This window comes from Exilibacterium tricleocarpae, assembly GCF_007004655.1.
Classification (GTDB): domain Bacteria; phylum Pseudomonadota; class Gammaproteobacteria; order Pseudomonadales; family Cellvibrionaceae; genus Exilibacterium; species Exilibacterium tricleocarpae.
Genome location: NZ_ML660105.1, coordinates 1 through 57,671, shown reverse-complemented (window position 1 = coordinate 57,671; position 57,671 = coordinate 1). Strand labels below are relative to the sequence as shown.

Below are 57,671 nucleotides of genomic sequence, written 5' to 3'. Positions count from 1 at the left end.
GAGTTTGCCGTCCGGGCCAAAAACCAGGCCACCCCCATAGTGAAAACGGTCGGCAGAGAAGGGACCGGCAACAGCCAGCGTCTGCATATCTACCAGGACATCGTCTTGCAAGCGGGCACGCACAACTTTAGTGGCGGTCGCTATGGTGCCACTCGATTTTTCCAGCGCCGAGTAAGCGAAATAAACCCAGCCGGTAGCCTCGAATTGCGGGTCCAGCGCAATACCAAACAGCCCGGAATTATCCCGCGCATCCTCGCGCACGAGATTGTCGAGATCATCAGGCAGACCGGTGATGGCGTTGTGGCTGCCGTCAACCAGGTCAACCCGTTTAATACCGCCCTGCTTTTCTGTCACCAGCGCTTCGCGCTCGGACAAAAATGCGATATCCCAGGGACGGGCCAGGCCGCTGCTGACAACTACCCGGGTAATACTAACTGGTGGATCGGGTGGCGGTGGTGCCTGGCAGGCGGAGAAAAGGGGCAGTAACAATAAACAGACAAGCAACCGGTTGACGGCTGCAAACGGGTACAACGCAGGTAGGGTATCCATGTTTGAAAGCCCAGTTTGCCGTGGATACCCGATAATGATTGAAAACCAGGAGAATTAAAAGCGGTAACTGACACGGCCGTAAATATTGATACCGGTGCCGTATAACCGGTCTCCCAACGCCAGATCGCCGCCGGCCACCCGATTGTATCCGGCCAGATGATTGCGGTGTGTCTTGTCAAAAAGATTGTCGATACCGCCGCTCAGCGTTACCTGTTCATTGAGATCGTAGAAAGCGCGCAGATTCACCAGTCCATAACCGGCAGTTTTTTCTTCATTGTTAAATGCCGCGACATCAGATTGCCCGGCATAGAACTCCGATTCCAGGGTTACAGAGTAACTGGGTTTCCGGTAGGTCAAACCAATACGTCCATTGAGCGGTGCGATGCGGTAGAGGTTATCGCTGACATCGGTGCGCTTGCCTCTCACGTAGCTGAGGTGGCCCTCGAGATGTAACAGATCGCTCAACTGATAGCGGTAAAACGTATCGATACCGTAGATTTCCGCATCGACGTTGTTGAACTGCAAGGCCGGGTTGCCGCTCATCATGGTGCTGACCTGGTTGGCCGTTACATTGGCGGTAGGCGTACCCTGTATATAGTCGTCGATCTCCCGGTAGAAGATTTCCGGCGAGAAAACCAGCCGCTCGCTGCGCAGCGACAAACCGAGGTTTATCTCGTGGGCGACTTCGCTGTCCAGGTCCAGGTTACCGATATAGCTTCTGCCGTCGGCCAGGCCACCGGTACTCTGCATAGGCAACCACAGGTAGTGCTCCTGGTAACTCGGCGCCCGGCTCTTGCGCGCAAGACCGAGGTGCACACCCACGCCCTTGCGCAAACGCTGGGCATACTTCACAACCCAGTCGGTGTTGTTGAAAGTCTCACTGCGATCCCCACTGTTGAAGGCCGCCGCCAACGCATCGGCACCGTTGCCCATCATACCCATCATGCCGCTGGCAGAAACCGGGTCGGCGTCAGTGCTGACGCGGTTGAAACGCAGGCCCAACTCTAACGTCCGGTCCTCATCCTCCATGACCCATTCACCAAACAGGCCGTAGGTGTTGCGCACGGGATCATTGAAGTTTCTGATCGCAAACAGGGGATTGTTGGGATTGGCAACATCGGCGTTGTGAATCGACTCATTGACATCGACACCGACCGCCAGCTCACCGGCCAACAGCGGCAGGTTCGCCTGCAGGGCGTAGTCCAGGGTGCGTCCGGTGGCGTGGGTTGAGCGAAACCGCATGGGGCTGGCGGGCGCCTGCCGCAGGGAAAAATTATCCATCAGGTGATCGGCGTGGCTGTAGCTGAGATGGCCCGAAAAAGTCACCTCATCAAAAGCCGTGGCAAAATTGGCGGTGGCGATATCGCTGTCTATATAGAGAATATCCATCGGCAACGCCGGGGTGCCGCTAACATCGGTTTCATTGCGACCCAGCGTCAGTGAGAACTCACTGGTATCGTTTTGATAACCGTAGTGGAGATTGTAGCGGCTGCGGTCGTACTCGGTGGCTTCAATGACATTGTCGCCTTCGTAATGGCTGTCGTTGCCATTGTCGTAGCTGGCACTGACCGCCACTTTATGATGCTGGTTGGCGCCGTAAACCAGGGCGCTGGCGCTGATACCGTCGTTGAGGCCGCTGTAACTGGTGCTGATTTCACTGTGCACGTCAACGTCCGCACCGGTGGCGAAGCTGCCGTTGCGCATGCTGGCCTCTATATGGCCGCCCAGTGTCTCCTGCCCGGCGGAGACGGACACTATCCCGCGGGTTACCCGCAGCTCCCGCAGCAGCCCGTTGGGGACATAAGACAGGGGCGAGTCCATGCTGTTCGGACCGCCATTGGCGAGTACGGCACCGTCAACGACAACACTGACCCGATTGCCAAAGGTGCCACGGTATTGAGCGATACCGGTAAGCGGACCGTTGCTATTAACATTGGCACCGGGCACCCGTCGCAACAGGGTCGCCGTATCCGCGCCGACGCTGACCTCCGGCAATACTGTGGTAACTTCGGGTCCCTCGACAGCCGCTTCGACCACAACGATTTCGGGAAGCTGTGCCTGGGCGGCAACGCCGGCGCTGTATGCGCTCACGGCCAGCGCCAGCGGGATAAGCAGATTGTCATTCATGGGAGAGGAGCCTGTGCAGTCAAGACGCGGAGCAGAAATTTTTATAGGTTGTTTATGATAGGCCGCCACAGGCAAATGGGTATGCGACATGATGTCACACCCCGTGCGTGGCGCAACCCTGTAGCAAAGCGCAAGAAAGTATTGTGGACGCTGTCACACCCCGTGTTCGGGGCGGAACCGGACCGGATCAGCAGTTGGTTTGCAGGCGGCGGTGCTGTCTCGCCACCTTGGGCAATTCGCCGTAGTGGCGTTTATAGGCGGCTGTAAAGTTGCCGGGGTGTTCGTAACCCGTCGCTTCGGCAACGTGGGCGATGCTGACATTGTTTTCGCGCAATAGTGTGCGCGCCAATTGCATGCGGTGGCGGTGACAGTACTCGAACACTGTCAGCCCAAACAATTGTCTGAAGCCACGACATAACTTGTTGCGGTTGATGCCTACCTGGCGGGCCAACTGCTCGAGTGTGGGTGGGGCGAAATAGTTATCCAGTAGTATCCGCCGTGCCTGTTGGATTCTGTCGGTGAACTCCACAGGCAGATTGACGGCGTTGTCACCGCACGCCGGCGACAACTGGTTTTTTAGAAAGCGGGCGATAAGCTCGTCGGCGCGGCTGGTGACAAAAAAATCCCGCAAGCTGGGGGGAAAATATTCGCCCGCCAGGCTTTGCACCACAGCGTACATATCGGTGGTAATTTGTTGTGTCAACACGTCGCAGGTAAACTCGCCGTCACGACCGGCAAACAGTTGTGCTGCAAACCGCTCGTACTCGTCCGGCGTCAGCAGCTCTGACAGGTGCCGGTGCGGTATTTCCAACAGCGCAATGACCGTACTGGCTGTTGCGCTGATCTGTACTTCGGCGCAGCAATGATTGAGACGGACCAGGCTGGCGCTGTGGCTGGCCATACGCACGGCGCCGGCATTGGCCGGCGACAGCGTCACCTCACCGTCGATTACAAACCAGAACAGCAGCGTGTCCTCCGCCGCGGCCAACTTGTCACAATAGCAGTGCTCGCGGCCGCCCGAAAACAACATGACCGGCCGCCTGCTGCGAGCGGCAAACAAGCGCCAGCAATCGATGACAGTGTGATCGGCAGGCTGTGCTGCCGTATGCACCATGCCTTGCCAGAATGCACTGCAAACTGATAACGCGCCGTTGTGCGAACAGTGAGTCGTGTCTGCCAAAACCCCCTCTCCTAACCGGCTGTAAAGCCGCACACCCAAAATCCACTGGGGATATCGGCTGCCGCCAGGGCGCCGAAAATGTTTTTGTTGTTAACTCAAGACGGACAGGCGGGGCAAACCATCTAGTGATGTGGAAAAATTGGCGCTTTATTCATTGGGGGTTATATTTCGGCACTGTGCCGTGGGGGGAGGTGCTGGTTGAGAGTGGCGTGGTGCCCTTCGAAGGGGACGCAACTGAGGTTGCGTCCCCGCACCGTGCCGCGGGGAGAGGTGCAGTTTGAGAGCGGCGTGGTCCCCTTCGAAGGGGACGCAACTGAAGTTACGTCCCCGCACCGTGCCGCGGGGAGAGGTGCCGTTTGAGAGCGGCGTGGTCCCCTTCGAAGGGGACGCAACTGAAGTTACGTCCCCGCACCGTGCCGCGGGGAGAGGTGCCGTTTGAGAGTGGCGTGGTGCCCTTCGAAGGGGACGCAACTGAAGTTACGTCCCCGCACCGTGCCGCGGGGAGAGGTGCCGTTTGAGAGTATCAGTCAGGTTAGAGCAAAAATGAAAAGTAATTTTTGCCCTGACTAGCGCCCTCAGTTCCGGTAAGACACCTGCACATAACCAAACACACCCGGCACATCGTGCAGTGTGGCATTGAAGTTATTCAAACCACAGGACGTACACAGGGGCGGCTCCTCATCGAACAGGTTGTTGGCGCCGACGGTCAAGGTAAACCCCGAATCGCCCGGATCGGACTGCCAGCTCAAGCGCACGTCGGTATATAACTGGTCGTCAATCACATTTTTCGGTCCGGTTTCCGTGACAGGGTCAAACAGGCCCGGCACAAACTTGGAACACAGCGACTCAGGGAATGCCCCCAGGCTGCCGTTGGTGGCACAGCGTTCCTCAACCTCGTCGACATAACGGAAGGTAACACTGGCAGACCATTTATCCATAAACCAGTCGACGATCAGGTTGTAGCGCAGTTCCGGGAATGCGAGCTCCCGGGTGCCGGCCACGACCTTGCCGGTGCGGTCGACGGTAAGCGATTCGGTGCCCGCTGCATTGATGGGAAATTCCTCTTCAAAATCATTGAGGAAATTCGCCACCCAACTCACACCGAAGGTGCCGAAATCCGTGGGAGGACTCTGATAGGTGACACTGAAGTCGACGCCGGATGTCTCCAGGGAGGAGATATTGACCAGCGGCGATTCGAACCGAGCCAGCGCCCCGAGGGCGTTGCGCTGGATGCCGTCACAGAGAAAATCCGCATCGGGCTGGGCGCTGGGGTCACCGAGCGCCACCCGCCCGGTCGCCTCCAGGCACAGTTGCAACTGGGTGCCGGCGTCACGCACGCGAATAGCGTCGTCCAGCTCGATCTGATACCAGTTCAGGTCGAATACCAGGTCCTCCACCCAGTCCAGGTTGTCGACCCAGGACGGCGCGTAGGTGGCACCCAAGGTAAAGTTATCGGAGGTTTCCGGTTCGAGATCGGGATTGCCCAGGGCGATAATGCGCAACTGCTCGTTGGGTTGAAAAGTGTCGGTGGCGCCTACCGCAGCACAACCGGCGACGACATTGGGATCGGTGGAAGCGCGGTCCCCGGCGCAGGGATCGTCAAAGATTTCATCGATTGCCTCCTCGGAGGTAAACAGCTCGCCGATGGTGGGTGCCCGCAAACCGGTCGACGCCGAGCCGCGCAACGACAGGTCGTCAAACGGCCGCCACAGCACGCCCACCTTCCAGGTGTTTTCAGAATCGGCAAAGTCGTAATCGGTGTAGCGCACGGCAGCGGAAACTTCCAGCAGATCGGCACCGGGCGCATCCCGCAGCAGCGGTAGACGAATCTCACCGTAGACCTCCGTTACGTCGAACTCCCCCTCCGAAGGAAAGGCGGGCACGCCATTGGAATCACCGGCCGCCACTATGGCGTCGGGTTCGAAGAAACCCTCCTGGTCGCGAAATTCAACGCCCGCTGCAAAACCGAGCGGGCCGGCCGGCAGTTCAAACAGCGTACCGGACACGTTGGCGGTGAAATCAAAGAGATCCTGACCGCTGACGTTCTTGGCGTTAAAGCCGACAAAGTCCAGCATTTCCTGAGTGATAGTGCCGCTGCCGTCGCCCTGTCCGCCGAAAATATTAAAGGGCACACAGCCGTTGGCCGCACCGACACAATCGTCGACCGGCCCCAGCGCCTGTATCAGACGGCTGACGATAAACCCGCCGCGCTTAATCTGATCGCCGCGATTTTTGGCAAAGACCACATTGGCATCCCAGAACCAGTTGTTGTCTCCCACGTCGAATTGCCCTTCCAGGCCGGTCGCCACATACCAGGTGTTTACATCCTGTTCGAAAACACGGTTGCCCGCCTCCAGTGGGCGCCGGGCGATAAACACCGTGTTTTCACAATCGGTGGCGGGATCGAAGTCGTCTCTCAGGGAGGTGGAGATATCACAGCCGAACGGGTTGTAGGGATTAGTGGCATCGATGACTAAAGTGTCCAGCGGCCCGTTGGTGGAGGCAAACGGACCGATAAATATCGGTTCCGGCGCTGCGCGATTGGTGGATTCGCGATTGTTGTACAGGCCGCGTAAATAGGCGGTCGTATCCGGCGTAATGTCGTATCTCGCCTGCAGGAAAATATTCAACCGCTCACTGGGCGTAACCGTCAGATTGCGTTCCTGAAAATTAAAACGGTCCGCGGGACTGTTAAAATCGCGAAAATCCGCCAGTGTCAGTGCCGTCGAACCGGCGCCAGGCACGGCGCCATCGCGAATGGTAAACACACCGCCGTCGGGAAAGCGGGCCAGGTTATCGGCATCGTTAATAAAGAAGCGCCCCTGGGGCGTAGCGGAGGAGCACAGGGGAATGCAACTGTCGAGCCCGAACAGGAAGCGGGTTTCCGGACGGTCGATGGACTGCACTTCCTGCTGGTCCACATAACCCACGGATACCATCACACTGGAACGCTCACTCACCGCACCAAAGGTAGCGGAGACGTCGAGGGTTTCGCCGTCGCTGTCGGAAACAAAACCGCCCGACCGGATATCGAACGCCAGGCCCTCGAAGTCCTTCTTGGTAATGATGTTCACCACGCCGCCGATGGCATCGGAACCGTAGATGGCCGAGGCCCCGTCCTGCAATATCTCGACCCGCTCGATGATATTCTGCGGAATCGTGTTGAGGTCCGGCGCGCCGGGAATACCGGTGGCCGAGGCGGCGTTGACCCAGCGAATACCGTCCACCAGCACCAGGGTGCGCTTGGCATCGAGATGGCGCAGGTTGACCTGCGCGGCGCCGGCACCGACACCTTCACCGGGCTGGGTGGAACCGAAATTCCCGGAACTGTTGAACTTGGTGTTCAGGGCCGAGCCCATCCCGGGCAGGCGTTGCAGATTGTCGGCCAGGGCGCTGAGCCCGGTGCGATTGAGGTCGTCGGCGTCGAGACTCATCACCGGCGCCGGGGCATCCAGTGGGCTTTGCCGAATGCGGGTGCCGGTGACCAGCACTTCTTCTATCGCTGCTTCTTCGGTTTGAGCAAACGAGGGAGGGGCGCACAGGACCACCCCGGCAATCGCCTGCCACAGCACAGCTCGGGCGAACTTCTTCTGATTCATCGTAAACTCCTCTCTACTTATTGTCGCCCGGCGGGTTTGTAGAAAAAATCGACCAGCAGGGCATGCTGATATCAGCGCCATTATCCAGAGAACCCTGATGACAGTAGCAGAACCCGCGGCGAGTAAATGATGCGATCGGCACAAAGAATTATGCGATGGGATTAATTGAAAAATAGGCTGGGCAAATACGCTCGCGGCGAGCGCATCGCCTCGCTAAAACTGTCGCCGGATCGACACTTTTATAAAACACGACATCACCGTCTGTGCCGTGGCAAATCAGTGGCGTTGATTGTCTTGGGTTACAACCGCCTTTGTCCCTCTCAGTTGTCGACGGATACTGCGCCCGCACCGATGTTAAATTCCAACAGCTTCTCAACCAGACCGGCGATATTTCTTCTGGTGGCGGCGGCATGGGCCAACCGCAGCCGGACCGTGCCCGCCAGGGCGTCCCTGACAGTTGCCGTATGACTGGCCACCACTGTCTCTTTAAAAACCGTCGCGCCGGTATTGGCGTCCAATAGAATATAGTCGACGCGGGCGACAACGGTCATATCCAGGCCGAACCGCGGCTGCTCGATATCGAGCCGCTCGATAGCCAAACGATATCTGCCCTCAGCAGCCAACAACCCCTGTTGCTGCAAACTCGCTTTGAGCGTGCGGACAAAGACCGGGTCAATAGTCTTTGGGGAACGGGACGCTGGCGGCACTTCGGATTCCGCTCCCGTTGAGGCAGTGGCCGGGTTTTCCACCGCTTGTCGGCTGTCATGAGGTTGAGGGTCACCGGTGACGGCGGCGCGCCTGCCCGTGGTATCGCTCACCGCCGAGGATTGTGGAGGTTGCTGCGGAGGCAACGCCGCCGACTCGGGCCGTGTTTCGACAACAAGCGCGGGTTCTTCAGCAGCGGTAGTGTCTGTCCTGGTGGCGCCAACGCAGCCAAATAACAGCAGCGTTGCGAAAAATACAACTGACAGCCCTAACTTGTTCACCATACCCAATACCCAAGCGTTGCTTCTGAAGTTTTGCCTCTACTCTTTTGAGAGCCGCGCTGGCATGCAGCGGTAGTGTCCGTCCCAGCCGGAGCAGTGGCGAGTAGCAGCAGTGCCTGTCCCTGGCAGCACCCCAGGAGTAGCAGCAGGGGTAGCAGGGGGTAGCAGTGCCTGTCCCAGCAGAATGCAGGAGTAGCAGCAGAGCGGGGTAGCAGTGCCTGTCCCAGGGCAGCAGTGCGTAGCAGCAGTGCCTGTCCCAGTAACCCCTCCAGTAACCCCTGCAGTAGCCCAGTAGCCCGTGGTGCCTGTCCCAGTAGCCCGCAGCAGTGCCTGTCCCGGCAGCACATGTCCCGGCAGCACAGTCCGGCAGCAGCACCCGGGTGTTGCTTTTGAGGTTCTCGCCTTTTCTCTCAATAGCTGCGCTGACGTTGTCTGGCAGCACCAGAAGTGAGCGTTTCAGGCCCGGTAAATACCGCGGAAAGAGTATGAAAAGACTCTAACTGAAATCTAAAGTATAGAAGACCAGTGGCGACGCCACCGACTCAAGATGGGAAGTATGGGGGATGGCCGGCGAACTCAGCCTCGGCGAAAGTCCATATAGGCTTGTTCCATAGCGCTGACATCGGGTATCACCGCGGTCTCACCGGCTATCGAAACGTGCATCAACTCAAACGGTTTCTTGTCGGCGGTCTCCACCACGCTGATCTCATCCGGATTGACGCGGGCCAGGCGCGGAATGCCAAGGGTGGGTATGGCAATGAAAGGCAGCTTTTCACTGACACCGGTATGGTTGAGTACCGCCACCCGACTGCGCGAATTGGGGTTGGGTCTGGCTTCGCCATTGAGCACCTCAAAACTCAATAGCGGTACCGGTTGCTCACGCCAGCTAAATGCGCCGAGATACCAGTCCGGCGTATCGGCCTCGGGCTCGGGTTGACGAAAGGGCACCATCTCCGCCACCGTCACTGTGGGTAACAACAGCAGCCGATCTTCCAGAGGCAGCAGCAGGCTCGCCACTTCCTCCACCGTTTGATTTTCCAATGCTGGCCGTGAGTTCATAAATAATTATCTATTTCCACTGTAAACGCCGGACGATTTTAGTGTGACCGCAGCCTGGGTAACACTGGCAAGCTGCAACGCCAGGGCCTCGGGCGAGCCTACATAGTCGACACAGCCGGTCGCCAATGCGGCATCCGGCATCGAGGCCACGGTGCAAGTCTGCGGCGCCTGTACCCAGGCCCTGCCACCCTGCTGGTGCATCAGCCGCACCCCCACAGCACCATCGTCTCCCATACCGGTAAATACGATTACGCCGCTGCGCTCGCCACAGGCACGCGCCACATTGGCAATGACCTGATCTGCCGACGGCTGGTAGGGTCCCGGCCAGGGCTCATCGAGCAGCGCCAGAGTACCATTATCCAGTATTTCCACGACTTTATCGGTCGCCACCACCACCACGGTATTCTCGACAATGACTTCGCCGTGGGCGGCCACCCTGGCCGGGTAGTGCGAGCCCCGACCGGTGACCTGGGCCAGGGTTCGATCGAACTCAGCGCCAATATGCTGCACGTAAATAAAACTGATACCCATACCCGCCGGCAGCGCACATAAAAATGTATCGACCGCCTTAGGGCCGCCGGTGCTGGCCGCCAATACCCATAGCTGTTCAGCCGCCGGTGCCGCGCGCTGTTCAAGATTAATAGCGCCGGCGAGTTGCTGCAGCTTGCCCCGCAGGCGACGCGCCCAACCCGCATAGTCCTGTGCTGTCGGTGGCGGCACCGGACCCTCGCCGAAGATCACCGGCACCGCAATATTACCCAGCCAGTTATCGAGTTCCTGCGCCTGCGCATTGGCCAGATCGGCGTGCACGATCCAGGCGTCCACTGCAGCGACCAGTTGCGGCTCCGCCACCTGCGCCACCAGATGTGACACCGCCACCGTATAACCAAATTCCAATACGACACTGCGCAGAGCGTGTTGCTGCAGCGAGGTATCCGCCAGGATGCCGATCCGCAGCCGTTGCGACGGGTGTGAAGCGGGTTCGGTCACTCCGTCAATCCGCCTCGGCGCCGATCAGTTCGCGAATATTCTCCAGCAATGCATCCTCCTGGTACGGCTTACCCATATACCTCTGAACGCCCAGCGCCAATGCCCGCTCGCGATGTTTCTCGCCGGTACGGGAGGTAATCATAATGATGGGAATCTGTTTCAGGCGGCTGCTGGAGCGCACATTTTTCGCCACCTCAAAACCGTCCATTCGCGGCATCTCGATATCCAGGAGCATCAGGTCGGGAATAGTGTCCTGCAGCAACCGCAGTGCATCGGCGCCGTCTTTGGCGGTAAAGACATGGTAGCCCTCGCGCTCGAGAAAACGCGATGTCACTTTGCGCACGGTCACCGAATCATCCACCACCATCACGGTCTGCATATCGTCTTCGGTTTCTACCGGCGCATCCTTTTGCAGCACCGGCATGGCGATATTGGCCAGCGCCGCCTGCTGCCGGATCATGGCGTGCAGGTCCAGAATCACCACCACACTACCGTCACCCATCACCGTGGCACCGGACAGGCCGAGCACCGCGCTGAACTGTTGGCCCAGACTCTTGACCACGATCTCGCGGCTGCCGAGCAGGCTGTCCACCTGAAAGGCCACGGCATTCTCTGCCGTGCGCACCAGCACTACCGGCATCGGCAGCGCCTGGCCCTCGAGCTTGGGACTGGCCTCGGAGTCCAGCAGCGTACCGAGGTAACGCACTTGATAGTTCTCGCCGGCATATTCGAAACGGGCGTGCTCATCCTGGTAATAGTGTTCCAGTTCGAACGGACTGACCCGCACGATACCTTCGATCGTATTGAGCGGAATGGCATAACGGTCATCGCCGATCTCAACCATCAACGCCCGGTTGACCGACACCGTGAACGGCAGCCGCACCACAAACTCCGACCCCTCTCCCGGCCGCGAGTCGATAAACACGGAACCACCGAGCTGTTTGATCTCGCTGTTAACCACATCCATACCCACACCGCGTCCGGAAATCTGGGTCACCTTATCGGCGGTGGAGAAACCGGCGTGCAGAATAAACTGTAAGATGTCGTGGTCACTGAGTTTGGCATCGGCCCGCATCAAGCCGCGTTCGATAGCCTTCTCCCGCACCCGCGCCAGATTGACGCCCTGGCCATCGTCGGCCAGACGAATCAATACATCGCCGCCCTCGCGCCCGAGACTCAGCACAATGCGGCCGGCTTCAGGCTTACCGGCTTTGAGTCGCTCATCGGCCGGCTCGATACCGTGGTCGACCGCGTTGCGCAGCATGTGCTCGAGCGGCGCCACCATGCGCTCCAATACGGAGCGGTCCAGTTCCCCTTCGACGTTGTCGAGTTCGAACGTCACCTGCTTGCCCACCTCGCCGGCCACCTGCCGCACAATACGCCGCAGCCTCGGCACCAGGCGTGAGAAAGGCACCATGCGCGAGCGCATCAGTCCTTCCTGCAAGTCCGTATTGATCCGCGCCTGTTGCAGCAGCAGGGTTTCAGTGTCGCGGGTTTTATCGGTCAGGGTGGACTTTAAGTCCATAAGGTCGGAAGCCGATTCGATCAGGGCTCGCGACAAGTGCTGCAACTGCGAGTAGCGATCCATCTCCAGCGGGTCGAAGTCCTCGTGCTCGGCCAACTGCTCCTGACGAAACAGAATTTGCGCCTCGGTTTCAATATCGAGGCGGCGCAATTGTTCCTGCAAACGCTGAATCGTCGATTCCATTTCGTCGATGGCAAACCCGAGTTCGCTCACCTGCTCTTCCATCCGGCCCCGGCTGATGGAGGTTTCGCCGGCCAGGTTAACCAGCTCTTCGAGCAGTTCAGACGACACCTTGACCATCTCCTGGGGTCCGCTGCGTCGCGCGGCTATCTGCGAAGCGCCGGAAGCCGCAGCCGGTGTGTTGGTCTCCGGCAGCGCCGGTACGGACGGACTACTCGAGGGCGCAGCAGCAACGGCCGGTACGGCTTTGGGTTTGGGCGCAAAGGGCAAAATATCGGCGCTGCCGGCGGTCTTGGCCGCGTCTTCCACGTCTGCTTCCGGAACAGCAGCCGTTTCGCTGTCTGCTGCAGCCGTCTCGCTGTCCGCTGTCTCGGTGGCTGGTGCCTCGGCCGCTTCCTGTGCCTGGGCCACCATAACCTCCTGCAAACCTTCCGGCAGATGCCCGGCCAGTTTCGCCTTGACCTTTTCCGTGTTCTTAAGCAGCTTATCCTGGTAGTCGTGCATGCGATCGAAGGACGCCTGACCGACACTGTCACCACCATCGTTCAGGGCAATCAGATAGGTTTCAAATTCGTGAGCCAGCTCACCGATACCCATCAACCCGGCCAGGCGCGCACCGCCCTTGAAGGTGTGCAGCGCGCGCTTCAATTCTTCCACGGGACCGGCGTTATCCCAGTCCTCTTCCCATTCGTGAATGGACTCGTCGATTTCCTCCAGCAGCTCGTCGGCCTCTTCTGTGAAAATTTCCAGAATTTCCACATCGATTTCATCGCCATCTTCGTCGTCGATAGTGACGCCACCGGTCTCGCTGTCAGCCTCGGCTTGCACCCGCCCATCACCTGCGGCGGCAGATGTAGTCGTCTCGAGCGGCACATCGACATCAAAGGATTGGGCGGTTTCGTGCACCTCGATATCCGCGCCCTCCAACTCGGTGTCGAGGGTATCGGCAAACGTGTCGGCAAAGATCGGTGCGGCCGTTTGCGCGTCGTCGCCTGTGTCGATTTCATCGTGCGGCGCGTCAGCCGGTACCTCTGAATCCAGCGCTGATACCTCGACTTCGTCGACATGCTCCAGCTCCGGTGCCTCAAACGGTTCCACCTCCAGAACCGGCACCTCGAGTTCTTCCGACTCCAGCTCCGGTAAATCGGTCTGCTCTGGTATCGGTGCTTCGGGTTCTTCCGTTGCCAGTGCCGGCACCTGGAGTTCCTCCGACGCCGGCTCCGACAGCTCAGACTGCTCCAATGTCAGCGCTTCGGGTTCTTCTGTTACCAGCGCCGGCACCTCGAGTTCTTCTGACGCCGGCTCTGATAGCTCAGACTGTTCCAATGTCAGTGCTTCGGGTTCTTCCGTTGCCAGCGCCGGCACCTCGAGTTCCTCCGACTCCAGCTCCGGTAACTCAGACTGCTCCAATGCCGGCGCTTCGGGTTCCTCCGTTGCCGGCACCGACACCTCGAGCTCGTGCGACTCCAGCTCCGGTAACTCAGACTGCTCCAACGCCGGCGTGGTCGCCTTGAGTTCTTCCTCTGCTTGCAACGCCGGCACTTCCGATTCCAGCTCCGGCACTTCGGATTCTTGCAGCGCCGGCTCCTCGAGCTCCTGCGACTCCAGTACCGGCAATTCGGGCTCGGCGGCAGCGGGCGGCGCGGCGGCCAAACTCTCGAACCGCTGCGCCAACTCGGCGGGAATATCACGCAAATTCTGGCCCGCCGCGACCGCGTCCACCATATCCAGCAGACACTCGTGACCATTCATCAGCAGCGCGAAAACCGCCTCGTTCTCGTAGTGCGGATCGGTATCGATCAGTTCGTAAACCCGGCGCAGGTGGGCGCTGAGGTGGGCCATGGGCGGCAGGTTGGCATGCTCGGCGCCTTTCTCCAATGTCTGCAGCTCGGTTACCAGGCTGAGCAGCTCATGGCTGTCGAAGCCGTTGCGCTGCCAGCGCTGTAACAGCTTGTCGGCGTCCAGCAGCAGATTCATATCCTCTGCCATAAAGATCGACAGCAACCCCGGATCGACTTTCTTATTACCGGCAGAGGTCGCTTCTTTCTGTCGAATCAGGTGGCCGACGGACAGTTCTTTCAGCTCCGCGATACGGGCGATATAAAGCGGCAGTTTCGGTATTTGCACCGTTACGCCCTGCTCGATTTGCGCCAGTGCTTCGCGAGTGTAGCTCACACCGTCTTTAAGGAGCTGCAAAATATCTTCGTCGATATTGACCTGATAAGTGCGCAGCTCTTTGACAAAACGTTCGAGCGGTGTCGCGAGTTCGGCAATCGGGGCCACGTCGGCCATATGCGCACTGCCTTTGAGCGTGTGCAGGGCGCGCTGCATGGCGTCGCTCGGCGGCGTATACAGGGGCGCTGCCTGCTGCATATCGCTGATATAGCTCTCTACCACTTGCAGGTGGGTAACCGCCTCGGAGCCAAAGATTTCCCACAGCAGTTTTTCGTCCGCATCGTCCTCTTCGGCATCGGCGCTAACCAACGCGGGCCGGGCCGGTTCCGGTTCGGCGGCGGGCTCAGCAGCCAGCGGCGTGAAACCTTCGACCACCGCGCCCTGGGTATCCACTTCCTGGGCCAGCGCGGGTGGCGTGTAGCCCTTGGCCAGGGACGCACCCCAGTCCATATACAATTCGGTTTCCGCCGGATGGGGGTTTTTTGACTTGCGGCTGAAGGCATCGACCATGGCGGGCAGCAACTGCCGCACCCGGTCGATCAACCCGACGACATACTGGTTGGGATTGATGGTTTCATCAATCACCCGGTTGAGCATATTTTCAATGGCCCAGGCCAGCTCGCCGATATCGACAGCCTCCACCATGCGACCACTGCCCTTGAGGGTGTGGAAGGCGCGGCGCACTTCCGTCAACGCCTCTTCGTCGCTAAAGCCGTCGATCCAGGCCGGGAAAAACTCATTGATGGTGGCCAGCACTTCACCGGCCTCCTCGACGAATATCTCCAGGATTTCGTCGTCGATATCGGAACCGGCGTGATCTTCATCCTCCTGCTCCGCGGCCTCGCTCAGAGGCTCCGGCTCAGGCTGCGCGACCGCCGACTCCGCAACCGGCACCGCCTTGAGTTCGGGCGCAGGTTGCGGCGCGGATTCAGGTTCGGGCGTCACCGCGGCAATGGGCTCCACCGCTTCGGGTTTGGCGGCAGCGACACTCGGCACCACCGCGTAACCCAGTAATTCAACACTTTCCTCTGCCACACTCAGCAGCAGTTCATCGTCTTCCTCGTGATCACCGCCGAGCCGCTCCAGATAGTACTCGACGCTGGCAATGGCATCGGCCAGGGTGTCGAGCGTCGACCACTCGGGCGTGTTTTTTTGTTCCAGCAGTTGTTCCTGGATGTACTTGGCACACGCCTCCAGAATACGCGCCGGACGCGGCAGCGGCACCATCTCCAGGCCGCCGCGGATCTCTCCCAGCAACTTGGGCACGTTGGCCAGGTGGTCGCAATCCCACTGCGACGCAATATATTCGATGATGGCGTCTTTCGCCTGCTCCAAACCATTGCGCGACTCGCGCAGTACAGACTCCTGGGCCCGGTCGATATGAATATCGCGCTCGACCGCACCGCGGCCGCCCTGGCCGGTGCCGGCAGCCAGTGCCTCCAGCGTGTGCTCAATTTCAATAATTTCCCCGGCCACCCGCATCAACAGGTCCTGGGAAATGTTGTTCTCCTCGGCGGCCTGTTGCAGGTTTTCGCCCAGTGCCAACACCTGCTTGCGCAACTGGCCGATACCCATTACGGCCATAGTATCGGCGACACGTTTGAAAATAGGCAGCGCCTCGGCCAGCGGCCGGCCGTCATCACTCCCGCTCAACACCACATCGAGCGCGTGTTTTATCGCATCGAGCTCATCTTTCAGCGCCGCCACCACCGAACGCACCGCATCCGGGTCCGGCGCCGCCATCAGCTCCTGGTGTTCGGCCGGTTTGTCCTCGGTTTCCGGCAGTGCCTCCTGCAGGCCGTAACGCTTTTTCACGCGCACCAGGTGCTTGCCTTTGGCCGGTGCGCGGGCAATGTAGTAGAGCATGTTCTTGATAAGTTCATCACTGGTGAACTCATCCAGACTCGGCAACCCTTTCAGGGCCAGCACCTTGATTTCTTTATCGAGCTGGCGCAGCAGGTTTTTCACCGAAACACTGGCCTCGACCGCATCGTTGGCCAAGCCGTCGCCCAGCGCCAGGGCGATGTCCCACAGGGGCTGGCGTGCAGTACCCTGGGTCAACTGATACAGGCGGGCAAAAACTTTATTCAGATAAGCGAGGTTTTCTTCGGGGTTGACATTGCGAATCACACCGGCGGCGGCGTATTGATACATCTGCCGCAGCTTTTTGGCGACCGACAGAAACTGGCGCTTATCCTTGGTAATACCCTGGCGCTCACCGGCTATACGATGAGCGGCACTGAGATCGGGCGCAAACAGTTTGGTTTCGGTCAGCAGACTCTCGCCGCGCACGGCGCGCAGGTCATTGAGCAGCGGCAATACTGTGGAGGGGTGATCCCGGCGTGTGTTTTTCACCTGCTCGAGATAGACGGGCAACTGTAAAATCGCCCGCATCAACACTTCCTGGGCCTCGGCCTCATTGTTGACGGTGTTGTTCATCAACGCCTGGGCCAGGTTCTCCATTTCTTCGGCCAGCAACGCCGCCCCAAAAAACTCCACCATCTGCAAACTACCGTGCACCTGGTGGATGTGGGTCAGGCAAAAGCGGATACGCGTCGAATCATTTTGATCTTCAACGTAAGCTTCAAGTGCCTGCCGGGCTTGTGTCAGCGTTTCGCCGATCTCGCCGATCACCCAGTCTAAGGCCGCGTAGTTGCGATTCTCTCCCATATTGGAGGTTCCTCGTTATGCTCTCGTCATTCGCTCGCCGGCGACATCTCAATCGGCCCGGCTGCGGATATACGCCTGTATATTCTTATCCCTAACCCGCTGTGCATATTGGTGCTCCCAGTCGACGACTTCACCGAGACCAATAACCAATACACCGCCGGGCTTCAGCCTCTCTACAAAGGCATTCAACAGTTCCCGGCGGCGCCAGCGACGAAAATACACCAACAGGTTCTGGCAAAAAATCACATCCATTTTTGCCACGGGCATATCGGTAATCTGCAATATGTTGCCCTGGCTGAAGCACAGTCGATCCCTCAGCGCTGCGTCGATGCGATAGTGCCCGCCTTCGGTTTCCCGAAAATAGCGCTGGCGTTCCTGCGGCTTCAACTGCTCCAGCTTTCTCACCGTATAATCGCCCTGACGCGCCTGGCCCAGAGCGAGCAAACTGATGTCGGTGGCGGTAATACCGTAGTAGGGATCGAGCGCCGCCAACTCAAAGCAATCATTGATCACCATTGCCAGTGAGTAAGGCTCTTCCCCGGTCGCACACCCGACACTCCAGACATCAAAACTTCGCGACAGGTCCTGATTGTTGATGCGCTCCTGCAACAAATCGCGCACATATTCAATGGAGGGGCGATGGCGGAAAAAGCTGGTCTCCTTTACCACCAACTGGTCCACCAACCGGGACCACTCCATGACACTCTGCTCGCCGCTCACGACTTCGTCGAAGTACCGACCGTAATCCTCGTATCCCACCTCGCGCATGCGCATGGCAATCTGGGTTTGCAGGAACGGCCGCTGACGCGACGCCAGTTGGATACCTGTACGCTCCTCCAGCAACTTACTCCACTGCTCAAACTGCGCCTCGGAAAGCTCCGGTAAAGCTTGTAGTGACCACGCCATCAGTTATTGTCAAACCCCGGACGTTTACCGAGTAAGCTGTTAAGCCATTGCCGCTGCCGGCACCCCTTACAGGTCCGGCCCGTGTCGCTGGGCCGGATACCGGTGCTCAAGCGATGGCCTTGGAAGAATCCCGGCCCGGCTCCGAATTCAGCAGCAATTCATCGCTCTGCTCGACGGCCTCATCCAAATCGGCGGTAAACTCTTCATCGAGACTCAAATCTACGGCGTCTTCAAGCACTTCCACCTGTTCTTCCACCAGCGCTTCGTCCATCACCGGCACATCGTCGTCAGACACCGCTTCGTAGTGGCCGGTCTGCTCGATTTCTTCCGGCAGTTTGAAGCCGGCTACAGACTCACGCAGGTCCAGTGCCATATCGGCGAGGTTACCGATCGAGGTGGCCGTGGCGCCGGTACCGGACGAGGTCTGTGAGGTAATTTCCTGAATCACGTTCATCGTGTTGGAGATGTGGCCCGCCGACGACGCCTGCTGGCGGGCGGCGTTGGAGATGTTCTGAATCAATTCTGCGAGGCTTGTCGATACGTTTTCGATCTCCTCCAGTGCCACACCCGCATCTTGTGCCAGGCGTGCACCGCGCACCACCTCGGCGGTGGTTTGTTCCATCGAGATCACCGCCTCGTTGGTATCGTTCTGAATGGTTTTTACCAGCGCCTCGATCTGCTTGGTCGCCGCCGCCGATCTTTCCGCCAGCCGCTGTACCTCATCCGCAACCACCGCGAAACCGCGGCCCGCGTCACCGGCCATAGAGGCCTGGATGGCAGCGTTCAAGGCGAGAATGTTGGTCTGGTCGGCAATGTCGTTAATCAGGCTCACGATGTCACCAATCTCCTGGGACGACTCACCCAGACGCTTGATCCGCTTCGAGGTATCCTGAATCTGCTCGCGGATGGTATCCATGCCGTTGATGGTATTTTGTACCACCTTGGCGCCGTTGTTGGCGATCGATACCGATCGCTCCGCCACCGCGGTAGACTCGGCGGCGTTGGCGGATACCTGGTCGATGGTCACGGCCATTTCGTTGACCGCCGCCGAGGCACCGGCAATTTCCTGCGCCTGGTGCTCAGAAGCTTCCGCCAGGTGCAGTGCGGTCTGCTGGGTATCCTGGGCGGCGCCCGATACGTTCACCGCCGTTTCGTTGATCCGCGATACCAGCACCCGCAGTTGGTCGATGGTGTAGTTGATGGAGTCGGCGATCGCTCCGGTGAAGTCCTCGGTCACAGTGGCGGAGGTGGTCAGGTCACCGTCGGCCAGGTCGGCCAGTTCGTCCAGCAGTCGCAAAATTGCGTTCTGGTTACGCTCGTTGGTATCGGCCGTAACCTGCAGGCGCTGGCGGGTATTGCCGTACATCATAAAACCGATAATAACACCGAACACCACCGCGAACCCGGCCAGGAACAGACTGATGGTGTTGTTGGGCATGCGCACGGATGCCTGGGCGGCGATACGGTCGGAGAGGGTGCTCAAGGCCTCCAGCAGCAGCGGCGAGTCATCGAGCAGGTTGTTGGCGGCCTGACGGGCTTTAAACAGGGCCGGCGACGCTTCAAAAATTTCCCGCACCGACGAGCTTACAAACTCGAACAGCTCACTGATCTCGTTCAAACTGGCGATGGCCTCGGAGTCGGTTACCCGCGAGATACTCATCGCCGCATCGCCGCCCTGCATACCGGCCAGAACCTTTCCAAACAGGTTGGCATCGAGGTTGAACTGGTCGGCAGACTCGCCGGCGTCACCGCCACCGCGCAGCATTTTGTCCACGTTGCGCCCGATCCGCTCGGCGCGCCAGGACTGCATCTGCGCCACCGCCACCTGGTCGGCCGGGGCGTCGTTTTCCAACAGAATCTCGACGATGTTATTGTGCTCGGCCTGCAGCTCCGGAAGCGATTCATTCAGCGTGGTGGCAACATCGTTCAGAAAGATAATGGTGTCTTTGTTGGTGATAATGCTGTCGGCGTCTTCTTTAACCCGCTGCCAGACCCCCTCGTAGCCGGCAAACTCCTCCGCCAGCGCCTTGCGCGTGCTGGGGTCACTGGCCCGCAGCCGGTCCCAGGTGGAGTCCATGTTGTTCATCACGTTCTGCAGCTCGGTGAAGGCCGCCTCATCCCCGGAGGTGGCGTCTCGAGAGAGCGAGGTTACGCGATAGGACAATGCGCGCAATTCCGACGCCATCTGCAGATATAGCTGATCGCGACCGGCGTCTCTCTGCACCAGATAAATACTGCCCGCCAGTGCAACGAAGCACAGCAACAATCCCACCACCAAGAGGGTCATGGTCGGATTCGTCCTTATCGTGGCGAAAAGGTTTCTGGATTCAATTTTCATGCTACGCTCCTGACCGACGTTGCGTTCTACTCTAATTTATGAGCCCTAATTCAATTTACGAACTCTAATTCACGAGTGGCGGCTTCTGCTGCTCACCGACTCGCATAGTTATTCACGACTGCGTTCCGCACGATACACCTGACTGGATTGCAAACAAACAGCGGTGACACCACACTCGCATTTATTGAAATTCCGCTTTATTCTCATCCCTGATGTCCCTGAAACACTTTCCTTTGTCAGCCGTTTTTACACGCTTTTTACACTAGGCTGTGCCGCACTTGCGGCTCCCTGCGTCAACTATCTGCTGCCACTTCTCTGTGTCAACTGACTGTGTAACCTTACTGTCCTGTGCACTTTCCTGTCTGCGTGCCTTTCTTGCTGTACACCGTTCTCGCTGTACACCGTGACTTTCTGTAAACATCCTCTGTTGGTGTCACTCAACGCTGTCCCACAGGGCCTGTCACCGCCCCGGGCAACTCGCAGGCCGACAGCCGGCCCCTATAGCTTAGCCGCGTTGACGAAGCGCGCATTCTCAGCCAGTGTGGCCGGGTTCAATACCCACCAGCGCTGCTCATCCAGTTCATAGCTCCCCGATACCAGCGATCTCAGTTCCGCATTTATCCCGCTCAAATCCGTGGTGTAGGTATCGACGGGAAAATGCTGCATCCCGAACACCCGATCCACAATCAGACCGCTGTAGAGACCGCCGGCCTCCAAAATCAACACCCGCCGCAATTTGCGGTGGGTCTGCAGGCGGCCGCCAAAAAACGCCGCCAGATCAAACAGCGGCAGCAGGCGCCCGCGCACATTGGCCACCCCGCGCACCCAGGGCTGCACGCCGGGGAGACGGGTATACGGGGGTACCTCCAGCATCTCCGACACCACCCCCATGGGAGAGACGAAGTGCATGCCGAGCAGCGAAAAACCCACCCCGCTCCAGTGCGGGGTGATGTCCACCTGTGCGGGCAGACCCTTGGCCGCTCTTCTGGAGCGATGTGCCAGCTCAACCAGTGCCTGAAACGCTGCCTGCTGCTTCGCCATGGATTACCCTTTCTCGCCGTTCACTGACAACTGCCGCCTACACCAGCACATCGGCGATGGTATCGAGGAGTACTTTCTCCTCGATGGGCTTGGTCAAATACGCTTTTGCGCCCTGCCGCAACCCCCACACCCGGTCCGTCTCCTGGTCTTTGGTGGTGACGATGATGACCGGTATCTCAGCGGTTTCCTGCGCCTTGGTGAGTTGGCGGGTAGCCTGAAAGCCGTTCAACCCGGGCATGACAATATCCATCAGCACGACTTCCGGCAGCTCTTTCTTGGCCAGGGCAACGCCTCCCTCGCCGGTTTCGGCCGTCATTACGACGTGTCCGTTTTTTTCCAGCATACTGGTTAATTTGTAGGTCTCCGTCGGAGAATCATCAACAATCAGTACTCTAGCCATAGTTTCCTCGAAAACGTACTTACCTTCAGTTGTTATTATGGGGGTTAACGGTTTAATCCCACCTAGGATGCCTTAGCCTGTTTGACATGGGCTTCTATGGCGCCGAGCAGCTCGCTTTTACTAAACGGTTTGGTGAGATACTGGTCCGACCCGACGATGCGCCCCTTGGCTTTGTCAAACAAGCCGTCTTTACTGGAGAGCATAATCACGGGGGTGGATTTGAATTCACTGTTGTTCTTAATCAATGCACAGGTTTGATACCCGTCGAGCCGCGGCATCATGATATCCACGAAAATGATATCCGGTCGGGTGTCGGCAATCTTTGCTAGAGCATCGAAGCCATCTGTTGCCGTTACCACGGTGCAACCGGCTTTTTTCAGCAAGGTTTCGGCGGTTCGACGAATCGTTTTACTATCGTCTATCACCATTACCTTTAGGCTTTCCAGCTTAACGTCCATCTGAGTGACCTTTGTCTCTTTTATCGCTTTTTGTTAGCTTTTCCGGCATTTATATACAGTCTTTAATGTGTACAATCCGCGGGAGCTTAATTTTTTAACACAGTTCTCAGGTTTAATCTATAAGCTTATGAATAAAAGGAGAAACTCTTGTTTTTGAAAATCGGCTAATGTGCGTAAAGTCGCATTTTTCCACGCTGATAGGGACGCCATTATTGGCGTGCTTGCGGCGTTTGACAAGCGTGCTGTCACAACGCCCAAATCCGCGCAAAAATGACATTGAGCACCGCCCGGCGATGCCGTAAGCTTGCAGCGCATCAATCGTGCAAAAAACCAGTGTGCTCACCGGTAAGGCAACGCAGTATTTATGAGTATTTCTCTCGGGGTGGTGATGGACCCCATTGCTTCCATCAATTTTCACAAAGATACGACTCTGGCGCTGCTGCTGGCGGCACAAAAAAAGGGTTGGCAGTTGCATTACATGAAGCAGGCGAATCTCTATCTGGAACAGGGAGTCGCCATGGCTGCCACCAGCGCCCTGGACGTGTATGACAACGCCGAGAAATGGTTTTCACTGGCACCGCCACAGACCACCCGGCTCGGCGATCTGGACATTATCCTGATGCGCAAGGACCCGCCCTTCGACAGCGAATACATCTACAGTACCTATGTGCTGGAAGCGGCCCAGGACCAGGGGGCGCTGGTCGTCAACGACCCCCAGAGCCTGAGAGACTGCAATGAGAAGGTGTTCGCCACCCGCTTCCCCGACTGCTGTCCACCGGTGCTGGTGAGCCGCGACAACGCCCAGTTGCGCCAGTTTCACGCCAGCCACCGCGACGTTATTTACAAACCGCTGGACGGTATGGGCGGCAGCGGCATCTTCCGCTGCACGGCGAGCGACCCGAATATCGGCGTGATCCTCGAAACGCTGACCCGCCACGGGCGCGAGACTATCATGGCGCAGCGCTACATACCCGAGATCACCCAGGGGGACAAACGTATTCTGGTCATCGACGGCGAGGCGGTGCCCTACTGCCTGGCGCGGATTCCCGCCGCCGGCGAAACCCGGGGCAACCTGGCCGCCGGCGGGCGTGGCGAGGCCCAGCCCCTGACGGAGCGGGATCGCTGGATTGTGTCCCAGGTCGCACCTACGCTGCGGGCAAAAGGGTTACTCTTTGTCGGCCTGGACGTCATCGGCGACTATCTCACGGAGATCAATGTCACCAGCCCGACCTGCGTGCGGGAAATTGATCGGGCCTATGACACCGCCATCGGCACCCGGCTGATGGATGCCATAGAAACGCGACTGGGGCGCTGATCGGGTCCATGCCCGAGCGAGCCAGAAACATTAACGAGAACAGGGAGTTAAAGAACCACCCGTGCTAACGACCACTGCTGTGCAACCGGTAGATAGCGCCGATCGCCTCAGCTTTACCCTGTTTGTGGCGCTGGCGGTTCACGCCCTGCTGATTCTCGGCATCAGCTTCTCGGCCGATCAAAGCGACAAGGTGGCACCGACCCTGAATATCACCCTGGCCACCCACAAGGCGCAACAGGCGCCGGACAAAGCCGATTACCTGGCCCAGCTCAACCAGGAGGCGAGCGGCACGCTGGAGCAGGCAGAGCAGCTTACCACCGAACAGCAGGCCCAGATTTCCGACACCCAGATTCGCGACATCAACCCCGAGCCGCAGCTTCAGGCCACCACCCCGGTACAGCGCCAAACACAGGTGGTCAGCACCAGCGCCGACACGGCCCGCCAGACCACCGAGGCCCCCGATCCGGAGCTGCAGGAGGAGGTGCAGCAGCTCGAGGGCGACCAACAGGAGCAGCTCGAGGTCAGCGCCGAAATCGCCAGCCTGCGCGCCAAGCTGGACCAGCAGCGCCAGCAGTACGCCAAAAAACCGCGGGTGCGGCGCATCACATCGGTAGCCACCAAAGCCTCTTACGACGCCGAGTATCTGCACAAGTGGAGCAACAAGGTAGAGTTTGTCGGCAACCGCAACTACCCGCAGGAAGCACTGCAAAACAACCTGTTTGGCGACCTGCGCCTGGCGGCGGTGATCCTGCCCAACGGCACCATCGAAAAGGTGGAAATCCTGCAGTCCTCAGGCCATGCGGTGCTCGATGACGCCGCTATGCAAATCGTACATCTGGCCTCACCTTTTGCTCCCTTCCCCCCGGAAATTCGCCGGGAAGCGGATCAACTGGAAATCATTCGCACCTGGCATTTCGAAATCACAGGCTTCAGCACCACCAATTAGAGCCTGTTGAGAATAGCACTCGCCTCAAGCGCCTACTTTTGGTGGTGGTACTTATGCGAAAGTGTGCCAGTTAACCGGCCTGCCTTTGGAGGAGGCTTTCAGAAACACGTCGTGAACCCATCCCTGGGGACTTCACGACAGCATCCCTGCTGTCGAGAGTTTCTGAAAGCCTCCTCCAAAGGCAGACCTACCCACAGTGTTCTAAACCAAGACCGATAAGACTGGAGCAGGGATCGATAAATTGGTGCAAACCCTCTTAAGAAAGCTGGATAAATGCCATTCGAGCCTGTTAACACATTTTCAGTCAGCTCTCCCAGGCCTGACAACGCGGCAATCCGACGCCATACCGTCAGTCAGCCACAGCCTCCGGTTGCCATATAGGGCTTGTTTTCACCACTATCACCCCCAATACTAGAACAGTGGCCAGTCAACTGTCTGCCGGAGTACAGGGCTATGGGAGAGACGACTATGGGAGATGCGAAAGAAACGAGCAAGACCAGAGAGACGCACAAGGGGGGACAGAAGCCAGATCAACCTGCACCTATCGAGCAGAGCGACTTAACCCAGGGCAGTCTGCGCAACCACTTTCTGGTGGCGATGCCGAGCCTGCGCGACCCCATCTTCGCCCATACGATCACTTATATCTGCGACCACACCGCCGACGGCGCCATGGGCATAGTGATCAACCATCCGCTGAATTTATCCCTGGGCGATATCTTCGAACAACTGAAACTCCCCGACGATACCGAGGTGGGCCGCCAGACCGTGCTGTCCGGCGGTCCGGTGCATATTGAACGGGGCTTCGTGCTGCACTCCTCAGGCCCGCAGTTCGAGTCCACCATTCAGATTTCGCCCCAGGTCAGCCTCACGGCATCGCGCGATATTATCGCCGCCCTGGCGCAAAACCGGGGGCCGGCATCGGCGCTGGTGGCGCTGGGCTACGCCGGCTGGGGCGCCGGCCAGCTCGAGGCCGAAATAGCCGCCAATTCCTGGCTGACGGTGGCGGCCGACCACCACATCATCTTCGACACCCCCATCGAACAGCGCTGGTCGGCGGCGGCGGCGAAGCTCGGTATCGACTTGAACCTGATCTCTTCAGCCGCAGGCCACGCGTAAATCGGTGACCCAAACCCTGCTCGCCTTCGACTACGGTACCCGCAGCCTGGGCGTGGCCGCGGGCCAGACGCTGACCGGTACCGCCACGGAACTGGCACCTCTGCCAGCCCGCGACGGCATTCCAGACTGGGCTGTCGTCCAACGCCTGCTGGAGGAGTGGCGCCCGGCACTGGTGGTAGTGGGCCTGCCCCTGAATATGGACGGCAGCGACAGCGAACTGACACAACGGGCGCGCAAGTTCGGCCAGCGCCTGCACGGGCGCTTTGGGGTCCGGGTGGAAATGATGGATGAGCGGTTATCCACCGTGGCCGCCAAGGAGGTGGCGGCAAGTCGCGGTCACCGCGGCAACTACGCCGCCGAGCCGGTGGACTCGATCGCGGCGCGCCTGATTTTGGAGAGCTGGTTAAACCGCTAAAACAGCCGGCTCCTGTCGGTCTCGTCCTCCTGAATCGACAGCTCGTCGGCGGCGTGGGACAGGTATTCGGCATCCGATTCCGAGGCCAGCTTGATCATCAGGCGCAGATCGTTGGGCGAGTCGGCATGGGCCAGGGCGTCCTCGTAAGTGATCTCACCGCGGTCGTACAACTCGTACAGCGCCTGATCGAACGTCTGCATACCCACCTCGGTGGACTTTTTCATCAGTTCTTTCAGCTCGTGCACCTGGCCCTTGCGAATCAGGTCGGAGGCCAGTGGCGTGTTCAACATGACTTCCAGACAGGCGCGGCGGCCATTGCCGTCCGGTGTGGGCAGCAACTGCTGGGCGATGATACCTTTCAGATTGAGCGACAAATCCATCCACAACTGACTGTGACGATCGGCCGGGAAAAAGTGGATAATACGGTCGAGCGCCTGGTTGGCGTTGTTGGCATGCAGGGTGCACAGGCACAGGTGGCCGGTTTCGGCGAAGGCAATGGCGTGCTCCATGGTTTCGCGGGTACGCACCTCGCCGATAAGAATCACATCCGGCGCCTGCCGCAGGGTGTTTTTCAAAGCCACGTCGAAAGAATCCGTATCGATGCCCACCTCGCGCTGGGTAATGATACAACCCTGGTGCTGGTGGATAAATTCGATCGGGTCCTCGATCGAGATAATGTGACCTTTGGAATTGCGGTTGCGATGCCCGATCATCGCCGCCAGTGATGTCGACTTACCGGTGCCCGTCGCACCCACGAAAATCACCAGGCCGCGCTTGGTCATGGCCAGCTCTTTAATGATCTCCGGCAGCCCCAGGTCATCGATTTTGGGAATATTGGTTTCTATTCGCCGCAACACCATGCCCGCCAGGTTGCGCTGGTAAAATGCGCTGCAGCGAAAACGGCCGATACCGCGGGCACTGATGGCAAAGTTCAGTTCTTTTTCCTCGAGAAACTCGACGCGCTGGCGTTCGTTCATAACACTCAGCACAGTCTCCCGGGCTTTTTCGGGCGACAGCGGGGTGGTGGTTACCGGCACCACACGCCCGTGCAGTTTAATCGACGGCGGCACGCCGGCGGTGATAAACAGGTCGGAAGCTCCTTTCTCGACCATTAAAGACAGCAAACGATCAAAATCCATCAGCACATCACTCCACTAGAAATTTTCCGGCATCTTGGCCTTTTCACGAGCCACATCGCGGGCGATAACCCGGCGGTCCACCAGGTCCATCAGACACTGATCCATGGTCTGCATGCCGACCGAGCCACCGGTTTGAATCGCCGAGTACATTTGCGCGACCTTGTCTTCGCGGATCAGGTTGCGGATTGCCGGCGTGCCGCGCATGATTTCGTGAGCGGCGACGCGACCGCCGCCGTTTTTCTTCATCAGTGTCTGGGAGATGACCGCCTGCAGCGACTCCGACAGCATCGAGCGCACCATGGCCTTTTCATTGGCGGGAAACACATCCACGACCCGGTCGATAGTCTTCGCCGCCGAGGTCGTGTGCAGGGTGCCGAACACCAGGTGACCGGTCTCCGCCGCCGTCAGCGCCAGGCGAATGGTCTCCAGGTCGCGCATCTCGCCCACCAGAATGATATCGGGGTCTTCCCGCAGCGCCGAGCGCAGCGCCTCGGCAAAACCGTGGGTATCGCGGTGTACCTCGCGCTGGTTTACCAGGCATTTCTTGCTTTCGTGAACGAATTCGATGGGGTCTTCGATGGTCAGAATATGTTCGTATTTATTGTCGTTAATATAATCCATCATCGCCGCCAGCGTAGTGGACTTACCGGAGCCGGTGGGTCCGGTTACCAGCACCAGGCCCCGGGGCACCGACGATATATCCCGAAATACCTGGCCCATGCCCAGCTCTTCCATGGTCAGCACTTTCGAGGGAATGGTCCGGAACACGGCGCCGGCACCGCGGTTGTGGTTGAAGGAGTTGACCCGAAAACGCGCCACCCCCGGCACCTCGAACGAAAAATCGGTTTCCAGAAATTCCTCGTAGTCCTTGCGCTGCTTGTCATTCATGATCTCGTAGATCAAGCTGTGCACTTGCTTGTGCTCCATCGGCGGCAGGTTGATGCGGCGCACATCGCCATCTACCCGAATCATCGGCGGCAGACCGGCGGAGAGATGCAAGTCAGATGCACCCTGTTTTGCGCTAAATGCCAAGAGTTCCGTAATATCCATACAGCTACCTTATTCTCGCTACAGCTACCTATGATTTTACTATCTGCTACTTTGCACCCTCAATTTGCACCCTCAATTTTCACCTGAGGGCACTTCGGGGCCGCCAATCCGGGTTAGAATTCCCCGGGTTTAACTCGACAGCGCCCGCAAAATCAGCCGTAGTGTATCAAGTATATGCACAAGATCGCAGACAACCTCAAGAAAGTTTCGGCCAGAATTGAACAGGCTGCACACACTGCGGCACGAGAGACGACGGAAATCTGCCTGCTGGCGGTCAGCAAGACCCGCAGCGCCGGCGCAATTCGCCGGGCCTGTGACTGCGGCCAGCGCCAGTTTGGGGAAAATTACCTGCAGGAGGCTCTGGAAAAACAAACGCTGCTTACCGACCTGGACCTTGAATGGCATTTTATCGGCCCCATACAGTCAAACAAAACCCGCGCCATTGCCGAGAACTTTGACTGGGTTCACAGTGTCGACCGGGTGAAGGTGGCGCGCCGCCTCAGCGAGCAGCGGCCGCCGGCGCGGGGACCGCTGAATATCTGCCTCCAGATCAATACCGATGCAGAGGCCACCAAGGCGGGCGTGGACTACCGCGACCTGGAGGCGCTGGCGGCCCAGGTGAGCGAGCTGCCGGCGTTGCGGCTGCGCGGCCTGATGGCAATTCCCGCACGGCGCACAGAGCCGGCCCAACAGCAGGCGGTGTTTGAACAGGTCGCCGCTGCGCTGGAGCGCCTGCAAAAGCGGTTGCCCCAGGCACCGCTGGACACTCTCTCGATGGGTATGTCCGCAGACCTGGAAGCCGCCATCGCCGCCGGCGCGACCATAGTGCGGGTCGGCACGGATATTTTCGGACCGCGGAACCCGTGAGCGGTAGCGATACAACAGGACAATAAGGACAGATTTGTGAACAAACCAATACTGGCGTTTATCGGCGCCGGCAATATGGCCAACAGCATTATCGGCGGCCTGGTCACCAAGGGCTATCCCACCGCCAATATCATCGCCTGTGACCCCCTGGCAGCCAATCTGGAGACCCTGCACGCCAACTACGGCATCGAGACCAGCGCCGACAATGCCGCCGCGGCCCGGGCCGATGCCGTGGTGCTGGCGGTCAAACCCCAGGTAATGAAAGCGGTCGCCGAGCCGTTGCGCACCCACCTTGCAAAGCATCCGGTCATCATTTCCATCGCCGCGGGCATCCCCATGGCGAGCCTGTCCCGCTGGCTTGGCGAAGACCAGGCTATAGTACGCTGTATGCCCAATACACCGGCCCTGGTTCAGGCCGGCGCCAGCGGCCTGTTCGCCAACGCCGCCACCAGCGCGGCGCAGCGGGCTATCGCCGGTGAAATTCTCGGCGCCGTGGGCCTGGTCACCTGGCTGGAAAACGAGGCGCTGCTCGATGCGGTCATCGCCGTCTCGGGCAGCGGCCCGGCTTATTTTTTTCTGTTTATGGAAGCGATGATCGACGCCGGTGTCGCACAGGGACTGAGTCCGGAGGCCGCCCGGCAACTAACGCTGCAAACCGCCCTCGGCGCCGCCACGCTGGCGCACGCCAGTGACCAGAGCGTGGCGGAGCTGCGCCGCCGCGTCACCTCCCCCGGCGGCACCACCGAACAGGCCGTGCAGTCCTTTGAGAACAGTGATCTGCGCGGTATCGTGGCCGCTGCCATGCAGGCCTGTGCCGACCGAGCCGTGGCAATGGCTGAAGAAATGGGCGATGAGTAAACACGACTATCAACCGGCCCCGGGCCGAGACTGGGAAATGACTGCATGAATTTATTGGCTGAAATATCCGTTTTTGTGCTGCAGACCATCAGCTACCTCTACATCATGATTGTGCTGTTGAGGTTTTTGTTTCAACTGGTGCGCGCCGATTTCTACAATCCCCTGTCGCAGGCGGTGGTCAAGCTGACCAACCCGTTGCTGCTGCCGATTCGCAAAGTCGTGCCGGGGGTGTTCGGTATCGATTTGGCCTGTCTGCTGCTGGCCCTGGTGTTGCAGTGCCTGGTCTTTATAGTGATAACCCTGATGAGCGGTCAGGGTATGGTGCCGCCTCTGCTGTTGATTTTCTATTCGCTGATCAGGCTGCTGGCGGTGGTGGTGGATATCTACTTTTGGGGTCTGCTGATCATGGTCATCGCCAGCTGGGTGGCACCGCAGAGCTACCATCCCGCGCTGTTGCTGCTGCGCCAGCTGATGGAGCCGCTGCTGATGCCGATCCGGCGCCTGCTGCCGCCGATGGGGGGGCTGGATTTTTCGCCGCTGATTGGCGGCATGCTGCTGTTTATCGCCAAAAACATGCTGCTGCCGGCGCTGACCTTGTCCGTCGTCAGGACATTCGGATAATCTTCCTGTCTATATGGCGAGGATCTTCACCGGCTTCGGGCGTATAATGCCACGACGCGGGAAAGACATCGCTTTGGAAGGGTGTCGTGGAAGCCCGGGAAACCGGCTTCGTAAGATAAACCCAACTGTCGGGCCAATCCGGTAGCCCGATTGACCCGAGACTGACGATAGACCCCAGGTAAAGGCCAGGTAAGGCGAGGGTTGGATCACATTGCGCAGGAATCGCTAAATAACTGAAAGTTATAAAGCCCTCCAGGCGAGGGTGACCGAATCGGTATCATTAACCACCACAAAAGCACAACAATGGCATTTCCGTTTGACTTTTTGTATTCAGCCCTATGGATGTGACATCTTTGCACCGCCAGATGGCGGCCTACGACTTGTGGAAACACAAACTGGTCTCGCAGCTGACCCGGTTCCGGGGATGGTTTGGCACCCACGGCATTTCCGGTATGGAGGCGCAGTACTGCATCGATGAGGCACTGCAGACCCTGGCGCGCAGCAGTTTCACCCTGGCCGTGGTGGGCGCCTACGGGCGCGGCAAGACCACACTGGTAAACACCCTTTTGTTCGGCCAGTACGGCCAGCGGATTCTGCCGTCGGAGCCAAGCGGCAGTATTCGCTGCACCACCGAGATATTCTGTGACCCCAGCCAACCCAGCTGCGTGCGCCTGCTGCCGATCCAGACCCGCGACAGCAACCAGAGCATCGACCGCTTCAAGTGTATTCCACACCACTGGCTGACGTTTAATTTCGATCCCCGCGACCCGGCCCAGGCGCGCGCCGCCATGGCCAGAATAGCCAAGGTCAAGACCGTCACCCGGCGCGAGGCAGACACCCTGGGCTATAACAGCGATCTGCTGCAAACCTGTACCGATAACCCCGACCGGGTCGAAATCCCGGTCTGGCGCCACGCCCTGATCAATATCGACCACCCGCTGCTGCGCAAGGGGCTGCGGATCATCGACACCCCGGGAATGGACGCCCTCAACAACGAGCCGGAAATGGGGCTGCACCAGTTGGCCCGGGCCCAGGCGCTGTTCTTTGTTGTCGACGCCAAGCAGGGCCTGAGTAAAACCGACCGGGCACTGTGGCAGACTCACCTGCAGGTCTTTGCCGACAGTCCTCTGTGTACCACGGTCGCCCTGGTCAACAAGGCCGACACCCTGTCGCAACAACACGATGCCGCCGGCGAGATCGACAATGAGAGCGGCGGCAAGACACACCAGCGCCCCCAGCTCGGGCAGCAGGCCTACACCCTGTGCAAACAAATCGCCCGGGACCTGCGCCTGCCGCTGGGCCAGGTCTGCCCCTTATCGGCGAAACAGGCCCTGTTGGGCAAGGCGGCCCAGGAGGCCGGCCACCTGGTTGGCAGCAACTGGAATCACCTCGAGGCGCTGTTGGCGAACCTGGTACAGAAGCATCAGCAACAGCTGATGCAGGACCCGATGCTCGCCCACGTGGTCGCCGTGATGAAAAACTCGCGCAACGCCCTCAAGCAGCGCTTGTTCAGTTGCGATGCCGAGCGGGAACGCCTGCAGGCCACCCTCGACAGCGCCGACCAACTGCAGATGATTACCGAGCAGCGCGGCCAGGCCAAACGCATTCACGCCCAACTGCAGCGCCAGTCGCTTAATCTCCGCGCCAGTCAGCGGCAGTTGGAGCGCATGAGCCAGGAGCTCGATGAGTGTGTGGCGGGGAAAAAGCTGCAGGGACAGATCAACGCGTTGCAGCAACAGATCAGACAGAGCCACTCGCCGCTGGCGCGGTTTCGCAGCTTGACCGCTTTTTTCCAGATCCAGGCGCAAAACCTCGACGAATTGTCGCAGCGCAAGAAACGCGCCGACAGCCTGCTGGAGACCATCCACACCCGCACCCTGGGTTTCGAATTTCCCATCGACGATGACCTGACGCCGTCACTGAAAGCCTTTGACGTCACCCAGCACCAGCAGCGCCTGATGCTGCTGAAGCGGCAAATCGATCAAAGCCTGCCGGTGTTTGAGGGTTTCTCGACCGGCCATGACCACGTCGGCCGCTTTATCGATTGCCTGATCGCCCAACTGCAGGACCTGTACAGCGACCTGCAACACAAGATTACCGCCTGGGCCTGCGTATCCCTGGCCCGCCATCACCACTACACGCAACTGCAGAAACAACTGCTGGAACGGCATATGGTGTTGTTGATCAGTCTCAGCCAGACCAAACCCACACTGCCCCAGCAGCTGCAACGGATGCGCACGGAAATCGCCGACCAGGAGGCCGCCCTGTTTACGCTGGACAAAATTCTGGACGAGGTGAACTCGCTGCCGCGAACCGCGCTCAAACGCAGCGCCGAAAACAGCGACGCCTTTCAACACCCCAAGTCGGCTTGATTAAAAGTCGGCTTGATTAAAAGTCGGCCCGATGAAAAGCCGGCCTGCTGAACAGCCGGCCCGGGCCGGCTGCCGACACACCGCCCTTGCAGGCACCAGCCGGCATCCTTAGACTAGCGGGTTTTTAACCGGCCGGCCGCATCCAGCAAACAACCGTGAAGCAATCGCAGCGACAATTTCCACCCGACTCAGTGGGCCTGGTGCAGCCGCAAACGCTGCACTGCGACCAGCCCCTGCTGCTCGCCAACGGGCGACAGTTGGACGGCTACGATCTGGTGTTTGAGACCTACGGCCAGCTCAACCGGGACAAAACCAATGCGGTGCTGATCTGTCACGCGCTTTCGGGCAACCATCACGCCGCCGGCTTTCACACTGCGGAGGACCAAAAACCCGGCTGGTGGGACAACTATATCGGCCCGGGCAAGCCCATCGATACCGATCATTTTTTTGTGGTGTCGCCCAACAATATCGGCGGCTGCCACGGCTCCACCGGCCCGCGCAGCATCAATCCGCAGACCGGCAAGCCCTGGGGCGCCGACTTTCCCAACCTGCGGGTCAGGGACTGGGTCGAAACCCAGGTGTTTCTGGCCGATCATCTCGGCATCGAGCAGTGGGCGGCGGTTATCGGCGGCAGCCTCGGCGGTATGCAGGCGATGCGCTGGGCCCTCGAATACCCGGGGCGCCTGCGTCACTGTGTCGCCATCGCCTCGGCAATGAAGCTGACGGCCCAGAATATCGCCTTTAACGAAACGGCCCGCCAGGCCATTTTATCGGACCCCCACTTCTTCGACGGCGACTACGCCGCCCGCGACAGCTATCCGAAAAAAGGCCTGTCCGTGGCCCGTATGATCGGGCACATCACCTACCTGTCCGATGACGGCATGGGGCAAAAGTTCGGCCGCGAGCTGCGCTCCGGCAGCTTCGAGCGCGGCACCGATGAGCCGGTGGAGTTCGAGGTGGAGAGCTATCTGCGCCATCAGGGCGACGCCTTCTCCCAGCGCTTCGACGCCAACACTTACCTGCTGATGACCAAGGCCCTCGACTACTTCGACCTGGCGCGGGAATACGATAACGACCCGATAGCCGCCTTTCGCCACGCCCGCTGTCGCTTTCTGGTCATCGCGTTCACCACCGACTGGCGTTTCTCCCCGCTGCGCTCGCGGGAAATTGTCGATGCCCTGATCGGCGCCAACCGCGCCGTCAGCTACGCCGAAATCGACTCTCACTTCGGCCACGACGCCTTCCTCATTCCCAACCGGCGCTACAGCGACGTGTTCCGCCGCTATATGCTCAATATCTGCCGGGAATCCCCCTGACCCATGCGCATCGATCTGAACCAAGTGGCCAACTGGATTGCCCCGGGCAGCCGCATTCTCGATCTGGGCTGCGGCGACGGTTCGCTGCTGCAGTCACTGGCGGCCACCAAGCAGGTGGAGGGCTACGGCCTGGAAATCGACCCCGGCCATATCTCCGCCTGTATCGCCCGCGGGGTCAACGTGATCGAGCAGGACCTGGATCGGGGCCTGGCCAATTTTGCCGACAAAAGCTTCGATACCGTGGTGATGGCCCAGGCGATTCAAACCATGCATTTCCCCCACCGGGTGCTGGCGGACATGCTGCGCGTAGGCAAAGAGTGTATTGTCACCTTTCCCAACTTCGGCCACTGGAAAGCCCGCTGGCACCTGGCGCTGCACGGGCGCATGCCGGTATCGGACCTCCTGCCTTACGAGTGGTATGACACACCCAATATTCACTTCTGCACCTTCAAGGACTTCGAAGTATTGTGCCGCGAACTCGATATCACGATCCTGCACCGCCAGGTGGTGACCGAGCGCCCGCGGGCCCGGCTGCTGGCGCAGTGGCGTCCAAATTTATTTGGCGAAACAGCCATTTACCACCTCACCGCCAATGGTGGAGAATAGGGGAACATCGGCGGCGGCTCCCGCACTAAGTAAGAGTGTCGCGGAGGCGACCCGCGGACTCATGTCTGCCGTGCGCATACCGCTACTGCCAATCGCAGGAGGAACCACCCATGCACAAGCACAATAAACTGTTGTTATCCGTCCTCGTCGTTTTTATCGCGGCCCTGCTCGGCGCCGGGAGCGCCGCAGCCGGCGATAAACCGTTTGAACGGTTTGGCGATCACCAAGTGTTTTTCAGCGTTTACAACAGCAGTTTCATCAAACCCGACATCGCCCGGATCTACAATATAACCCGCGGCAAAGACCGTGCCCTGATCAATATCGCCGTGGTCAAGGACGGCGTGCAGGGCGGCATACCGGCGCAGATCAGCGGCACCGCCACCAACCTTATGCAACAACAGCGAAAACTGGAGTTTTCCGAAATCCAGGAACAGGACGCGGTGTATTATCTCGCCTCGGTACGCTTCACCAACGAGGAGGTGCTCAATTTCGCCATCGACGTTAAAATGCCGGGCAATCGCCGCCCCTACCAACTGAAGTTCACCAAAACCCTTTATGTCGACAACTGATGCCCCCACCATCGTCCTGGCCAGCGGCAACACCGGCAAGCTGCGGGAGTTTCGTCACCTGCTGGCGGATTACCCTGTCGAACTGCGCCCACAAGCGGCGTTTTCGGTGCCGGATATTGCCGAGACCGGCCTCACGTTCGTGGAAAACGCGCTGCTGAAGGCCAGAAACGCCTGTGCTCACAGCGGCAATGCCGCTATTGCCGACGATTCCGGTATCGAGGTCGACGCCTTACAAGGCGCACCCGGTATCTATTCGGCGAGATTTGCCGGCGCCGGCGCCAGTGATGCCGACAATAACGCCCTGCTGCTGGAGCGCCTGCGTTCGGTGCCCGAGCGCGAGCGCACTGCGCGCTTTCAGTGCCTGCTGGTTTATCTGCGGCACAGCGAAGACCCGACCCCCGTCATCTGCCAGGGCACCTGGGAGGGCCGGATTCTGAGCGCGCCGAGCGGCGCCAACGGCTTCGGTTACGATCCGCTGTTCTGGGTCCCTGAAACCGGCTGTAGCTCGGCCGAACTCGACAGCTCGGTAAAAAACACCCTCAGTCACCGCGCCCGCGCCATGCAACAGCTCCTGCAGCATCTTCAGCAGCGCCCGCAATTACTCCCTCGAGCCCCGGCACCAGCGGCAGCCGACAGCGACGCCCGGCGGTGACACCCATCTCGCCACCGCCACCGCCACCGCTGTCGCTCTATATCCATATCCCCTGGTGCGTGCGCAAATGTCCCTACTGCGACTTCAACTCCCACGCGGCGGGGCCGCAGTTACCCGAGGCCGAGTATGTGGCCAGGCTGTGCGACGATTTACAGCAAGACCGGGCCCTGGCCCGCGGCCGCAAGCTGGCGTCGATCTTTATCGGCGGCGGCACGCCCAGCCTGTTCTCCGCTGCAGCGATCGGCGAGATTCTGGCGGCGGCCGAGAGTCTGGTGGGGTTCGGCGAGGCCATCGAAATCACTCTGGAAGCCAATCCGGGCACGGCTGAGCAACGCAAATTCAGCGATTTCCGCGCCGCCGGCGTCAATCGCCTGTCGCTTGGTGTGCAGAGTTTCGAAGATGAGAAACTGCGCCGCCTGGGTCGTATTCACTCGGGCCGCGAAGCGCTGGTGGCGGTGGATATAGCCCGCCGCGCCGGCTTCGACAATATCAACCTCGACCTGATGTACGGCCTGCCGTCACTGCCCCAGGACACTGCGGTTGCCACCCTGGCCAACCTGGGACAGGCACTGACCGATCCTGAACCTGGGACTGAACCTGGGACAGGCATCGTGGGGACAGGCATCGACTCTGTGGCCAACCCGGTGGCCAACCCGGGACAGGCACTGACCGATCAACCTGGGACAGGCACCGACTCGGCCAGCCCGGGACGGGCACTGGCGCTCGAACAGTCCCTTGCAGACCTGGAGCAGGCGCTGGCGCTGGCGCCCACTGAACCTGGTGGTGAACCTGGGACAGGCACCGACTCAGCCACTGAACCTGGCACCGGCCAGCCCGGGACACGGCCTGAACCTGGGACAGGCATCGACTCTGCTGACTCTGACTTAGTGAACCTGGGACAGGCACTGACCGCAGTACTGACCGACCTCGACTCGGGGCCAGGGCTGAACTCAGACATGAACCCGGGACAGGCACTGGCGCTCAAACAGTCCCTCGCAGACCTGGAGCAGGCGCTGGCGCTGGCGCCTGAGCACTTATCCTGGTATCAGTTGACCATCGAGCCCAATACCGAGTTCTACAGCCGCCCGCCGCAGGTGCCCGACGGCGATACCCTCGCCGATATCCAACAACAGGGCGAAGCGCTGTTGCAGGCTAATGGTTTTTACCGCTATGAGGTCTCGGCTTTTGCCCGCCCGGCACGCCAGTCTGTCCACAACCGCAACTACTGGGAGTTCGGCGACTACCTGGGTATCGGCGCCGGCGCCCACAGCAAGGTCACCAGGGCGGACGGCACTGTGGAAAGACTGCGCAAAACCCGTCAGCCGCAGCACTACCTCTACACCGGCAGGCAATTTATCGCGGGCCGCCAGACGCTCACTCACAGTGAGCTGCCCCTGGAGTTTATGATGAATGCCCTGCGCCTCACGGAAGGAGTGTCGCAGCGGCTGTTTTCGCAACGCACCGGTATGGCGCTCGAGGCAATTGCCGACCCCCTGCGCCGGCTGCACGAGCGAGGACTAATGACGCCGGACCCGCAGCGGTTGCAGACTACGGCAACCGGCCTGCGCTTTCTCAATACGGTGCTGGAAGCCTTTATGTCAGATAAGCGGCCCTCCTGATACCGCCGGTCCAATAAACCGGCCCGCCGCGCCGGCACCGGGCGCCTGTCTGACTGTAATCCGACCGTCATTCCTACAGGCCTTTATTTATCGGCAATTCGCGAAAGCTACTGCTACAATTAGGGCTCCTGACCGCCGCAACCGGGACTGAACGCCCTTCATGCTGAACCTGACTCGCTACAGCCGCGAGAACCCCATCGCCACCAAGTTGTTGGGGTTGATCGTGTTGAGCAGCTCCATCATCGCCCTGATAGCGATCCTGTTGCAGCTCTATGTCAGTTTCAATGACGATGTCTCCGCGCTGGAAAAACGCCTCGACCAGGTACGCATCAGCACGCTGCCCAGCATTACCAAAAGCCTCTGGGGTTTCGACGAAGAGCAACTCAACGTCCAAATCCAAAGCGTGCTCGAGGTCGAGGATGTAGCCCAAGTGACGGTGATCTGGCGCGACTGGAACAATGTGGAGCAAGCCATGATGGCCAGTTCCATGAACATGGAAGTGGAGGAAGGACAAGACGCCGTGTTGATCAGGGAATACCCACTGCTCTACAGCGACGCCAACACTCCGGAACAGGAACTTGGCAAGCTGGTCATCACCGCCAGCCTGCGTGGTGTTTACGACAAGCTGTGGGAACGCGCCTGGTTTATCGCCGCACTGCAGGGCACAAAAACACTGTTGGTATCGCTGTTTATTCTGTGGCTGGTGCGCAGTCTGTTGACCAAACACATGGAGACCATCGCCCACTACGCCCGCCAGCTTACTCTCGACAACCTGGCCACGCCACTGCGGTTAAAACGACCCAAGTCAGAGCCCGACAGCCCCGATGAACTCGACAATGTGGTCGACGGCTTTAACCAGATGCGCGAGACGCTGTTGGAAGATATCGAACAGCGCAACGCCATGGAGATGGCGTTGCTGGCAGAAAAAGAAGAAAAAATGGAAAGTCGGCGGCAAAAAGCCGCGGCGGAATCCGCCAACCGGGCCAAGAGCCAGTTCCTCGCCACCATGAGTCACGAAATCCGCACGCCGATGAACGGTGTGATCGGCATGGTAGAACTGTTGCGCGACACGCCACTGAACGAAACGCAGCAACATTACCTCGATGTGATCCACCGCTCGGGCGAAACCCTGCTCGATATCATCAACGATATCCTCGACTACTCCAAGATAGAAGCCGGCAAAATGGAGCTGGAACAGGCGTCTTTCAATCTCGAGGACCTGATCGAAGACTGCACCCAGTTGTTCGGCGCCGCGGCCAATAAACGCCGCATCGAACTGATCGGCAGCGTCAGTCCCACCACACCGCTTTACCTGCAAGGCGACCCCACTCGCCTGCGCCAGATTCTCATCAATCTGCTCGGCAATGCCTTTAAGTTCACCACCAGCGGCTACGTGGCCCTGACGGTGAGCCGCGATCTGCAGAGCGAGCTAGAGCATCCCTTAATCCGGTTCTCGGTGCGCGACAGCGGCATTGGTATCACGGCGCAATTACAGGAAAATTTGTTTGAATCCTTTAGCCAGGCCGACAGCTCCACCACGCGCAAATACGGCGGCACCGGACTGGGCCTGGCGATCTGCAAAAGCCTGGCGGAAATGATGGGCGGTGAAATCGGTGTGGAAAGTGAACCCGGCCAGGGTTCCACCTTCTGGTTCACCGCGCGCTTTGCGTTGAGTCACGCCGATGGCGACGCCCCCCTGCCGGCGGCCGGCGTGCGCAGCAAAGATGTGATCGCGGCACTGGCCGGTACCCGCCTGCTGATCGTCGAGGACAATCAGCTGCTCAACGAGGTTTTAGCTCACCACTGCCAGAGCTGGGGCGTGGCGACAGAGCTGGCCGCCAGCGGTGCGGAGGCTTTCGAGAAACTGGAAGCCTCGCTGCAAACCCGGCAGCCTTTCGATTTTATTTCCCTCGACTACGAGTTGCCGGACACGGACGGTCTCAGTCTGGCGCGGGACATTCAACAGCAGTCGCGATTTGCCGGACCGCGCCTGTTTATGTTGACCGGCACTGATGTACCCCTGAGCAGCGATGTGCTGGCCGAGCGCAAAATTCACAAAGTGCTGCGCAAACCCATTTCACCCAGGCAACTCAAACGGGAACTGGCAACGCTGTTGGGCACTGCGGTGAGCAGCGATAAAGAAACGATCGACACTGCGCAGACCTACGCGACCTTTGCCGACCTGCGCCTGTTGGTGGCCGAAGACAACGCGGTCAACCGCATGGTGATCAAGGGCCTGCTCGGCAAACTCGACATCGAGCCGACGGTGGTTGAAAACGGCCTGGATGCGCTGAACAGCATCATTGAGGCGGAAAAGCCGTTTGATCTCGTGCTGATGGACTGCGAGATGCCGGAAATGGACGGCTTTGAAGCCACCCGGCGCATTCGCGAGTACGAACAGTCCACCGGCCTCACCGCCACCCCCATAGTTGCACTCACTGCCCACGCTATGCAGGAGCATCGCGAAGCGGTATTTGAGGCGGGGATGAGCTATTACCTGTGCAAGCCTGTCACTATGGACGATCTGCAAAAAGCCTTTGAAAAACTGGGGGTGGTGAGATCTCCTTCCCAGGCGATGTACTAGTGCTTCGACCGGGAAATATTTTCACTTCGATGGCACTTAGGTTTCGATCCGGGCATAACCTCTCGGGACACGCCGTTGATACATACCTGTAGGTTCTGCGCCAGCATCCCTGCTGGCGAAGGTCTCAAAGGGCTATGCCCGGATCGAGACCGGCCGGTTGAGGACACCGAGGCATCAAGCCGTCACAACGTCAACAGCAACTCCCGCCGGCACTGCCCCCGGCGTGCACGCCGCCTTTTGTCTCTGACGCCGGGCGCCGGGTACCCGCCGGTTTGCAAAAGCAACCGTGATCAACCGCAGTGGCCGGTTCAATACCGATAAAATGTTCTGCGAAAACAGCGTGCCGCAGTAATTCATAGGTGCGTTTGGACACGGCGATCCGCTCTCCCCTGGGAAAGACATTGCCCAGATCGTCGCAGACTTCGCTGAACGGGCCGCGATAAATCACCGCCTGGCCGGCATCACTGAGCGGCTCGCGGGCAGGCTTCACCGCGGTCAGGGTGACAGAGCGAAACTCAATGCCCTCGACCACCTGCCAGGCCTGCGCTTCCCATTTGTCGTAAGCAACTGCCACAAAGCCAGCGTCGAGAAACGCCTGCAAAAAGCTTTGCTCCTGGAAAGCACCGGATATGCAGCCGCTCCACAGGGCCGCATCCTGCTGTAGATGGGACGGCACTGCCTCGTCACTGACAATATCGGAAATCGCCACCCGGCCGCCCGGTTTCAAGACGCGAAATATTTCACTGACCAGTTGCTGTCGGTCCCGCTGTGCCACCAGGTTGAGCACACAGTTGGAAACCACCAGATCGACACTGTCGCCGGCAATCAACGGACGCTGTTGTCGCTGTTCGGTCTTCCAGGCTTCGAGCGCCTGCAGGGAGTTTACGTCAGTGACCGGACGGGCGGCGAGAAAGTCTTCCATGGCGGCTACATCGAGAGCCAGGTCCTGAATGTAACCCTTTTTGAATTCGACCCGGTCGCCGCCCAGTTTGCGCGCCATCTCAGGCTGGTACTTGCGCGCCAGGGCCAGCATGTCATCGGTCATATCCACACCGATAACGCGCCCCCCGGCACCGCTGATCTGCGCCGCCATATAACAAATTTTGCCACCGCCGCTGCCGAGGTCCAGCACTGTGTCACCGGCCTGAACATACCTTGACGGATCGCCACAACCGTAGTCCTTGTCAATGATTTCCTGCGGCAGCATCTGCAACAGTTGCGTATCGTAATCGACCGGGCAACACAGCGCTTCCTGACGCGCCTGCGCCCCTTCGCTGTAGCGGCTTTGTACATTTGCTTCCACACTCATGATCTTACGGTCTCGCTCTGTGTCGAATTGACGCCGGCGCCGCCGCGGCGCTGCCAGGCGTGGTATTTTTCCACCCAGCCCAATAATCCTTCGGGCTTGCGTGCTTTTTTCCAAACACCCGCCGCGTACTTGTTGGCCTCGGAAAGCGTCGGATAGATATGCACAGTCGCCAGGATTTTATTCAAGCCGATGCCGTGTTTCATCGCGGTGATAAATTCCACAATCAATTCTGCGGCGTGGTACCCAACGATGGTGGCGCCGAGGATTTTATCACTTCTAGCCCGGGTCAGTACCTTCACAAAACCGCGATCTTCATCGTCGGCAATAGCGCGATCGAGATCATCGATGCCGTACACCGTCACCTCGTAGTCGATCCCCTGTTGCCGGGCGTCGGTTTCGTTGAGACCGACCCGGCCCACTTCCGGATCGGTGAATGTCGCCCAGGGCACAACACTGTAATCGACTTTGAACTTTTTAAACCGGCCAAACAGCGCGTTGACCGCCGCGTACCAGGCCTGGTGGCCGGCCATATGGGTAAATTGATAAGGCCCGGTCAGATCGCCGCAGGCATAGATGTTGGGGTAACGGGTGCGCAGGTATTCATCCACTTCCAGAGTCCCCTGCGGCGTGGTGGTTATACCCAGGTCTTCCAACCCCATATTCTCCACGTTGGCTTTGCGGCCGACGGCCACCAGCAGCTGGTCGAACTCCACGTCCACCGGCACGCCGTCGCGATCGAAACGGGCAATCTGCCGCTCGCCTTCGCGCCGAAAGCCCACCGCTTTATGGCCTACCAGAACCTCGATACCCTCACGCTCAAAAGTGGCGGCCACATAGTCGGACACGTCTTCGTCCTCGCGCGGCATAATGCGCGGGGCCATATCCACCAGAGTAACGCCGGTGCCCAGGCGGCTGAAAGACTGCGCCAGCTCGCAACCGATAGGCCCGGCGCCCATAACCAGCAACCGCTCGGGTTGCTCGCGCAATTCCCACAACGTATCCGATGTCAGGTAACCGGTCTGCTCGATACCGGGTATCGGCGGCACAAACGGGCGGGCACCGCTGGCCAGCACAATATTGCGGGTGGTGATAACCCGGTTCCCGACCTGCACCGCATAAGGTGACAGCACCTTGGCATCACCGGCCACACACTCCACGCCCATTTCTGTGTAGCGCTCGACCGAGTCGTGGGGCTCGATCTTTTTGATCACCTTCTGCACCCGCTCCATCACCCCGGCGAAGTCCACTGTGCCGCGTTCGGCACGCAGGCCAAATTGGGTCGCACGCTCAATATAGTGGTTGATTTTGGCGGAGCGAATCAAGGCCTTGCTCGGCACACAACCGGTGTTCAGGCAGTCTCCACCCATCCGGTGCCGCTCAATCAGCACAACTTTGGCCTTGACGGTGGCGGCGATCAGGGCGCTGACCAGACCGGCACTGCCGGCGCCGATGACTACCATATTGTTGTCGAAGGATTTCGGCTTGGGGTAGGGTTTGTATAACTGGTAATTGCGCAACCTGCCCATCAAGGCACGGGCCAGAAAGGGAAAGGCCGCCAGCAGCAAAAAGGCGCTGATGATACCCGGCGTCAGTATGCCACTGGCGCTGAGTTCCTCCACTGCGCCCAATTCAGCACCGGCATTCACATAAACGAAAGTACCGGCCAGCATACCGAGCTGACTTACCCAGTAAAAAGTCCAAGTGCGAATCGGCGTCAGGCCAAACGCCAGGTTGATAACAAAGAACGGGATAATGGGGATAAGCCGCAGGCTGAACAGATAAAAGGCGCCGTCTTTCTCAACGCCCCGATTGATCGTTTGCAGTTGAGCGCTGAATTTTTCCTGCACCCAATCGCCCAACAGAGTGCGCGATACGGCAAACGCCAGGGTAGCCCCCACACTGCTGGCAAACGAAACCAACAGCAGCCCCCACCAGAGGCCGAAAATCGCCCCGCCAATCAGGGTCATAATCGCCGCACCCGGCAGCGACAGACCGGTGACCACCACGTAAATGGCGAAATACAGGCCCGCCGTCAGCACCGGCTCCTCCGTGACCCATTCCCTGAATTGGTCCAGCGACAGGTATTGTTGGCCGTTAAAGACAAAAAAAGCGGTTATGGCGGCCACCACAACGCCGAGGACAATCAGTTTTTTCAAGGTCATAATGTTCTTCTTTTCTTAACCATTAGCAGGGGGTTTTGCGCTACTATTTACGCTCTGAATGACCGGGTTTGACGGTATTGGGTCTGACAAGTTCCTGCCCGGCCATGCAACCTCAGTGTCATAGTAGCGTCATAAGTCTGTAATAGCTTACTCCTTCACCCGCTTTTTATCGGATCTGCCATGCCCAACGACCTCAGTCTCAGCAGCCACGGCCCCGCCAGTCAGAGCCTCAGCCCAAGTCAGAGCCTTAGCCCAAGTCAGAGCATCAGTCTGGACAACCCGGACTACTATATCAATCGCGAGCTGAGCCACCTGCAATTCAACCAGCGGGTGCTGGCCCAGGCGCTGGACGAGACCCACCCGCTGCTGGAGCGGCTGAAATTCCTGCTGATCTTCAGCTCCAACCTCGACGAATTCTTCGAAATTCGGGTCGCCGGGCTCAAACAGCGGATCAAGATGCAGCGCGAGTCCACCGGACCCGACGGTATGCAGCCCACCGAGGTGCTGGAGAAAATCACCGGCATCTGCCTCGATGTGGTGCAACAACAGTACACCACCCTGAACGAGGTATTGATTCCGGCGCTGGCGGAGGAAAATATCCGCTTCCTGCGCCGGCGTCAGTGGACCGAAGAACAGGCCCAGTGGGTAGAGAAGTACGTTGATGAAGAAGTGACCCCGGTAATCAGTCCCATTGGCCTCGACCCGGCTCACCCGTTCCCGCGGCTGGTCAACAAAAGCCTGAACTTTATCGTGTCACTGGAGGGCAAGGATGCGTTCGGGCGGGAGACCGGCCTGGCCATTGTGCCCGCGCCCCGCTCCCTGCCGCGACTGATCCGACTGCCCGATGAGCTGTGTCAGCCCGGCGATAACTTCGCGTTCCTGTCCTCAGCCATCCACGCCCATGTGGACAAGTTTTTTACCGGCATGACGGTCAAGGGCTGTTACCAGTTTCGCATCACCCGCAACGCCGACCTGGATGTGGACACCGAGGGGGTGGAGGACCTGGCTCGGGCGCTGCGGGGCGAACTGCACTCGCGCCGCTTTGGCACCGCAGTGCGCCTGGAGGTGGCGGATAACTGCCCGAGCCCGCTGACGGACTTTCTGCTGCAGGAGGTGGGGTTGACCGAGGCCGAACTCTATCGCGTGAATGGTCCGGTCAACCTGAAACGACTAATGGGGCTGCCGGAACAGGTCAACCGCCCGGATTTGCTCTACCCGCCCTTTACACCGGGTATGCCCAAAGGGCTGAGTCGCAAAGACAACATATTCGAAGCCCTGGCACGGCGGGACTACCTGCTGCTGCACCCGTTCGAGTCCTTCACCCCGGTGGTGGAAATACTGCGCCAGGCGGCCAAAGACATCAATGTCGTGGCCATCAAACAGACCTTGTACCGCACCGGCAACCGCTCCCAGATAGTGGACGCCTTGATCGAGGCAGCCCGCAACGGCAAGGAAGTCACCACAGTGGTGGAACTGCGCGCCCGCTTCGACGAGGAGGAAAACCTCGAACTGGCCAGTCGCCTGCAGGAGGCCGGAGCGGTGGTGGTATACGGTGTGGTGGGCTATAAAACCCATGCCAAGATGGTGCTGATCGTGCGGCGCGAGCAGGGTCAGCTAAAGCGCTACGTACACCTGGGCACCGGTAACTACCACACCGGCAACGCCCGCCTCTACACAGACTACTCACTGTTGTCATCCGACCAGAGCCTGGCCAAAGATGTGCACAAGGTTTTTCACCAGCTGACCGGAATGGGCAAGACCGAGCGCATGACCAAGATACTGCACGCCCCATTCACCCTGAAGCGACAACTGCTGAAGTTGATTGAGGCGGAGGCCCGAGCTGCCGAGGACGGCAAGCCGGCGCGGATCATCATCAAGGCCAACAGCCTCACGGAGCCCAAAGTCATCCAGGCGCTGTACCGGGCCTCTCAGGCGGGCGTGAAAACCGATCTGATTATTCGCGGTATGTGCTGTCTGCGCCCGGGCATCAACGGTGTTTCGGACAATATTCGGGTTTTTTCGGTAATCGGTCGGTTCCTGGAGCACACGCGAACCTACTACTTCCAAAACGGCAAACCCACCACCTATTGCGCCAGCGCCGATCTGATGGAGCGCAACCTCAACCGGCGCGTGGAGACCTGTTTTCCCATCGAAAAACCCTCCCTGGCCAACCGCCTGATGGAAGACCTGGAAACCTATCTGGAGGCCGATACCCAGCGCTGGGAGCTGACCGCGGGCGGCGAGTACCAGCTTGGCAGCACCGGCGAGGGCCCGCCCGCCCAGTCCGTGCTGTTGCAGCGACTGAGCGACTACACGCCCCCGGCCAGCCGCGACGATACTCTATCCTTATAACATATAAGACTTGTCCCGGGCCCTGCCAATCCTTATCATGCGCAGTGCTCCGGCGCTCACCCAGTGGCGGAGTATTCAACCTTTTTAGTCCTACCCGGGCAGCTCACCCACCGATTAGCGGAGATAGTAGATTATGAGTGATGCAATTGTGCACGTATCCGATACCAGCTTTGAAGACGACGTACTCAAAGCGGAGGTACCTGTATTGGTCGATTTCTGGGCCGAGTGGTGCGGACCATGCAAAATGATTGCCCCGGTTTTAGACGATCTGTCCGGTGAGTATGCCGGCAGGATGAAAATCTGCAAAATGGACGTCGACAGCAATAAGCAAACCCCGGCCAAGTTCAATATTCGCGGTATTCCCACCCTGATGCTGTTCAAGGGCGGCTCCATGGAAGCCATGAAAGTCGGCGCCCTGTCGAAGGCACAGCTAGTCGAATTTATTGACAACAGCCTCTGATGGAACCGTTATCGGACCACCCGGGACGGATACAAAGAATTCTGGGTGGCCTTTGCACTACCCGTTATTTGCCGCTATACTGTCGGAAATCGCAATTTGTCCTGCCTTCTCCTGAGCCCAATCACAGCTACGCATACAGGCTAGCTAGGGGTAGTGGTTAACATACAGCCGTTAATACAGTTAGTAGTTAACACCGTGAGCAGTTAACACAGTTAGCTCGGCCACCCCTCAGAGCCAAAATCCTGTTAAGTAGCCTTAATAACTTAGGCAGAGCTATCCGTTGGATGGAACGCTATTTTACCCGGTGCTACTAATATACTAACCAGTCATAGTAATAGCCCGAACATAGTAATAGCCTAAAGTCGTTGACGACCGTTGGGCAGTTAAACGGCCGTGATTAACTGGCGATATGGAATTCCAGCGACTATTTTAATTTTAGAGCTATGCTTGATACAGCTTACTCGGAAACAGACACTGCATTTGGAAACTACCTGATATATTAATCCTCAACAGCCTATAGCCAAACACAGCGTTTGTCCGGTCGTAAGGCACGAGATGATAACGCCGATAAAGATGCTTTCTTCAGTGGGCAACAATAAACAGGGCTTGATAAAGGCTGCAGAGGTAACTGCAGAAGCACAGTTGACGAAACATAAGTTAAAGAACTTAGTTGAAGCGACTTACAGTTGAAGAAACTTAGCTGCAGAAACAAGACCGCTGTAAACCGCCACAACTGTAAGAGAGTTAAGGCGCCGTTGGCAGATGGTAGTGTCATGGACGTAACTTGAAACCGCAGATTTAATCCACAATAGTACTAAGTAAAGAATTCAAAAAAATAGTGTAAATAGGCCGGCTACCCGTCGGCTAATCCTAACCATTCCCAAATTATTTATAACGCCTAAGCAATCCTATGAATTTAACCGACCTGAAAACCAAGCCCATTGAAGAACTGATTGAAATTGCCAAAGACATGGGCCTGGAAAACCTGGCCCGCTCGCGCAAGCAAGACGTCATCTTCAACATTCTTAAACGCCATGCCAAGAGCGGCGAGGATATTTACGGCGACGGTGTGCTGGAGATACTTCAGGACGGCTTTGGTTTTCTGCGCTCCGCTGACAGCTCCTATCTGGCCGGACCCGATGACATTTACGTGTCCCCGAGTCAGATTCGGCGCTTTAACCTGCGCACCGGCGACACCATTTCCGGTAAAATCCGGCCGCCGAAAGAGGGCGAGCGTTATTTCGCGCTGCTGAAAGTCAATGAGATCAACTTTGACAAACCCGAAAACTCCCGCAACAAAATCCTGTTCGAGAACCTTACCCCCCTGTTCCCGGACGACCGCCTGGTACTGCAGGCCGGCAACGGCTCCACCGAAGACCTTACCGGTCGCATCATCGACCTGGTTTCGCCAATCGGTAAGGGCCAAAGGGGCTTGATTGTGGCGCCGCCGAAAGCCGGCAAGACCATTATGATGCAGAATATCGCCCAGTCGATTATCCGCAACAATCCGGAATGCCATATGATCGTCCTGCTGATCGATGAGCGCCCGGAAGAGGTGACGGAAATGCAGCGTTCGGTAAGGGGTGAGGTGGTTGCCTCCACCTTCGACGAGCCGCCGTCGCGTCACGTGCAGGTGGCGGAGATGGTCATCGAAAAAGCCAAGCGTCTGGTGGAACACAAAAAAGACGTGGTGATTCTACTCGACTCCATCACCCGACTTGCCCGCGCCTACAACACAATTGTGCCCTCTTCCGGCAAGGTATTGACCGGTGGTGTGGATGCCCACGCGCTGGAGCGGCCCAAGCGCTTTTTCGGTGCGGCGCGCAATATCGAGGAGGGCGGCAGTCTCTCTATTGTTGCCACAGCACTGATCGATACCGGTTCAAAAATGGATGAAGTGATTTACGAGGAGTTTAAAGGCACGGGCAACCTCGAACTCCACCTGGACCGCAAAATTGCCGAGAAGCGGGTCTACCCCGCCATCAATATTCGCCGCTCCGGCACCCGCCGGGAAGACCTGTTGATGAAAGAGGATGAAATGCAACGGGTGTGGATACTGCGTAAACTGCTCCACGATATGGAAGACGTTGCCGCCACGGAATTTCTGGTAGACAAGCTAAAAGATTTTAAAACCAACGACGATTTTTTCCTGTCCATGAAACGCAAATGATCCGCCAACCCCGGGGTATGCTGAGCCAGTAGATGAAATATAAGGATCTGCGCGACTTTATCGCGCTACTGGAACAGCGCGGCGAGCTCAAACGTATCGCCACCGCCGTTGACCCAAAGCTCGAAATGACAGAAATCTGCGACCGCACCCTGCGTGCCGCCGGCCCCGCGCTGTTGTTTGAAAATCCCGTCGGCTCGGATATCCCGGTGCTGTGCAACCTATTCGGCACGCCGGAGCGGGTTGCTCTCGGTATGGGCGAAACCTCGGTGGCCGCCCTGCGCGAAGTGGGCAAACTGCTGGCGATGCTGAAAGAGCCGGAGCCACCCAAGGGGTTCAAAGATGCCTGGAGCAAATTACCTCTGTTCAAACAAGTATTGAACATGGGACCAAAGCTGATTGGCAAACCCGACTGCCAGCAAGTGGTACTGAGTGGCGACGAGGTCGATCTGCACCGACTGCCGATCCAGACCTGTTGGCCCGGCGATGCCGGACCGCTGATTACCTGGCCATTAGTGGTCACTCGCGGCCCCCAGAAAGAGCGGCAAAACCTGGGCATCTATCGCATGCAACTGATCGGCAGGAACCGCTTGATCATGCGCTGGCTCAGCCACCGCGGCGGCGCTCTGGACTTTCGCGAGTGGCAAGAGGCTCACCCCGGCGAACCCTTTCCGGTGTCGGTGGCATTGGGCGCCGACCCGGCGACCATTCTCGGCGCCGTCACGCCGGTGCCCGATACCCTCTCAGAGTACGGTTTTGCCGGACTATTGCGCGGTGGAAAAACCGAAGTGGCAAACTGCCTGAGCAATAACCTGCAGGTGCCCGCCAGCGCGGAATTTGTGTTGGAAGGTCATATCGCGCCCGACGACAAGGCTGCAGAGGGCCCCTTCGGCGATCATACCGGCTACTATAATGAGGTCGATCACTTCCCGGTTTTTACCGTGGAAAAGATCACTCACCGCCGGCAACCCATCTACCACAGCACCTATACCGGTCGCCCGCCCGACGAGCCGGCTGTGCTCGGTGTGGCCCTGAATGAAGTTTTCGTGCCGATTCTGCAAAAGCAGTTTCCTGAGATTGTCGACTTTTACCTACCCCCCGAGGGTTGCTCCTATCGACTGGCGGTGGTCACCATGAAGAAACAGTACCCGGGTCACGCCAAACGCGTGATGATGGGGGTCTGGTCTTTCCTGCGCCAGTTTATGTATACCAAGTTCGTTATCGTTACCGACGACGATATCAACGCCCGCGACTGGCGTGATGTTATCTGGGCCATGACGACCCGTATGGACCCGGCCCGGGATACCGTGATGGTGGAGAGTACACCGATCGACTACCTCGATTTTGCCTCGCCGATCTCCGGCCTGGGTTCGAAGATGGGGTTGGATGCCACCAACAAATGGCCGGGGGAAACGCAGCGGGAATGGGGGACACCTATCGAGATGGACAGTGCGGTGAAAGCCCGGGTTGATGAGCTTTGGGAGGAGTTGGGTATTCAGGTCGACTAAATAATATTTTCTTCTGGTTTGCCGCCGACAGGAATTACAATATCTCGTTCTTCAATACCACTTTCTTTTATGTTGACACTGGTTTAAGCAATAATCCTAAAAATTCACAAAAACCCGGATTTTCCCTATGGCGTTGGCGCTTTTTAGAGTATAACGCGTCGGCTTGAATGAATTGTTAGGCCCGGCGCCGACAGGCACAACGTTCATGTGGGTTTGCCAGAAGCGTGGCTAGAGAAGAATGTGATGACATGCCCGGTCGGTTCGCGGACAGTAAAGATCTCATGATCTATGGCCGGACGGGCCTCGATGGGTGAAGGAGCAAGCCCTACAGATTTGAATCTTTCGTGAGTCGCATGAAGATCATCAACCATCAGGTCGAAGGGAGCATCTCCCGTTACGACTGTGTCTTTTCGCATCAGGATGAGGTGTGTGCCGCCCCGCATCTCGTAGACCGACACCTCAGGCCCATCAAAGATAGGACGCATACCGATAGTGCGCATGAACTGGGAAGACCTCTCCATGGAGTTTGTTTCCAAGACGACGTGAGCCACGCCTACTGAAGGACGTCGTGCCTCATTCAAGCCCTTTTCATAACGCCATACTTCGAGGGGAAACACTCCATCCGGAGTTGGCAACTGACTGGTCATGTTTCCGACGCGGTTCCAGCCGTGCTTCTCGTAGAATTTTGCGGCCCGCGTATTTCCAATCGCACACGCGAGCCAAGCAGTTTGGACGCCAAGAGAGCTGAGGCGCTCCTCCGCATCAGTGAGTAGAGCTGCTGCGAGACCCGAACCTCTCGCACTTGCCGAAACATACAGTTGATAGAGTTCATCATCGCTGGTGATGCAGAGTCCAAGCGGCTCATCAGGCGAGCCCGCAACTCGCACGTTCTGAAGGTTTGATTGAAGTCTGTGCCTAAAGCTTTCGAGCGTCCGATGCCGGGCGAGTTCTGCAGGCAAAATCCGAGCATGAGCATCTTGCCAGCCGTCATACCAAATGCTCGCCAGCAGGTCTAACTCCGCTTCCGTGGCTGTTCTTACATTCATTGCTGCTTCTCCAACTAAACTGCTAGCGATGTCTTTAGCGGCCTAACGTCTTTCTTTGGGGCATTTTGGTTGGCGCTGTTTTTAAGCGACGACCAAAATATCCTTCAACACAAACTTGTTAAGGCTTTTTTAGTCGTATACACCGGCCCCATTTGGATTGAGGGTTTCTGCATCACCACAAGATTCTATTGCCGCATAAGTTCGAAACTTCTTTTTAGAAGTTAGACTGACAAGAGCCGTTGATTGAATTAGCTCAAAGTTTGGCTCATTGAGAGATACGGAGATTGAGCCGCTTTCCGGGTTGCAGCCTAAAGCACCTCCTTCAAATACAAGGAGTAAACAAGCTCCATTGCTAGGCCCACACGAAACTGAACTATCAAGAACATGAACGCCACTGATCGGATTCTTACCTACATATCCCCGGGTTGCTAAAGCGTTTGAAGAAATAAAAATAGATAGGATTACAGTTATAATGATTTTATACATTCTCTCAATTTACTCCTAAAAAATTAACGACTGTAACACGGGAAAATTTGAAGCGTAGCGGAATATTTTTCCCTGTGGTTACGCTTGTTATGCTGCTCTAATAAAGGGAGCCAAATGCGAATTGTAATTTACTTTACCCAGAGGAACTCCTTTCATTCGCATAATGTTGTAAGCCGTGACCAAATGAAAATAGAAGTTTGGGATTAAAAAGTCTTGAATGTAGTTGATTCCTTCTAATTCAAGATATTGATCGCCACCGATGTTTATTCGTTTTATTTCTGAAAACTTTGACTCCTTTAACTCCAGCCCTTCGAGTTGAGATTTCGTTCTTTCAATCAAATCTCTTGCCATTGTTAAGGAATCAAGTTCAGGAGATAAATTACTAGATTCCTGATTCCTACACCAAAGCGAAAAATTACATGGTTGATCACATGTATAGGCGATTTGCGCGCCAAAAGGAAGCATATCGTCAATGAGATCAAAACCTAATATGGATTCTGCATTTTCATTGAAGTACCGTTCAGAAATGTCGAGAATATGTCCAAGAGTAGTTAGCCTAGATGAAAATAGACCTACAAAGTTGTTCGTTAATTCTTTTGACATGGTATTACCACCTTACTTTAGAAAGCATAACGTCGCCAACAAAGGCTGAGCGCTTTTTGCGAGGTCCAGGCACCGCGTTTTTCGGGGTGCGGAACCTGACCCGCTTTTGCACACACCGTATTGTTAAACACACATTCTACACTCAAATTCAGCTGGTGTAATATACCCGAGCTTAGAATGTGATCGTTCGTAGTTGTAGTAGCGCATAAATTGGATGATTATGCCCCTTAACTGCTCTACCGTTTTGAACGCCTTCACCTTGATACTTTCTGTCTTAAAATCCTGAAAGAAAGATTCTATGTGAGCGTTGTCGTTCAATCGTAAACACGGCACATCAGAGAGATTTTGTGTTGTGCTCGATTTAGGTCGATGAACTCGAAAACTTCCCTTTTTGTTGCAAAGAGTGCTGGATGGCTTTTTTTAAAAGGGTATGCTCTTCTTTGAGCAAATTATGCTCGCGCTCCAGCTTCCGCAGGCGCTTTAGCTCGGACTTAACTTCAGGGTCTATTTGGATATTTTTCTTTTTCACTTTTATCTGCCCTCGACGCATTTCCATACGCCAACGATATAGCATCACCTCGTGAATATCGAGTGCTTCGGCGACATGATTCGCCTGCACACCAGGCATCTCTGTTAACGATACCGCTGTTGCCTTAAAGTCGTCATCGTAAAAGTTGTAGTGCTTTCTTCTGGCTTTCTCTATCGTTGTGCTTACATTTCTGACGGAGTAGATCGATATGCAGAACCCCCGACTCTAGCTCTGCCAAAGTTTTGTAGTCGAACATTAGCTCCCAGCCGCAAAACATTTGGCCGATATTTTGTGCTGCATGCTTAAGTCTCTTGATGCTCATGACGATTCATAACGCCGCTATAAAGGGCCGGAGTTTTGTTGATTTGTTTGTTCTAGCGTAGCGTTAAAGCACAAAACAAGCAACGAAACGGAGGTCCTAGCCAGTTTACTGGCGATCTTTGATAGCCTTGTTATGTGTTCTCTTCAACGTAGCTGCCAGTAACGACGCCTGTGGGACACTTAGTATTTTTAAGCAATGAATTAGTAATGCGAACGATAGTTTGCTCTTTATCCCATCCATGACTCTGATTTAAGCCATTCGCAATATGCTGGATACTATCTGCAAGTAGTTCGCCCCATGCATCTCTTTCATCGACCTCACATTCTTCGGCGTCTTCCCACATGCCCAACAATAGAGACACATGTAAATCCTCGTGAGCCAGCCATATGCGGATCATTTCCGTTGAGTCATCATCACCTTCGATTCCCGTAGGCGTTCTTAATTCTCGCATTTTTTATTTTTCTCCTAACACATAACGCCTTGCTCATCGGCGAGCCGAAGGCGAGTCCGGTGGAGGCGCTGTAAGCGCCGGAACGAAATGCAGCAGCTTGTTATAGACCGCCTTCATTCAACTGCTTTACATACTCGAGAGCCCTTTGGTAGAAAGCCTCCTGCGTTTTCATATACAGCAGGCTCTCCTTTATGACTTCTATCGTCTCTTCTTCAGATAAATATAACTCACCATTTTCCTCTCGTATCAAATTCATTCTATCCTCCAGATATTGTTCGGTAGGTTCTTGCCCCATAATTGATAGTAGCTTTGCGTCGTTTTTTCGAGGGTTTTTGATTCTATATTCTACCGCTGTTTTCATGAATGAAACTCCCGACTCACTCAACGACCAAGGAGACGGAACCTGGTGAAGGAGCCAGTGATTCTCTAAATGTTGACCGAAGTAAGAGATGTTCGAGTCAATTGTAGCTTCAGCAGCCTCCTTAGACTCTCCCTCCTGAAACTCGCCTCTTTCGTAGCTAAATATACGGTATCGAGCCCCATGAGCTTCAAGACCCAATGCATAAAGAGCACCTTGCCCGAGGCCAACGTACATTCCTCCAAAAAAACACGAAATAGATAGAGAAAGCATAATCGCTATTTGTATTACTCTATGCATTGCATAAAAACCTATAATGACAAGCTTAGAGGCCGTAGTGTAGGAGCGAAGCGACGAAACGGAGGTCCCAGCCGCGTTTTTCGCGGCGACTACAGCGCCTTGTTAAATTTGGGGCTGACATTCAACCCACACCCTTTGCCCTGGATGATGTAGAGCAATATCCTCTAGGGCACTATCTATAGCTGCTTTGTCATCTGTAGCTATTTCATATGTAAAATTGGTTAGATCAACGCCTAGCTCACGCAACTGCCTCATTTCTATATCTGTGAGCACGCCAGCCCCTACCCACACAGGGCACCTTTTTATTTCTATGATGGATTTTAATTCCTGAAACCCATCTCTTGTAATTGCGAATATCACCATTGTGAAATTTAACGCCTGCATTTGGGGCCGGAGCACGCAGTGCGGAGGTACCAGCCCACGAAGTGGGCGAACAACATGCACTTGTTATGTGTTTTCTGCACGCACTACAGTCCCGTTACTGATTTTGTATTTACTAAAATTGATATCACTCTCCTTTGGCCTGCGGACACACCGTTTGTCTTTAGGATCGCTGACACCGATTTTTAAAAAATTAAGCCTGCCTTCCTCGAGAGATATATAGTTTGGCCCACCCCAACATTCACCTGTCTCAAGGTCATCCTGGCCATCATCTTCCCAGAAGCAGATCCCACATATTTCGTAATTACAGATCTCCCCTAATGTTGCATATCCACAGCATGGACACACAAAAAGTCCGTTGATGGCTTGCTCTCTCTTCATACTCGATTACACATAGCGCCCACAGCACCGGGTAATTTGGAGCGTAGCGGAAAATTGCTCTGTGTGCCTGTGCTTGTTATATCTGTGCCAAAACACAATCAACTTCCGTTTCCACTAGCCATTTTGACTCAATGAAGCGGCTAACCTCAACAAATGTGCATGCCGGCCTGATTTTAGAGAAGAGTTCCCCATGTGCTTTCGCTGCCTCTTCCCAACGAGATATGTCGGTGAGCATAATACGAGTTCTGATTACATCACCTAGTTTTCCACCAGCCTCTTCAATAGCTTGGATAGATAACTCCAAACAATATTTAGTTTGGCCATATACATCACCAACATGTGCGGTTTTACCATTTTTTATTGGAGCAGTACCGGAGACAGAGATTACATTCCCAACTCTGCATGCCCTTGAAAAACCAATTGGCTCTTCTAAATGAGAGCCCGAACTAACCAATTTTCTCATTCGCTTCCTCTAAAGATATAACGCCGCGTTCACCGGTTTGTCCGGTGCAACACTTTGTTAGCACTTAGTCGCTGTTTGGCCACGTTAAAACTGCCTCATTTGCACTAACACCTTTGACTGTGCCGTTAAGAGTGCCTCTTAAATTTACATGCAACCAAGATTCCTTGGATGCCCCCAATTTTTTCCAGTTTATATCAACGTCGCTCGTGAATGGAGAGTTGTTAAGTAGTCGCTGTATCTTTTCAGCGGTATCCTGATCAATTACTCCAGGATTTCCCTCTCGAAATAAGCCACATAAATTATCGGTCAGAGATTCTTTTGGATTATCAAGCGGAATATCGTACTCGATAGGTACAATACTACCCTCCATTTCAAGGGAATCACATTCGCTTCCACCAACCTGATTCGTATACACCACTCCAGTACTATCTGGAATTATCAGTGCCGCTTGAGTTAGACTAAGTAATTCGACTCTCATTTTTGTGCTAACGCCCGCATTTACGGCTTGTTTGGAGTGCAGCGGAAAACAAGTCCGCCAACATGCGCTTGTTAAAAGGCATTGGCACGCTCCGCTTCGTTTAGTTTCTTTAATGCGAACTCGCCCCTTTCGGATACAGGGTGAGATTTATCTGAAGCAAACTGTTCAGCTAACACCCGAGCCACATCCCCTAGATTACCTAGCTCTCGAATCAGAATCTCTGCTGAAACTCGTCTAACGATAGATGAGCGATCTTCAGAAGATCTTTTAAGTATTTCGAGCAGCGGAGTCTGAGTGTTCAATTTTCGTTCTGATACGATGGGTTTTAGTTTTCCTTCACAGTATCTTATGTCCGTCCACTCCCATTTGCGACCTTCGATCCATACAATTCGCCCTTCAAATAAGCTACGGTATGCTTTAGCTCGAACCGAAGGCTGAATTGCAGAAGTAGCTATTTCTTCAATTTTTCCATCAAGTATCGGCGTGCGACCAAGCTGCGAAAAGAGTGATGGCATAGGCCCAGAAGCCGATGAAATTAATTTAGACCGAAGGGCCTTTGCTATTTCCTCTTCACAAATAATTTGCAGAAGAACCTTTTTATCTGCTTCTTCTATCCTGCCCCACGAGTTCCAATTGGAAAGGGCGATACATAGCGCTTCAACTACATATCTAGGATCAGTCGATCTTGCTATTTCAGAAAGCTTTTCCCTTGCGGCCTTACGAACTTGGGGCACCCAATCGTTGAGTCTACGAACAGCAAGAGAAAAAAAGAAAGTATTCGGAGCCGCCCCTGACAAAGCTCGCAGAGCTTTTTCGCGCTTGTAACCATCACAGCTGATTAGGTCAAGCCAAGTCACTAATTCCTTAGGTTTTGGCCATACCTTCCACTTTGGAGGATTTAAATTTCTTAGTGCAGAAGAAAATTCTGAACGAATCAATCGTTCCCAGTAGTCAAAGCTCGAAAGAGGCAATTTATTCGTCACATCAATTAGTGCAGACATATCAGCCACGACCTTGCTTTCCGAATTTATCGAGTGAGCAAAGTCATTTACTGCCGAAATAATTTTCTCTTCCATAATCTGCAATTATTGCACCTACTGCGCGAGCCTCTTAACGCCTGCAGCAACGGCCGTATTGGAGCAGCGAAGCTGCGGAATGGAGGTCCAGCCCCGCAGGGGCGTTGTTGCCTGCACTTGTTATGTGTTTAACCACAGTCGCCTCCGGAGCACCCACCATCTGAACCACCGCCACCACTAAAGAAGCTGGTGCCATCAGATTTGGTATGTAAGTTTGGCAGAACCTTTTTGGGAACAAAGAGTACCCCAAAAGAGGAATTAACCAAACAAGTAAATATGAGAGAGTACGCTCATTTTTTGTTGAGACTTTTGAGCGAGCAATATCTTGCGACACCTTGATGTTCACATAAAGAACAAGGAATACAAATACTACGGCTATTGCTGCTAATATATTCATATTCGACTACACATAACGCCAGTAGCGCGGCAGCTATGGAACCGCATAGCGGTGGAATAGCTGTTCGCTAGCTGCTTTGGTTATGCCTTAGTTTTTACTAGGGCCTGTTCACACTAATTTTGATAGAATGTGCGCCTATGGAAATCACGAAAGCACAATTCAAAATTATTGAACATCTCCTGCCAATACAGAGGGGAAATGTAAAAATACCGAA

At 57.0% G+C, this 57,671-nt stretch carries 47 protein-coding genes (1 of these 47 running past the window's edge); 18 read left to right on the top strand and 29 right to left on the bottom strand.

Going from position 1 to position 57,671, the window contains the following annotated elements; all coding sequences use genetic code 11:
• From FKG94_RS22900 to pilG, 13 genes are all read right to left on the bottom strand, one after another.
• Positions 1-549 carry the 5' end (the start) of a PQQ-dependent sugar dehydrogenase gene (locus tag FKG94_RS22900; protein WP_142929283.1) on the bottom strand. 639 nt of this gene lie to the left of the window's left edge, so the window shows 549 of its 1,188 coding nt (coding positions 1-549); it begins with the start codon at positions 547-549; the stop codon falls past the left edge of the window.
• A 54-nt stretch (positions 550-603) separates the two neighbouring features.
• Positions 604-2,676: a TonB-dependent receptor domain-containing protein gene (locus tag FKG94_RS22895; protein ID WP_179957769.1), complete on the bottom strand. Its 2,073-nt coding sequence runs from the start codon at positions 2,674-2,676 to the stop codon at positions 604-606.
• A gap of 187 nt (positions 2,677-2,863) precedes the next feature.
• Complete coding sequence (locus FKG94_RS22890; RefSeq protein WP_142929281.1) at positions 2,864-3,856, bottom strand: helix-turn-helix transcriptional regulator; 993 nt, start codon at positions 3,854-3,856, stop codon at positions 2,864-2,866.
• Positions 3,857-4,431: 575 nt separating this feature from the next.
• Complete coding sequence (locus tag FKG94_RS22885; RefSeq protein ID WP_179957768.1) at positions 4,432-7,455, bottom strand: TonB-dependent receptor plug domain-containing protein; 3,024 nt, start codon at positions 7,453-7,455, stop codon at positions 4,432-4,434.
• Positions 7,456-7,775: 320 nt separating this feature from the next.
• The gene (locus tag FKG94_RS22880; protein ID WP_142929279.1) at positions 7,776-8,444 is read right to left on the bottom strand and encodes a hypothetical protein; all 669 of its coding nucleotides are present in this window, start codon (positions 8,442-8,444) and stop codon (positions 7,776-7,778) included.
• 573 nt (positions 8,445-9,017) lie between these two features.
• Entirely contained in the window at positions 9,018-9,500 is a 483-nt protein-coding gene (locus tag FKG94_RS22875; RefSeq protein WP_142929278.1) for a chemotaxis protein CheW, read from the bottom strand.
• Positions 9,501-9,506: 6 nt separating this feature from the next.
• Positions 9,507-10,490, bottom strand: coding sequence for a chemotaxis protein CheB (locus FKG94_RS22870; RefSeq protein WP_179957767.1), 984 nt, complete (start codon positions 10,488-10,490; stop codon positions 9,507-9,509).
• 4 nt (positions 10,491-10,494) lie between these two features.
• A complete protein-coding gene (locus FKG94_RS22865; protein WP_142929276.1) occupies positions 10,495-17,040 on the bottom strand; it encodes a hybrid sensor histidine kinase/response regulator in 6,546 nt (2,181 codons plus the stop codon).
• A 48-nt stretch (positions 17,041-17,088) separates the two neighbouring features.
• Entirely contained in the window at positions 17,089-17,946 is an 858-nt protein-coding gene (locus FKG94_RS22860; protein WP_142929275.1) for a CheR family methyltransferase, read from the bottom strand.
• Positions 17,947-18,052: 106 nt separating this feature from the next.
• Positions 18,053-20,233: a methyl-accepting chemotaxis protein gene (locus FKG94_RS22855; RefSeq protein WP_425460067.1), complete on the bottom strand. Its 2,181-nt coding sequence runs from the start codon at positions 20,231-20,233 to the stop codon at positions 18,053-18,055.
• A 549-nt stretch (positions 20,234-20,782) separates the two neighbouring features.
• On the bottom strand, positions 20,783-21,325 hold the full coding sequence (locus FKG94_RS22850; protein ID WP_142929273.1) for a chemotaxis protein CheW: 543 nt from the start codon (positions 21,323-21,325) through the stop codon (positions 20,783-20,785).
• Between the two features lie 37 nt (positions 21,326-21,362).
• Complete coding sequence (gene pilH, locus FKG94_RS22845; protein WP_142929272.1) at positions 21,363-21,725, bottom strand: twitching motility response regulator PilH; 363 nt, start codon at positions 21,723-21,725, stop codon at positions 21,363-21,365.
• A gap of 62 nt (positions 21,726-21,787) precedes the next feature.
• The gene (gene pilG / locus FKG94_RS22840) at positions 21,788-22,183 is read right to left on the bottom strand and encodes a twitching motility response regulator PilG (protein ID WP_142929271.1); all 396 of its coding nucleotides are present in this window, start codon (positions 22,181-22,183) and stop codon (positions 21,788-21,790) included.
• Positions 22,184-22,547: 364 nt separating this feature from the next.
• Here pilG and gshB point away from each other — a divergent pair, with 364 nt between their 5' ends.
• The 4 genes from gshB to ruvX all read left to right on the top strand — a co-directional run bounded on the left by gshB (position 22,548) and on the right by ruvX (position 25,975).
• Complete coding sequence (gene gshB / locus FKG94_RS22835) at positions 22,548-23,498, top strand: glutathione synthase (RefSeq protein WP_142929270.1); 951 nt, start codon at positions 22,548-22,550, stop codon at positions 23,496-23,498.
• Between the two features lie 61 nt (positions 23,499-23,559).
• Positions 23,560-24,444 (top strand): energy transducer TonB, encoded by an 885-nt coding sequence (locus tag FKG94_RS22830; protein ID WP_246125338.1) that lies wholly within the window; start codon positions 23,560-23,562, stop codon positions 24,442-24,444.
• A gap of 468 nt (positions 24,445-24,912) precedes the next feature.
• Entirely contained in the window at positions 24,913-25,560 is a 648-nt protein-coding gene (locus FKG94_RS22825; RefSeq protein WP_142929269.1) for a YqgE/AlgH family protein, read from the top strand.
• 4 nt (positions 25,561-25,564) lie between these two features.
• The gene (ruvX, locus tag FKG94_RS22820) at positions 25,565-25,975 is read left to right on the top strand and encodes a Holliday junction resolvase RuvX (protein WP_142929268.1); all 411 of its coding nucleotides are present in this window, start codon (positions 25,565-25,567) and stop codon (positions 25,973-25,975) included.
• Here ruvX and FKG94_RS22815 read toward each other — a convergent pair.
• On the bottom strand, positions 25,972-27,114 hold the full coding sequence (locus FKG94_RS22815) for a PilT/PilU family type 4a pilus ATPase (protein ID WP_142929267.1): 1,143 nt from the start codon (positions 27,112-27,114) through the stop codon (positions 25,972-25,974). The genes ruvX and FKG94_RS22815 overlap by 4 nt on opposite strands.
• Positions 27,115-27,129: 15 nt before the next feature.
• A complete protein-coding gene (locus tag FKG94_RS22810) occupies positions 27,130-28,164 on the bottom strand; it encodes a type IV pilus twitching motility protein PilT (protein WP_142929266.1) in 1,035 nt (344 codons plus the stop codon).
• A gap of 174 nt (positions 28,165-28,338) precedes the next feature.
• Here FKG94_RS22810 and FKG94_RS22805 point away from each other — a divergent pair, with 174 nt between their 5' ends.
• The 10 genes from FKG94_RS22805 to FKG94_RS22760 all read left to right on the top strand — a co-directional run bounded on the left by FKG94_RS22805 (position 28,339) and on the right by FKG94_RS22760 (position 40,228).
• Positions 28,339-29,031, top strand: coding sequence for a YggS family pyridoxal phosphate-dependent enzyme (locus FKG94_RS22805; protein WP_142929265.1), 693 nt, complete (start codon positions 28,339-28,341; stop codon positions 29,029-29,031).
• 36 nt (positions 29,032-29,067) lie between these two features.
• Positions 29,068-29,889, top strand: coding sequence for a pyrroline-5-carboxylate reductase (gene proC / locus FKG94_RS22800; protein WP_142929264.1), 822 nt, complete (start codon positions 29,068-29,070; stop codon positions 29,887-29,889).
• 45 nt (positions 29,890-29,934) lie between these two features.
• Positions 29,935-30,510, top strand: coding sequence for a YggT family protein (locus FKG94_RS22795; protein WP_142929263.1), 576 nt, complete (start codon positions 29,935-29,937; stop codon positions 30,508-30,510).
• 338 nt (positions 30,511-30,848) lie between these two features.
• The gene (locus FKG94_RS22790) at positions 30,849-32,882 is read left to right on the top strand and encodes a dynamin family protein (RefSeq protein ID WP_142929262.1); all 2,034 of its coding nucleotides are present in this window, start codon (positions 30,849-30,851) and stop codon (positions 32,880-32,882) included.
• Positions 32,883-33,037: 155 nt separating this feature from the next.
• Positions 33,038-34,198 carry a homoserine O-succinyltransferase MetX gene (metX, locus tag FKG94_RS22785; RefSeq protein ID WP_142929261.1) on the top strand — a complete coding sequence of 387 codons (1,161 nt, stop codon included), beginning with the start codon at positions 33,038-33,040 and terminating at the stop codon, positions 34,196-34,198.
• Positions 34,199-34,201: 3 nt separating this feature from the next.
• Positions 34,202-34,804, top strand: coding sequence for a methionine biosynthesis protein MetW (gene metW, locus FKG94_RS22780; protein WP_142929260.1), 603 nt, complete (start codon positions 34,202-34,204; stop codon positions 34,802-34,804).
• Between the two features lie 110 nt (positions 34,805-34,914).
• Positions 34,915-35,373, top strand: coding sequence for a DUF4426 domain-containing protein (locus FKG94_RS22775; protein ID WP_142929259.1), 459 nt, complete (start codon positions 34,915-34,917; stop codon positions 35,371-35,373).
• The gene (gene rdgB / locus FKG94_RS22770; protein ID WP_142929258.1) at positions 35,360-36,025 is read left to right on the top strand and encodes an RdgB/HAM1 family non-canonical purine NTP pyrophosphatase; all 666 of its coding nucleotides are present in this window, start codon (positions 35,360-35,362) and stop codon (positions 36,023-36,025) included. Before FKG94_RS22775 ends, rdgB begins: the two co-directional genes overlap by 14 nt.
• Positions 36,022-37,644: a radical SAM family heme chaperone HemW gene (gene hemW, locus FKG94_RS29450; RefSeq protein ID WP_142929257.1), complete on the top strand. Its 1,623-nt coding sequence runs from the start codon at positions 36,022-36,024 to the stop codon at positions 37,642-37,644. Before rdgB ends, hemW begins: the two co-directional genes overlap by 4 nt.
• A 160-nt stretch (positions 37,645-37,804) precedes the next feature.
• Complete coding sequence (locus tag FKG94_RS22760; RefSeq protein ID WP_142929256.1) at positions 37,805-40,228, top strand: response regulator; 2,424 nt, start codon at positions 37,805-37,807, stop codon at positions 40,226-40,228.
• A gap of 190 nt (positions 40,229-40,418) precedes the next feature.
• Here the strand turns inward: FKG94_RS22760 and FKG94_RS22755 are convergent, their stop codons facing one another.
• The gene (locus FKG94_RS22755) at positions 40,419-41,537 is read right to left on the bottom strand and encodes a methyltransferase domain-containing protein (protein WP_142929255.1); all 1,119 of its coding nucleotides are present in this window, start codon (positions 41,535-41,537) and stop codon (positions 40,419-40,421) included.
• A complete protein-coding gene (locus FKG94_RS22750; RefSeq protein WP_142929254.1) occupies positions 41,534-43,699 on the bottom strand; it encodes an FAD-dependent oxidoreductase in 2,166 nt (721 codons plus the stop codon). The genes FKG94_RS22755 and FKG94_RS22750 overlap by 4 nt, the downstream gene beginning before the upstream one ends.
• 180 nt (positions 43,700-43,879) lie before the next feature.
• Here FKG94_RS22750 and ppk1 point away from each other — a divergent pair, with 180 nt between their 5' ends.
• The 4 genes from ppk1 (at position 43,880) to ubiD (ending at position 50,186) form a co-directional block, all read left to right on the top strand.
• Entirely contained in the window at positions 43,880-46,051 is a 2,172-nt protein-coding gene (gene ppk1, locus FKG94_RS22745; protein ID WP_142929253.1) for a polyphosphate kinase 1, read from the top strand.
• 133 nt (positions 46,052-46,184) lie between these two features.
• Positions 46,185-46,511 (top strand): thioredoxin TrxA, encoded by a 327-nt coding sequence (gene trxA, locus FKG94_RS22740; RefSeq protein ID WP_142929252.1) that lies wholly within the window; start codon positions 46,185-46,187, stop codon positions 46,509-46,511.
• A gap of 910 nt (positions 46,512-47,421) precedes the next feature.
• The gene (rho, locus tag FKG94_RS22735) at positions 47,422-48,681 is read left to right on the top strand and encodes a transcription termination factor Rho (protein WP_142929251.1); all 1,260 of its coding nucleotides are present in this window, start codon (positions 47,422-47,424) and stop codon (positions 48,679-48,681) included.
• A 32-nt stretch (positions 48,682-48,713) separates the two neighbouring features.
• Complete coding sequence (gene ubiD, locus FKG94_RS22730; RefSeq protein ID WP_142929250.1) at positions 48,714-50,186, top strand: 4-hydroxy-3-polyprenylbenzoate decarboxylase; 1,473 nt, start codon at positions 48,714-48,716, stop codon at positions 50,184-50,186.
• 203 nt (positions 50,187-50,389) lie between these two features.
• Here the strand turns inward: ubiD and FKG94_RS22725 are convergent, their stop codons facing one another.
• The 12 genes from FKG94_RS22725 to FKG94_RS22670 all read right to left on the bottom strand — a co-directional run bounded on the left by FKG94_RS22725 (position 50,390) and on the right by FKG94_RS22670 (position 57,457).
• Positions 50,390-51,232, bottom strand: coding sequence for a GNAT family N-acetyltransferase (locus tag FKG94_RS22725; protein ID WP_142929249.1), 843 nt, complete (start codon positions 51,230-51,232; stop codon positions 50,390-50,392).
• Positions 51,233-51,361: 129 nt separating this feature from the next.
• Complete coding sequence (locus FKG94_RS22720) at positions 51,362-51,718, bottom strand: hypothetical protein (protein ID WP_142929248.1); 357 nt, start codon at positions 51,716-51,718, stop codon at positions 51,362-51,364.
• An 87-nt stretch (positions 51,719-51,805) separates the two neighbouring features.
• Positions 51,806-52,321, bottom strand: a complete 516-nt coding sequence (locus FKG94_RS22715) for a DUF1993 domain-containing protein (RefSeq protein ID WP_142929247.1) — start codon at positions 52,319-52,321, stop codon at positions 51,806-51,808.
• A gap of 123 nt (positions 52,322-52,444) precedes the next feature.
• Positions 52,445-52,654 carry an integrase core domain-containing protein gene (locus FKG94_RS29640; RefSeq protein ID WP_142929246.1) on the bottom strand — a complete coding sequence of 70 codons (210 nt, stop codon included), beginning with the start codon at positions 52,652-52,654 and terminating at the stop codon, positions 52,445-52,447.
• Positions 52,655-52,682: 28 nt separating this feature from the next.
• A complete protein-coding gene (locus FKG94_RS22705) occupies positions 52,683-53,024 on the bottom strand; it encodes a transposase (protein ID WP_281284277.1) in 342 nt (113 codons plus the stop codon).
• Positions 53,025-53,302: 278 nt separating this feature from the next.
• A complete protein-coding gene (locus FKG94_RS22700; protein ID WP_142929244.1) occupies positions 53,303-53,623 on the bottom strand; it encodes a DUF5076 domain-containing protein in 321 nt (106 codons plus the stop codon).
• A gap of 100 nt (positions 53,624-53,723) precedes the next feature.
• The gene (locus tag FKG94_RS22695; protein ID WP_142929243.1) at positions 53,724-54,281 is read right to left on the bottom strand and encodes a hypothetical protein; all 558 of its coding nucleotides are present in this window, start codon (positions 54,279-54,281) and stop codon (positions 53,724-53,726) included.
• A 447-nt stretch (positions 54,282-54,728) separates the two neighbouring features.
• The gene (locus FKG94_RS29635) at positions 54,729-55,043 is read right to left on the bottom strand and encodes a CPCC family cysteine-rich protein (protein WP_142929242.1); all 315 of its coding nucleotides are present in this window, start codon (positions 55,041-55,043) and stop codon (positions 54,729-54,731) included.
• A 76-nt stretch (positions 55,044-55,119) separates the two neighbouring features.
• The gene (locus tag FKG94_RS22685; protein WP_142929241.1) at positions 55,120-55,506 is read right to left on the bottom strand and encodes a RidA family protein; all 387 of its coding nucleotides are present in this window, start codon (positions 55,504-55,506) and stop codon (positions 55,120-55,122) included.
• 64 nt (positions 55,507-55,570) lie between these two features.
• Positions 55,571-55,984 (bottom strand): DUF6210 family protein, encoded by a 414-nt coding sequence (locus FKG94_RS22680; protein WP_142929240.1) that lies wholly within the window; start codon positions 55,982-55,984, stop codon positions 55,571-55,573.
• A 71-nt stretch (positions 55,985-56,055) separates the two neighbouring features.
• Positions 56,056-57,060, bottom strand: a complete 1,005-nt coding sequence (locus FKG94_RS22675) for a hypothetical protein (RefSeq protein WP_142929239.1) — start codon at positions 57,058-57,060, stop codon at positions 56,056-56,058.
• A gap of 34 nt (positions 57,061-57,094) precedes the next feature.
• Entirely contained in the window at positions 57,095-57,457 is a 363-nt protein-coding gene (locus FKG94_RS22670; RefSeq protein ID WP_142929238.1) for a hypothetical protein, read from the bottom strand.
• Positions 57,458-57,671: the final 214 nt, after the last annotated feature.

Bases quoted from the DNA above. Each gene is read 5' to 3' on its own strand.
- FKG94_RS22680 (WP_142929240.1), bottom strand. From the start codon at position 55,984: ATGAGAGTCGAATTACTTAGTCTAACTCAAGCGGCACTGATAATTCCA.
- FKG94_RS22720 (WP_142929248.1), bottom strand. From the start codon at position 51,718: ATGTATAAAATCATTATAACTGTAATCCTATCTATTTTTATTTCTTCA.
- FKG94_RS22775 (WP_142929259.1), top strand. From the start codon at position 34,915: ATGCACAAGCACAATAAACTGTTGTTATCCGTCCTCGTCGTTTTTATC.
- FKG94_RS22755 (WP_142929255.1), bottom strand. From the start codon at position 41,537: ATGAGTGTGGAAGCAAATGTACAAAGCCGCTACAGCGAAGGGGCGCAG.
- FKG94_RS22725 (WP_142929249.1), bottom strand. From the start codon at position 51,232: ATGAATGTAAGAACAGCCACGGAAGCGGAGTTAGACCTGCTGGCGAGC.
- FKG94_RS22750 (WP_142929254.1), bottom strand. From the start codon at position 43,699: ATGACCTTGAAAAAACTGATTGTCCTCGGCGTTGTGGTGGCCGCCATA.
- FKG94_RS22815 (WP_142929267.1), bottom strand. From the start codon at position 27,114: ATGGATTTTGATCGTTTGCTGTCTTTAATGGTCGAGAAAGGAGCTTCC.
- FKG94_RS22810 (WP_142929266.1), bottom strand. From the start codon at position 28,164: ATGGATATTACGGAACTCTTGGCATTTAGCGCAAAACAGGGTGCATCT.
- FKG94_RS22795 (WP_142929263.1), top strand. From the start codon at position 29,935: ATGAATTTATTGGCTGAAATATCCGTTTTTGTGCTGCAGACCATCAGC.
- FKG94_RS29635 (WP_142929242.1), bottom strand. From the start codon at position 55,043: ATGAAGAGAGAGCAAGCCATCAACGGACTTTTTGTGTGTCCATGCTGT.
- FKG94_RS22695 (WP_142929243.1), bottom strand. From the start codon at position 54,281: ATGCATAGAGTAATACAAATAGCGATTATGCTTTCTCTATCTATTTCG.
- FKG94_RS22880 (WP_142929279.1), bottom strand. From the start codon at position 8,444: ATGGTGAACAAGTTAGGGCTGTCAGTTGTATTTTTCGCAACGCTGCTG.
- FKG94_RS22790 (WP_142929262.1), top strand. From the start codon at position 30,849: ATGGATGTGACATCTTTGCACCGCCAGATGGCGGCCTACGACTTGTGG.
- metW (WP_142929260.1), top strand. From the start codon at position 34,202: ATGCGCATCGATCTGAACCAAGTGGCCAACTGGATTGCCCCGGGCAGC.
- FKG94_RS22675 (WP_142929239.1), bottom strand. From the start codon at position 57,060: ATGGAAGAGAAAATTATTTCGGCAGTAAATGACTTTGCTCACTCGATA.
- rho (WP_142929251.1), top strand. From the start codon at position 47,422: ATGAATTTAACCGACCTGAAAACCAAGCCCATTGAAGAACTGATTGAA.
- FKG94_RS22865 (WP_142929276.1), bottom strand. From the start codon at position 17,040: ATGGGAGAGAATCGCAACTACGCGGCCTTAGACTGGGTGATCGGCGAG.
- trxA (WP_142929252.1), top strand. From the start codon at position 46,185: ATGAGTGATGCAATTGTGCACGTATCCGATACCAGCTTTGAAGACGAC.
- FKG94_RS22875 (WP_142929278.1), bottom strand. From the start codon at position 9,500: ATGAACTCACGGCCAGCATTGGAAAATCAAACGGTGGAGGAAGTGGCG.
- FKG94_RS22895 (WP_179957769.1), bottom strand. From the start codon at position 2,676: ATGAATGACAATCTGCTTATCCCGCTGGCGCTGGCCGTGAGCGCATAC.
- ubiD (WP_142929250.1), top strand. From the start codon at position 48,714: ATGAAATATAAGGATCTGCGCGACTTTATCGCGCTACTGGAACAGCGC.
- FKG94_RS22805 (WP_142929265.1), top strand. From the start codon at position 28,339: ATGCACAAGATCGCAGACAACCTCAAGAAAGTTTCGGCCAGAATTGAA.
- FKG94_RS22760 (WP_142929256.1), top strand. From the start codon at position 37,805: ATGCTGAACCTGACTCGCTACAGCCGCGAGAACCCCATCGCCACCAAG.
- FKG94_RS22855 (WP_425460067.1), bottom strand. From the start codon at position 20,233: ATGACCCTCTTGGTGGTGGGATTGTTGCTGTGCTTCGTTGCACTGGCG.
- gshB (WP_142929270.1), top strand. From the start codon at position 22,548: ATGAGTATTTCTCTCGGGGTGGTGATGGACCCCATTGCTTCCATCAAT.
- pilG (WP_142929271.1), bottom strand. From the start codon at position 22,183: ATGGACGTTAAGCTGGAAAGCCTAAAGGTAATGGTGATAGACGATAGT.
- pilH (WP_142929272.1), bottom strand. From the start codon at position 21,725: ATGGCTAGAGTACTGATTGTTGATGATTCTCCGACGGAGACCTACAAA.
- FKG94_RS22715 (WP_142929247.1), bottom strand. From the start codon at position 52,321: ATGTCAAAAGAATTAACGAACAACTTTGTAGGTCTATTTTCATCTAGG.
- FKG94_RS22700 (WP_142929244.1), bottom strand. From the start codon at position 53,623: ATGCGAGAATTAAGAACGCCTACGGGAATCGAAGGTGATGATGACTCA.
- FKG94_RS22670 (WP_142929238.1), bottom strand. From the start codon at position 57,457: ATGAATATATTAGCAGCAATAGCCGTAGTATTTGTATTCCTTGTTCTT.
- FKG94_RS22885 (WP_179957768.1), bottom strand. From the start codon at position 7,455: ATGAATCAGAAGAAGTTCGCCCGAGCTGTGCTGTGGCAGGCGATTGCC.
- ppk1 (WP_142929253.1), top strand. From the start codon at position 43,880: ATGCCCAACGACCTCAGTCTCAGCAGCCACGGCCCCGCCAGTCAGAGC.
- FKG94_RS22685 (WP_142929241.1), bottom strand. From the start codon at position 55,506: ATGAGAAAATTGGTTAGTTCGGGCTCTCATTTAGAAGAGCCAATTGGT.
- rdgB (WP_142929258.1), top strand. From the start codon at position 35,360: ATGTCGACAACTGATGCCCCCACCATCGTCCTGGCCAGCGGCAACACC.
- FKG94_RS22825 (WP_142929269.1), top strand. From the start codon at position 24,913: ATGGGAGATGCGAAAGAAACGAGCAAGACCAGAGAGACGCACAAGGGG.
- FKG94_RS22850 (WP_142929273.1), bottom strand. From the start codon at position 21,325: ATGGCGAAGCAGCAGGCAGCGTTTCAGGCACTGGTTGAGCTGGCACAT.
- FKG94_RS22860 (WP_142929275.1), bottom strand. From the start codon at position 17,946: ATGGCGTGGTCACTACAAGCTTTACCGGAGCTTTCCGAGGCGCAGTTT.